Source organism: Planococcus sp. MB-3u-03 (genome assembly GCF_002833405.1).
Classification (GTDB): domain Bacteria; phylum Bacillota; class Bacilli; order Bacillales_A; family Planococcaceae; genus Planococcus.
This window is the reverse complement of the sequence record NZ_CP025135.1, coordinates 1890981-1948651: the sequence shown is the minus strand read 5'-3', so window position 1 is coordinate 1948651 and position 57671 is coordinate 1890981. Positions and strand designations below refer to the sequence as shown.

Genomic DNA, 57671 nt, shown 5'->3' with positions numbered 1-57671 from the left:
AAGCATCAGTGACAATGGATTTGAAAAAATTCTTCATTAAATAAAGGGCAGTTGGCTAAGATTTTGCAAGGAAACCGTATAAACGGGCAGCCGCTTGAAATTCGCCTGCTTTTTTCCAGCTGTTTCCTCCGGTTTCATTGCATTTAAAGGAAAAAGTCCGGTATAGTTAGTGTAAGAATCACGAGAGGGGATCCAACATGTTTGAAACAAAGAAGATTGCACAAGGCGTCCATGTCCACGTACATGAAACGACTCAATTCAAGACGATTAATTTCTCGATCCGCTTCAAGGACCGGCTCACCGTGAAAAACGCTTCCGAGCGCGCGATCCTGGCGAATGTTTTGCAGCACAGCAACGAAATGTACCCATCCCATACAGCACTGCGCATGGTGCTTGATGATTTATACGGAACCTCATTATACATAGATTCCACCAAACGCGGAGACGACCATATCGTCAATTTGAATGTCGAAACTGTCAATGACCAATACCTATCGGATGAAGGCGTTCTTGAGAAAGTGATGAATTTGATGTATATAGTCCTATTCAAGCCGAATTTCGAAAATGACCAGTTCAAGGAGAGCATTTTTAAGCGGGAACAGGAATCCATCGTCCAGCGCATCGAATCGGTATTTGACGACAAAACCCGCTACGCACAGCAGCGCATGATGGAACTCGGGCTTCCTGACCATCCTGCTTCGATCAATTCAAACGGTTCGATCGAGCAAGTCAAGCAAGTGACCAATGAGTCGCTTGTCGCTGCCTACCATCATATGCTGGAAAATAATGAAGTGGAGATTTACGTGGTGGGAGACGTTTCACCGGAACTGATCTCCTCCCATATCCGCGATTATTTCCATTTTGCCGACCGCAAGGAACTTCCTGAAAAAATGGAAAGCCAATTGCAGCCGCCCGAGCAGTCCCGCGTGCTGGAATACGAAGACATGAAACAAGGTAAATTGCATATGATGTTCTTCACGCCGGTCACGTTCCGCGATGAAGATTTCCCGGTCATGCAATTGATGAACGGCGTTTTCGGCGGATACGCGCATTCCAAACTGTTCGCCAACATCCGCGAAAAGGAAAGCATGGCGTATTACGTTTCGAGTTCTTATGCTTCGCAGTTCGGCTTGATGTTCGTCCTTGCCGGGATCGACCGCAAACTGGAAGAAAAAGCGGTTTCGCTGATCCTCGGCCAATTGGATGAAATCAAGCAAGGGCACATTACCGATACCGAGTTGGAGCAGACGAAAGCATTGCTCACCAACCAGTTAAAAGAAGCACTCGATTCTGCAAGAGGCCAAATCGATATTTACGATCAATACATGGAACTCTCGGAAGACTTTGAACCTGCCTATTTGATTGAAAGATGGGAAAAAGTGACAAAAGAACAGATTGCGCAGGCAGCAAACAATATGAGTTTGCAAATGACGTATTTCTTGTCTGGCAAGGAGGAAGCAAGCGATGAATAAAATGGAATTCAATCAACTTGAAGAAACACTCTATCACGAACAATTGCCAAATGGTTTGACGGTATACATTCTGCCGAAACGCGGATTTTCGAAAACCTACGCCACGTTCACCACGAAATACGGCTCGATCGATAATCATTTCGTGCCGCTCGGTGAAGAACAAGCGGTTCAAGTGCCGGATGGCATCGCCCACTTCCTCGAGCATAAAATGTTTGAAAAGAAGAAGGCGATATTTTCCAGGAGTTCAGCAAAACGGCGCTTCCGCCAATGCGTTCACTTCGTTCACGCGGACGGCCTATCTATTTTCCGCGACAGGGCGCATCCAGGAAAACGTCACGACCTTATTGATTTTGTCCAAAGCCCTTACTTCACCGAACAGACGGTAGAAAAGGAAAAAGGCATCATCGCGCAGGAAATCACCATGTATGACGACCAGCCGGATTGGCGTTTGTATTTCGGCATGATCGAGAACCTATACAAAAACCATCCAGTGAAAATCGATATCGCAGGGACGGTTGAGTCGATCCAGCACATCACGGCAGAGCATCTCTATACGTGCTACCATACGTTCTACCACCCGTCGAATATGGCTTTGTTCATCGTCGGAAACGTTGAGCCGGACAGCATGATGCAATTCGTCAAAGACAACCAGGCAGCGAAAACTTTCGATGCGCCTGCACCTATCGAGCGCATTTTCCCTGAAGAGCCGAAGGAAGCGGCGATTAAGGAGCGGACACTGGAAATGGCGGTCCAAAAACCGAAAGTCTTTGTCGGCGTCAAACCGGAGCGGCTTGATCTGCACGGGCCGGAAATGCTCAAGCATGAATTGTCCGCGCAGCTAGCGTACGAATTATTGTTTGGCAGAACTTCGAATTTCTACCATGAAGCCTACGAGAATGGCTGGATCGATGAATCGTATTCATTCGATTATTCGTTGGAAAGTGGATTCGGTTATGCACTGATCGGGACGGATACGAATCATCCTGAAAAGTTTGCGCAAGAGGTCAAAAAAGCGATTCATCAGGCAGTGGAAAAATGGCCGTTCGGTCAGGAAGACCTGGACCGCGTGCGCCGCAAGAAAATTGGCTTTTTCATGCGCGCGTTGAATTCACCGGAATATATTGCCAACCAATTTACGCAATATGCGTTCAACGGCATGAATCTTTTCGATGTCGTGCCGGTGCTTGAACAGATCGAAGTGGCCGATTTGCAAAACGCATTCGCTTTAGTCAGTGCAGAAAGCCAGCAATCGGTCTTTACGATCAAATCACCGGAGAAGGAACAGGCGTGAAGCAATTCGCTCTGATTCTGGGGGCATCGGGAGACATCGGCGGAGCTATTGTCAGACAGATGGCGGACGAGGGCTGGTCGCTTTATCTTCATTATCATTCGAACGCCCTTGAAGCATTTGCGGAGGAGCTCAGCGTGCGCTACCCGCAGCAGGAGTTCATTTCGGTACAGGGCGATTTCACGAATGACGGCGGCGCCGAGCAAGTCGCAAACCAAGTATTCGACTGTTCGTGCATCGTTTGTGCGAGCGGCCATGCGCTGTCAGGCCTGTTGCAAGACACGAGCAGCGCCGAGCAGGACGCTTTATGGCGCGTCCATGTTAAGAATCCAATCGAGACGGTGCGGCTATTGTCGCCTTATTTCAAGAGGCATGCCAAATCATATGTCATTTTCATTGCATCGATCTGGGGTGAAACCGGCGCTTCAATGGAAACGGCATATTCAGCCGTGAAAGGTGCCCAACTCGCATTCACGAAAGCTTATGCCAAAGAGATGGCGCCGTCCGGCACACGTGTCAATACGGTATCGCCCGGGTTGATCCGCACGAAAATGAATGCCGGATTGACAGATGAAGACTGGCTGGCGCTCGAAGAAGAAATTCCGCTCGGGGCAGGGTCTCCTGAAGATATCGCCCATGCGGTGGCGTTTTTATCCAGCGGCAAAGCAGATTATATTACCGGGCAGACGATCCGTGTCAATGGCGGCTGGCTCATCTAGCGCCCGTAAGCTTTTCATCATTGTTGATCTAGGCTATCATAAAGGCAATGGACCAGAGGATGATAAAGGTATGGGAAGGGAGAGTGAAGCATGAAAGAATGGTATTTTGAGTATGAAATCCAAGTCAACCGCCCGGGACTGCTCGGGGACATCGCATCGCTTCTCGGCATGCTGCGCGTCAATATCGTCACCATCAATGGTGTGGACCAGGGGCGTCGCGGTATGCTGCTGCGTGCAGAGCATGACGTGCAGATCGAACGCTTCGAACAGATCCTGTCGACGATCGAAACCATTGCGGTGACGAAATTCCGCGAACCGAAATTGCGGGACATTCTGGCGGTGCGGCATGGCCGTTATATCCAGCGCGACGCAGACGACCGCAAAACTTTCCGTTTCGTGCGGGATGAACTCGGGCTGCTCGTCGATTTCATGGCGGAAATCTTCAAACAGGAAGGCCACAAACTGGTCGGCCTCCGGGGCATGCCTCGTGTCGGCAAGACCGAGTCGATTGTCGCCGCAAGCGTCAGCGCCAACAAGAAATGGATTTTCCTGTCGTCCACGATGATCAAGCAGACCGTCCGCAACCAATTGATGGGCGATGAACACAACGACAATAATATTTTCATCTTGGACGGCATCGTCACAAGGCGTTCAGCCGATGAGCGCCATCTCCAGCTCGTGCGGGAGATGATGCGCATGCCGACCATCAAAGTGGTTGAGCACCCCGATAAATTCGTCGAGCATTCCGAGTACAGCATCGACGATTTCGATTATATTATCGAATTGCGCCATCATCCGGAAGAAAAGATCACGTATGAAGTATTGGAGAAAAACACGTTTATGGACAATAAAGACCAGATGGATATGTTCGGCGACGGTTTCAATTTTTAACCAGGCAGGTGATGACGATGGGACAATTGGGCACGAAGCTGAAACAGGCAAGGCTGGAACAAGGCTTAAGCTTAGAACAGCTCAATGAGCGGACGAAAATCCAAAAGCATCATTTGGAAGGTATCGAAACAGGGGATTATTCGGCCATCCCTGGCGGTTTTTATGCGTGCATTTATCAAGCGCTATGCACAGGCGGTCGGCATGGACGGCGATGCCCTGTTAAGGGAGCATAAAAGCGAATTGCCGGAAGATGAACCGGAGGCCGTTCCTGCAGAGCATTTAACGCGCAGGCCCGAGAAAAAACGCAGCTCCGGCCCCGTCGCAGAATCTATGCCGAAAGTGTTGGTGGCATTATTTATCGTTTTCATACTATTGGTCATTTGGTATTTCTATCTGCTCAGCACTTCGGGAACGATGTCCAACAAGAAGAAGAAGGCGGCGATGTGGAATACGAGGCTCCGGCTGAACAAACGGAAGAACAACCGGAAGCGGCCGAGGAAGAAGAAGCTCCAGTTGATGAACCGGAAGAACAACTGAAACCCGAAGAGCCACAAGCCCAATTGAACTTGAGAGCGTATCGGGTGAAACCACGACTTATACCTTCACAGGCCCGGCAGACAAGCAGCTTGAATTTGCCGCAAACGGTGAATCCTGGCTGACCGTTTTAAATGATGACGGAGTTGAACTATTAAGCCTCGCCCGTGTTCGAGGCTGGTGAAACAGAAGCTGTGGATGTATCTGATGAAACGAGCGTTTTCATGCGCGTCGGGGATTACGCAATGCTTTCAATTGAACTGAACGGTGAAACGGTGCCGTATGAACAAGAACGAAAACCGCAAAACATCATCATCCGTTTCGATGATGCTGAGTAGCCATCACCCGATGGCTATTTTTCTGCAAGGATTGAAAGGAGAAAAACAAATGAATATTCCAAACCAAATCACCATCTCACGCATTTTGCTCATCCCGATTTTCATGGCTTTCATGCTCATCGATTTCGGCTGGGGAGATATGACGCTCCTCGGGGCAACGCTTCCGGTCGCGCATTTCATCGGCGCATTGATCTTCATTTTCGCGTCCGCCACCGACTGGGTCGACGGCTATTATGCGCGCAAATACAATTTAGTCACGACTTTCGGCAAGTTCTTGGATCCGCTTGCCGATAAACTTCTCGTCTCTGCGGCATTGATCATCTTGGTCGAGCTCGGCTTCGCGCCGGCATGGGTCGTTATCGTCATCATCAGCCGCGAATTTGCCGTCACAGGCTTGCGCTTGGTGCTGGCAGGCGAAGGGGAAGTCGTGGCAGCTGGCAACTTGGGCAAAATCAAGACTGTCACACAACTTTTCGCGATCATTTCGTTATTGCTTTACAATATGATCTTTACTTTGGTCGGAATTCCATTCGGCGAGATCATGCTTTATATCGCTTTGCTGTTTACGGTATGGTCCGGATGGGATTATTTCTATGCCAATCGCAAAGGGCTTATGACATCCAAATAAGCGCCACATGAAAGGAAGACCGCTATGAACGCTGAAATTATCGCAGTTGGCTCGGAGCTCCTGCTCGGCCAAATCACCAATACGAACGCCCGCTTCATTTCGGGGCATCTCGCTGAAATCGGGATCAATGTCTATTACCATACGGTTGTAGGCGACAATCCAGAGCGCTTGAAAGAAACGATCGCTGTCGCAGAATCCCGTGCAGACCTGATCATCTTCTCCGGAGGGCTCGGACCGACGAAAGACGATTTGACAAAACAGACCATCGCCCACCATCTGGGCACGACGCTTTCGATGGACGATTCGGCGATGGAATCGATTGCTGCGTTTTTCGAACGTGCCGGCCGCCCGATGACCGACAACAATAAAAAGCAGGCGCTAGTGCTTGCGGGCAGCGATGTGCTGGTCAATGAAAACGGCATGGCACCGGGAATGATGTATCAAAACGGCGATCATATGTATATGCTGCTGCCTGGGCCGCCGCATGAATTGGAGCCGATGTTCCAGTTCGAGGCGAAACCGAAATTGGTGCGCATGCTCAATGAGGAAAACATCATCCTTTCACATGTGCTGCGTTTTTACGGCATCGGGGAAGCGGAACTTGAAGACCGCCTGCAGGATATTTTGGATAAGCAGACCAACCCGACGATTGCTCCGCTGGCATCCGCAGGTGAAGTCACGCTGCGCATCACGGCAAAAACGGACACCACGGATGAGGCGTGGAAATTGATCGACGGCGCAAAAGAAGAAATCCTGGAGCGCGTCGGCGATTATCTGTATGGCTATGATGATGATTCTCTGGCATCGAAAGCCATCGATTTATTGAAACAGCAAGGCAAAACGGTTTCGGCGGCAGAAAGCTTGACGGCTGGCCTGTTCCAGTCCGAGCTTGCTTCTGTCGCAGGGGCGAGTGCTGTCTTGAATGGCGGCGTTGTCACCTATAACGAACAAATGAAAATCCAGCAGCTCGGCATGACACAAGAATTTTTCAAAGAGCATTCCGTCGTCAGCGAAGAAACGGCTGCAGCGATGGCTTCGGCTGTCCGAGAGAAATTCAATACCGATATCAGCGTCAGTTTGACCGGCGCGGCTGGGCCGGATGCACATGGCGAGGAACCGGCCGGAACGGTATGGATCGGCATCGCGAGCGATGAAGGGACGAAAGCCTATCGCCTTCAGCTGTCAGGAATGAGGAACACAAACCGCATCCGTGCCGTGAAACTGGCCTTGTACTATTTGATACGAACACTGGCAGATGAAGACGCACGCAAAATTTAATTTTGCGTGTTTTTTCATGCCCATTTTGGGGGAATGATAGGATAGCGGCGATCAAATTCGGGAAACATTTATACGAACACGAATAAACGTTCGCTTTTTTCTTGTAAATTTCTCAATAAACTAGTATACTGAAATCAGTTAGAAAAATGTTTTTCACATAAGAGGAGGATTTCTTTTGAGCGATCGTAAAGCAGCGCTGGATATGGCGCTAAAACAAATAGAAAAGCAATTTGGTAAAGGGTCTGTCATGAAATTGGGTGAAAGCACAGGCCATAATGTCTCAACAGTTTCAAGTGGTTCGTTGTCTCTTGACATCGCACTAGGCATAGGCGGATATCCGCGTGGGCGCGTTATCGAGATCTACGGGCCGGAAAGTTCAGGTAAGACAACGGTTTCTCTCCACGCGATTGCAGAAGTCCAGGCTTCAGGCGGGACAGCTGCATTTATCGATGCGGAGCACGCCCTTGACCCGGTGTATGCCAAAGCGCTTGGCGTCGACTTGGATGAACTATTGCTGTCTCAGCCGGATACAGGCGAGCAGGCACTTGAAATCGCAGAAGCGCTCGTGCGCAGCGGCGCGGTAGACATCGTCGTCATCGACTCCGTGGCAGCACTTGTGCCGAAAGCGGAAATCGAAGGCGAAATGGGCGACTCACACGTCGGCCTACAAGCCCGTCTCATGTCACAGGCTCTCCGTAAACTGTCGGGTGCTATCAACAAATCGAACACCATTGCTGTATTTATCAACCAAATCCGAGAAAAAGTCGGCGTTATGTTCGGTAACCCAGAAGTCACGCCGGGCGGACGCGCATTGAAATTCTATTCATCCGTACGCCTAGAAGTACGCCGTGCAGAAGCCTTGAAATCCGGCAACGACATCATTGGTAACCGGACGAAGATCAAAGTCGTCAAAAACAAAGTAGCTCCGCCGTTCCGTACCGCGGAAGTGGACATCATGTATGGACAGGGGATCTCGCGTGAAGGTGAGATTGTCGACCTAGCGGCTGATTTGGATATCGTCCAAAAGAGCGGCTCATGGTACTCCTATAACAACGAACGTGTCGGGCAAGGCCGTGAAAACGCTAAGCAATTCATGCGTGAGCATGAAGACATCCGCAACGAAATCGCAGGAAAAGTCCGTGAACATTACGGCATGACAGCTGCTTCTTATTCAGTCGCTGTTCCGAAAGCTGACAAGAAAGAAGCCGAAGACTTCAACTTGCTTGTCGACGAAGAGGAATAGGGTTCAGCTGAATCTTCATAAAGACTTTCCGTAAAGACTGCGAAGCGAATGCTTCGCAGTCTTTTTACGAGCAAGGGGCGCCGGCTTGGCAGGGTTGACAGGGCATAGGTCCATCTATACAATTAAAATTGTATTATTTACTAATTTTTAAACGATTGATGAAAGACAAAGAGTTATTGATTCATCCTTTGAAAATGTAAAAAATCAATAGCAAGAGGAGGTGTCCGAATGGGTATTACTGAGTTCATCTTCGCTTTGCTTGGTATCATCGTCGGTGTAGTTGTTGGGTATTTTGCATTGAAAAAGGCAAACGATTCCAAAATGGCTGGCGCCAAACATTCCGCAGAGCAAGTCGTCGAAGATGCAAAACGGGAAGCAGAGGCGCTAAAGAAAGAAGCCTTGCTGGAAGCGAAAGACGAAAATCATAAATTGCGTACTGAAGCTGAATCTGAAATTCGCGAACGCCGATCGGAAATGCAGAAACATGAAAATCGGTTGTTGCAAAGAGAAGAAAATTTGGATCGCAAGGATGATGCATTAAACAAACGCGAGGCCGGCCTTGAACGCAAGGATCAGGCTCTTGCCGAAAAACAACAGCATATTGAACAGATGGAGAGCAAAGCTGAGAATTTGGTTCAGCAGCAACAAACCGAAATGGAACGGATTTCATCTTTGACACGCGAAGAAGCGAAAAGCATCATTCTCGAGCAAGTGGAGAATGAATTGTCGACAGACATCGCCGTCATGGTCAAGGAATCGGAAGCCCGTGCCAAAGAAGAATCGGACAAAAAAGCGAAGAACATCTTGTCGCTCGCGATGCAGCGCTTTGCTGCAGACCATGTAGCGGAAACGACTGTTTCCGTGGTCAACTTGCCGAATGACGAGATGAAAGGCCGCATCATCGGGCGTGAAGGACGCAATATCCGGACGCTTGAAACCTTGACCGGCATCGATTTGATTATCGATGACACGCCGGAAGCGGTCATTCTTTCCGGATTTGATCCGATCCGCCGCGAAACGGCGCGTCTGGCACTTGAGAAATTGGTGTCGGACGGCCGCATCCATCCAGCGAGAATCGAAGAAATGGTTGAGAAGTCAAGACGTGAAGTCGATGAACAAATTCGTGAAATTGGGGAACAAACCACATTTGACGTAGGTGTACATAACTTGCATCCAGACTTGATCAAAATACTCGGTCGACTCCGCTACCGCACAAGCTATGGCCAGAACGTCCTGAAACACTCAGTTGAAGTAGCGTTCTTGTCAGGCCTTATGGCAGCAGAGCTTGGAGAAGATGTGACACTCGCAAGACGTGCCGGATTGCTCCACGATATCGGCAAAGCCATCGACCATGAAGTTGAAGGCAGCCATGTGGAAATCGGCGTCGAGCTCGGAACGAAATACAAGGAACATCCAGTCGTCATCAACAGCATCGCTTCCCACCACGGCGACACAGAAGCGACTTCGGTCATTTCGGTCATCGTCGCAGCAGCGGATGCATTATCCGCAGCACGCCCAGGTGCCAGAAGCGAAACGCTCGAGAACTACATCCGCCGGCTTGAAAAGCTGGAAGAGATTTCAGAGTCTTACGAGGGCGTCGAGAAATCGTTCGCCATTCAAGCAGGCCGCGAGATTCGGATCATGGTTCGTCCAGAGCAGATCGACGATATGACAGCGCACCGCCTTGCACGCGATATCCGCAAGCGGATCGAGGAAGAACTGGATTATCCAGGGCATATCAAAGTAACGGTCATCCGCGAAACGCGCGCCGTTGAATACGCAAAATAAAAAAACGAAAAAGGCTTCGTTGAATATCCATTCAAAGAAGCCTTTTTCTTATGGAGAAAGGTGATTGCATGAAAGTTTTATTTATTGGAGACATTGTTGGATCGATCGGAAGAGAGGCCTTGGAATCGTATTTGCCGAGACTGAAGCGCAAATATGCACCGGATGTCGTCATCGCAAACGGCGAGAACGCCGCTGCAGGACGCGGCATTACCAAATCGATTTACCAGGATCTATTGTTCATGGGGGTCGACATGGTGACGATGGGCAACCATACGTGGGACCAAAAAGAAATTTTTGATTTTATCGACGATGTGGATTACTTGATCCGCCCGGCGAACTTTTCGGAAGAGGCACCTGGACGTGGCATGGCAACTGTCACGAAAAACGGCAAAACTTTGTCGGTCATCAATTTGCACGGCCGCGTGTTCCTTCCTGCACATGACGATCCATTCAAGATGGCAGATGAATTGATCGAAGAAGCCAAGCAAGTGTCGCCGCTCGTCTTCGTCGACTTCCATGCGGAAGCGACAAGCGAAAAGATTGCGATGGGCTGGCATTTGGATGGCCGCGCTTCTGTTGTCGTCGGGACGCACACCCATGTCCAAACAGCGGATGCACGCGTCCTCCCTGGCGGAACGGCGTATATTTCGGATGTCGGCATGACCGGCCCGTACGACGAAATCCTTGGCATGAAAAAAGACTCGGTTCTATACCGTTTCAAGACGAATATGCCGACGCGCTTTGAAGTGCCAAAAACAGGCCGTTCGGTCGTCAGCGGATTTTTCACGGAGATTGACGACAATACAGGGAAAGCTTTGAGTTGCGAGAGAATCTATATCAATGAGGATTACCCTTTCCAGGCATGATCCCGATGTCGAATTAACGACAATTGCCCGGACAGCTTGTATCAAGCCCCATCCGTTCAGTATAATGGTTAGAGATGGACGAATGGCTGGCTTGAGACGAAATTCTTGTCGTGCTTAGCGAATTCACTGTACAATCGTAAGCGAAAGTGTTCTGACAGATAAAGAAAATCAAAATACAGTGTCTGATGCCAGCTCTCGGCACCGGACCAGGAAATGGGTGTCTACGGTAATGACTTATACAAAACAACAAATCGTCGATAAAGCGCGTGAAGTAGCGGACATGATCGCTGAAACAGAAGAAGTGGATTTCTTTAAACGTGCAGAAGCACAGATCAATGAAAACCAGCAGATCCGTGAAAAAATCGCCAGCTTGAAAAGCCTTCAAAAACAAGCGGTCAATTTCCAGCACTACGGGAAAGAACGTGCGCTTGAATTGATCGAGAAGAAAATCCAGAAAATCGAAGATGAAATCGACGCTGTGCCGATCGTTCAGGAATTCAAGCAATCACAAAGCGATGTCAACTCGCTATTGCAGATGGTTTCTACGGCGATCGCCAATCAGGTGACGAACAACATCATCACAGATACCGGCGGCGACTTGCTGCGCGGCGAAACAGGATCCAAAGTAAGAAACGATGGCGGCGGAAGCTGCTCATAATCCACAGCGCGGAACGACTTGCGCAGTGATCTTATAGAAACTGAAAGAGCCCAGCTCTTTCAGTTTTTTCGTTTCTCACTGCGAGTTTGTTATAATGGGGAAACGAACAATTGATTGAATGAGAGAGGGTAGACAATGGCACCGACACCAATGATCCAACAATATTTGCAAGTGAAATCCGAGTACCAGGATGCGTTCCTGTTTTTCCGTTTGGGCGATTTTTATGAAATGTTCTACGACGACGCCATCAAAGCATCCCAGCTGCTAGAAATCACATTGACGAGCCGCGGCGGAAACGGGGATGACCGCATTCCGATGTGTGGAGTTCCTCATCATTCCGCGAAAAACTATATCGACCAGCTGATCCAAAAAGGACATAAAGTTGCGGTATGTGAACAAGTGGAAGATCCGAAAATGACTAAAGGCGTAGTGAAGCGCGAAGTGGTCCGGCTGATCACGCCTGGGACACACACCGAAGGCAAAAGCGTCGATGCCAAGGCGAATAATTTCATTGCGGCGGCCGATGAAGTGGCAGGCGGTTTCGGCCTTGCGTATTTGGACATCTCCACGGGTGAATCGACCGCCACATACATAGCAGGCAACGAAAAAGCATTGCTTAATGAACTCCAGGCGCTGCATATCCGCGAATTGGTCGTCTCCGAGCAATTGCGCTTATTGCTCGCAGAAGAAGACCAGCAACTCATTTTGTCAGTCGAGCATATAGAAGCGCCGTTTACGGCGGAACCGGCCTTGTTCGCCAACTGCCCAAGCGAGCTGGAAATATGCGGCAAGCGATTGCTTGCCTATATCGCAGCGACCCAAAAGCAATCGCTCGGCCATATCCAGCCCTTCGCATTCCGTGAAAATGCCCGCATCCTGGGCATTGATTATTACTCGAAACGTAATCTTGAGTTGATAGAATCCATTCGAGGCGGAGACAATAAAGGCACGTTATTATGGCTATTGGACGAAACGGTCACGGCCATGGGCAGCCGCAAGTTAAAGCAATGGCTTCATCAGCCCTTGGCGGACCGCTTTGCAATCGAAGCACGGCAACAAATGGTCGAAGCTTTAATGGACCGCTATTTCGTGCGAGTGGAATTGCAGCAATTATTGAAACAAGTGTATGACTTGGAGCGTTTGTCTGGACGTGTGGCATTCGGCAGCGCGAGCGGGCGGGATTTGGCGCAGCTGCGCAATTCCTTGGAGAAGATTCCAGAACTCGTACGCGAGCTTGAAGATTCAGGCCACGCCTCGCTCGAGCAATTCAGCGCCGGTTTGGATCCTTGCCCGGAAGTATGCGAGTTGCTGGCAGCGATCAGCGACAATCCGCCACTATCCGCCAAAGAAGGCGGCATCATCCGCGACGGCTTTAACGCGCAATTGGATGAATACCGGGACGCTTCACGAAACGGCAAGGATTGGATTGCGGAACTCGAGCAAAAAGAACGGGCCAAAACCGGAATTCGATCGTTGAAGATCGGCTATAACCGGATTTTCGGCTATTATATTGAAATTTCAAAAGCCAATATGCATTTGGCGGACCTTGAACGATACGAAAGAAAACAGACCTTGGCAAACGCAGAGCGCTATATTACGCCGGAATTGAAAGAAAAGAAACTTTGATTTTAACGGCTGAAGAAAAGAGCCTGACACTGGAATACGAATTATTCGTCAGCGTGCGCGAGCAAGTAAAGGAATACATTTCACGCATCCAGCAATTGGCTTCGAAAGTCAGCGCGCTCGACGTCTATATTAGCTTTTCGGAAGTCGCGGAAAAATACCGCTTCACGAAACCGGCCTTTAATGACGGGCGGAAAATTTCGATCCGCGAAGGCCGCCATCCGGTCGTTGAGAAAATGCTCAATAAACAGCATTATGTACCGAACGACTGTGAACTCAGCGACGACGGCAATATGCTATTGATCACAGGCCCGAACATGTCCGGGAAAAGCACTTATATGCGCCAAGTCGCTTTGACGATCGTGCTGGCACAGATCGGCAGCTACGTCCCGGCGGCTTCTGCGGAATTGCCGATTGTCGACCAGATCTTCACGCGCATCGGTGCTGCGGATGATCTTGTCTCCGGCCAAAGTACATTCATGGTCGAGATGATGGAATCGCAATACGCCATCACCCATGCGACAGAACGCAGTTTGTTGTTATTCGATGAAATCGGCCGCGGCACCTCCACTTATGACGGCATGGCGTTGGCACAGTCGATGATTGAATACATCCATGAACAGATCGGCGCCAATACTTTGTTCTCGACGCATTACCACGAATTGACGGCTTTGGAAGAAACATTGCCGAAGCTGAGCAATGTCCATGTCTCGGCAATGGAGCAATCCGGAAAAGTCGTCTTTTTGCATAAAGTGAAACGCGGGCCGGCCGATAAGAGCTACGGCGTCCATGTGGCGGAACTGGCCAATTTGCCCGAAGCGATTTTGCGCCGTGCGCGCGAATTATTGCTTAGTTTTGAGGCGGATAACCATAAAACGCAACAGCAGGCAGAGCAATTATCGTTTTTTGATGAACGCGATACGGTGAACGAAGAAGTGCTGCAATCCATCAAAGATGCATCGATTTCACGCATGACGCCGCTTGAAGCATTGCAGCTAATCAACGACTTGCAGGAGAAAATAAGCGGAGGAGGCTGATCCCATGGGCAAAATCCGGTTGATGGACGAACCGCTGTCCAATAAAATCGCGGCAGGGGAAGTCGTCGAACGCCCGACTTCTGTCGTCAAGGAATTGGTGGAAAATGCAATCGATGCCGGCAGCACGGCTATAGAAGTGCTCTTGCAGGAAGCAGGGCTGACATCGATACAAATTATCGATAACGGGGCGGGGATGGACGAAGAAGATGCGTTATTGTCTTTTTCTAGACATGCCACGAGCAAAATCGAGAATGAACATGATCTGTTCCGCATCCGCACGCTCGGCTTCCGCGGGGAGGCGCTGGCAAGTATCGCCTCCGTCTCGAAAGTGGTGTTGCACACGTCCGACGGAGCGACAGGAACCCACCTGGAAATTGAAGGGGGGCGACTCATTGAACAGCGTGCAGGGGCATTGCGGCAAGGGACGGATATCCGCATCGGCCAGTTGTTTTTCAATACGCCTGCAAGGTTGAAGTACATGAAAACCTTGCAGACGGAACTCGGGCATACGATTGATTTGATGAACCGTTTCGCGCTCAGTTATCCAGGGATTTCATTCCGCTTGGTCCATGACGGCAAGCAATTGCTGCAGACAGCGGGCAGCGGTGAGATCCGCCGTGTGCTGGCGGATATTTACGGAGGCCATCGCCAAGAAAATGGTCGCTTTTGAAGGCGAATCTCCTGATTACCAAATCGAAGGCTTTGCCTCACTTCCTGAAATTACGCGCGCCAATAAAAATTACATCTCGTTGTTCGTCAATGGCCGCTGGGTCAAGCATTACGCCATCGCCAATACGGTGCATAAGGCGTACCATACTTTCCTGCCGCTTGAGCGCCAGCCGATTGTCGTCTTGAACATTAAAGGGGACCCCTATTTGACCGATGTCAACGTGCATCCTTCGAAACAGCAAATCCGGCTGAGCAAAGAAAAGGAATTGCTCGAACTGGTCCATGACACGATTCGACGTGCCATCCAGACCGCCGTGCGTGCGCCGGTCATCGAAAAGCCGAAGCCGGCCAAGCAGGCGCCGAGCAGGCAATTGGATTTGTGGAAGCGCCCCGTTGAAGAAACGGTGCGCCATCAACCGGAACCCTTGTCATCGATGGATTGGAAACAGGATAAGCTGCAGGAACGGGTCGAAGAATTCCATCTGGAGCCTAGGCTTGAACCAGTCAATGAACAGGCCCAGGAACCGGTCGAAGACGTGCAGGGGCCTTTTGATGAACCCGAAAGCCGTCAAGCTCTTGACGATAGTCCGCAATTTCCGGAACTTGAAGTAGTCGGCCAGATCCACGGGACCTATATTGTGGCGCAAAGCTCGGACGGCTTTTATTTGGTCGACCAGCACGCTGCACAAGAACGCATCAAGTATGAATTTTTCCGCGAAAAAGTCGGCGATATCGATTCGAATGAACGGCAGTCACTGCTTTTGCCGTTAACCTTCCATTACAGCCGTGACGAAGCGCTGCATTTGAAAGAGCAATTGAATGCTTTGGAAGAAAGCGGCGTGTTCCTTGAGGAATTTGGCGATACGACTTTCATTGTACGGGAATACCCGACCTGGTTCCCGAAAGGCTTTGAACAGGAAGTCATCGAGGATTTAATTGAACAAGTGTTAGCCGAGCGCAGGATCGATATCAAGAAACTGCGTGAAGATGCGGCCATCATGATGAGCTGCAAACGTTCAATCAAAGCGAACCACTTTCTGCAAAAGCATGATATGGAACGTCTACTGGCTGATTTGAAAAATGCGGAACAGCCATTCACTTGCCCCCACGGACGTCCGGTTATCATTCATTTCAAAACTTACGACATCGAAAAAATGTTCAAGCGCGTAATGAATTGAGTGCCAGTGCTTACCTGTGTGTGCTGAAGGGAATGGTAGAAGATGCTTCATTATAAGATTAGAGAAAGGAAGTGGATCAATGGACATGACAAGTTCATTCGTTCGGGTATCGGATGGCCACGAACTCCACTGCAGCTTGCATAGGGCGGAAAATCCGAAAGGCCATGTGCATATTATCCACGGAATGGCTGAACATAGCGGCCGCTACCAAGATTTTATCCATTTACTTAACGAACAAGGATTTACAGTGTCAGCGCATGACCAAAGAGGGCACGGCAAAACAGCGGAACACAATGGTTCAGCTGGGTACTTTGCGGAAAACGAGGGCTTCTTGCGCGTCGTCGAAGATGCACACGAAGCTATTGTTCATGCACAAGAAGAAATTGGCAAGCTGCCATTCACGCTGATCGGCCATTCGATGGGATCGTTTGTCGCCAGGCGCTATTTGCAGCGTTATGGAAAGCAAGTGGACTGCGCTGTGCTGTCTGGTACCGGAGGGCATCCTGGATTTTCATTGTCTGCAGGCATCGCTGTCGCGAAGAGCTTTAGCAGACTCGAAGGGAAATCAAAGATCAACCCGTTTCTCGGGAAGTTGATCTTCGGCAGTTACAATAAAGATTTTCTGGATGAAAAATCCAAGTTTTCCTGGTTGAGCCGCAATAGAGAAACAGTCGCACAATACGAAGCGGATCCGTGGTGCGGATTTGAAATGGCCAATCAATTTTATGTCGACTTGTTCGAAGGCTTAGGGATCATTCATCAAATGGATGAAGTCAGGCGAATTCCCAAAAATCTCCCCGTCTTGTTCATCAGCGGATCGATGGACCCGGTCGGCGCAAAAGGCAGCGGCGTATTCGAAGCGGCGGCCCAATTTGATAAAGCAGGCATCGAAAACGTGAAAGTCTATATGGCAGAAGAAGGCCGCCACGAAGTGCTGCAAGAGTTGAACGCTGAAACGTACCAGCAAGTCATTGTCGATTGGATAAATGATTATGGTTGAAGTGATCGCCATTGTCGGCCCGACTGCTTCCGGCAAGACCGCACTTAGCATCGAACTCGCCAAACGTTTGAATGGAGAGATCATCAACGGGGATTCAATGCAGGTTTATCGAGGAATGGATATCGGCACGGCTAAAATCCGGCCGGAGGAGATGGACGGTATCCCGCATCACTTGCTCGACATTCGGGACCCGGACGAATCGTTTTCAGTTGCCGAATACCAATCGCTGGTCCGCGAGAAGATTGCGGAAATCCAACAGCGCGGCAAGCTTCCGATCATCGTCGGTGGGACGGGGCTATATGTCCAATCGGTGCTGTTCGATTACCGCTTCTCCAAGCAGCAAGTCGATGAAGAACTCAGGCACGCGTTGCAAGCTGAGCTCGAACACCTTGGGCCCGAGGCGATGCACAGCAAATTAATGGCCTTGGATCCGGACATCGACATCCACCCGAACAATACACGGCGCGTCCTGCGTGCACTGGAAATTTTATTGAGCGGCGAGGAAAAAGAGGACGGCAGTCTGGCAAGGACGCCGATGTATGATGAATTGATCATCGGCCTCGACGTTCCGAGGGCTAAACTGTATGAGCGCATCGATAGCCGCGTCGACGGGATGATGGAATCGGGATTGTTGGATGAAGTCCGGCGCTTGTATGACAGCGGTCTGCGTGATGTCCAGTCCATTAAAGCGATCGGCTATAAGGAATTGTATGCATATTTCGATGGCATGTATTCATTGGAAGAGGCGGTTGCGAAACTGAAACGCAATTCAAGACAATACGCCAAGCGTCAATTTACATATTTCCGCAATAAAATGCCGATTCTTTGGCTGGATGCGACAGCAGATCCAGAAAACAATTTGGGAGAAATTATGCGTTTCTGGCAGGAAAACGACCGGAATCGTCGAATTGAACAAATGGCCAAAACTATACGCTAGAGAAACAGGGGGAGTTCCATGAAACCGGTTAATATCCAAGATGTATATTTAAACCAGCTGCGCAAAAACAATATATTCGTTACGGTGTTTTTGCTGAACGGCTTCCAATTGAAAGGCACCATCAAATCCTACGATAATTTCACGGTACTCGTGGAGACGGAAGGCAAGCAGCAATTGATCTACAAGCATGCCATTTCGACTTTTTCACCGGCAAAACCGGTGTCGATCGAACATCAGGAGTAAGTGGGGCAATTGCACAGCAAGATAGGAGGGGCAGCGGATGAAATCAATCAGCACAGATGAACTGAACCAGAAAGTCGATGCTGGAGACGAACTCCACATCATTGATGTTCGCGAGAAAGATGAAGTGGCTGCCGGCATGATTCCAGGAGCCCGGCACATTCCACTCGGTGAATTGCCGGAGCGCACCGAGGAATTGGATTCCTCGAAACAGTACTATGTCGTCTGCCAGGCAGGTGGCCGCAGCGCAAAAGCTGCAGAATACTTGGAATCGAACGGATTCCATTCAGTCAATGTCGACGGCGGCATGTCGTCATGGCGCGGCGTTACAGTTTACGGATGAGAAAAAGCCGATCGGCAATTGCCGGTCGGCTTTTATGATGTGGTGAGTATTTTTCGTGTCGGCAATTTCCACTTATACGTATAGGATAAGATCCTCAGCGATGTAATAGCCAAAAACAAGGCGTAAAGCATAAAATCGGTTCGGATAACATCAATGCTGATCAACAATCCTGCGATTGCTGCCCAAACAGCATATATTTCCGCCTTCAACACCAAAGGCTTTCTTCCCGCGAGAAGATCCCGCACCATGCCGCCGCCTGACCCTGTCAACACTGCAGCCACAACAGCTGCATAGACCGGCAACCCTAATTCGACCGCAAATAAAGCGCCTTGTACCGCGAATGCGGACAAGCCGATCGCATCGAAGAAATGGCCCCAGCGATTCCAATGGCCGAGTGTCTTATGCGGGAACAAGAACACGATTGTAATGGAGATGAGCGCTAATTGGAACATGAATTCCTGTTCCCATAGAGCGGATACGGGCACCCCAATCAATAGATTGCGGATGGCTCCGCCGCCGAATGCGGTAACGACGCCAAGCAGATAGACGCCGAAAATATCGTATTCCTCTTCCATGGCGATGATTGCCCCGGATACCGCGAAAGCAATGGTCCCGATGGCGCTTAGTACTTCCCAAGCCATTATTCGACGCCCTCCTTAACTTAAACAACTCTATGAATTGTAGCAGAATTGAAGTCATTTTCAAATAGCCTAATGAGCAATCAACCACCGAAGAGAAATGGAGATTCCTATGTATAACCTAATCAAAAAGACAGAAGATATGATTCGACCGCAATTAGAAGCGGCAGATTACATCGCATTGCAAAATCAGCAGAAAGTGCTTGAAGCCTTCCATCGCCAGAAAGTGAGCGACCATCACTTCCACCCTTCTACAGGCTACGGATATGATAACGAAGGCAGAGATACATTGGAGCGTGTCTATGCCGATGTGTTTAAAGCGCAAGCGGCGCTTGTCCGCCCGCAGATCATTTCAGGCACGCACGCCATTACCATTTCACTGTTCGGGATTTTGCGGCCAGGGGATGAACTATTGTATATCACAGGCCAGCCCTATGACACGCTCGCTTCGATCGTCTCGGGTGGAGATGAGGATACAGGTTCCCTCAAGGATTTTGATATTTCCTACCGGCACGTAGAACTGGACGAACAGCATCAAGTGGATTGGCCGTCTGTTGAACAAGCCATCGCAGACAATACCAAAATGATTGCGATTCAGCGTTCGAGAGGGTATGATAACCGGCCTTCTTTCACCATCAGCGAAATCAAGGGCATGGTCGAAAAAATCCGGGAAATCAAGCCGGATGCTGTCATATTCGTCGACAATTGCTACGGCGAGTTCGTAGAAACCGAAGAGCCAATTGAAGCGGGTGCAGATCTCATAGCCGGCTCTTTAATCAAGAATCCGGGAGGCGGCCTTGCCAAAATCGGCGGATACATCGCTGGCAAACGCACTTTTGTTGAAAAATGCGCTTATCGGATGACCTCTCCGGGTATAGGAGGGGAGGCTGGAGCTTCTCTCAATGCGCTCGCTGACATGTATCAAGGATTTTTCATGGCTCCACATATCGTGTCACAAGCCTTGAAAGGGGCGGTTTTCACCGCAGCTCTGTTGGAGACGGCCGGTATGAAAACCAGCCCTCATTATAGTGCGGCACGGACAGACCTGATCCAGTCGGTTTCATTCCAGACGGCTGAACAGATGGTGGCGTTTTGCCGTGCGATCCAAGCGAATTCCCCGGTCAATGCACAGTTTCTGCCCGAGCCTGCTTATATGCCGGGCTACGAAGATGATGTCATCATGGCAGCCGGTACCTTTGTTCAAGGCGCTAGCATCGAATTGACGGCTGACGGGCCGATCCGGTCGCCATTTACCGCATTTGTCCAAGGCGGATTGACTTATGAACATGTGAAGCTGGCGGTCGTCAATGCATTGCAAGCTCTGGAGAAAGAACAATTGCTATAATTGCTTTTCAAAACAATGTGCAAAAAATCATGTCAGAAAATCTAACATCTGTTTGACAAATAACCTGACATGTAATAAACTGAAAATGTAGTAATTAGTGAAATGGGTGAAACTTATGACAAATCGGGTTCGCCGCACCATGCCCATTCTCCCGATCAGCATCGTAATGCAACTGACGGATTTGACAGCACGGCAAATACGCTATTACGAAGAGCAAAAGCTGATCAGTCCGGCCAGGACAGAAGGCAATAAGCGCATGTTTTCATTAAATGATGTCGATGCGCTGCTCGAGATCAAGGATTATCTGGAGCAGGGACTCAATGTTGCAGGCATCAGAAAACTGTACGAAACAAAAGAGATGCCGCTTAACGATCAAGCCGAGCCGAAGACATTGAGCGATGCAGAACTCCGCAGCTTGCTGCGCGAGGAGATGAAGCATCAGGCGCGGCCGTTCAGCCAGGCATCCCAACGACACGGTGATTTATCCCGTTTCTTTAAATAAGCGGGCTACATAATATAACCTAGGAGAGTGAACAGTACATGAGCAAGTATTCAAAAGAAGACATTATTCGTTTGGTAAAAGAAGAAGACGTCAATTTTATCCGCCTGCAATTCACCGACATTCTCGGCGTTATCAAAAACGTAGAAATCCCAACATCCCAGCTTGAAAAAGCACTCGACAACAAAATGATGTTTGATGGATCTTCAATCGACGGCTTCGTCCGCATCGAAGAATCCGATATGTATTTGTTCCCAGACCTTGATACATGGGTTGTATTCCCATGGATTACAGGAAAAGGAAAAGTTGCACGTCTGATCTGCGATATTTATAATGCAGACGGAACGCCATTTGCTGGCGACCCACGTACAAACTTGAAGCGTGTCTTGAAAGAGATGGAAGAACTTGGATTCACTCATTTCAACCTAGGGCCAGAGCCGGAATTCTTCCTGTTCAAACTTGATGAAAGAGGCGAACCGTCTCTTGAGCTGAATGACCACGGTGGCTATTTTGACTTGGCACCGATGGACCTTGGCGAAAACTGCCGACGCGATATCGTGCTTGAGCTGGAGGAAATGGGCTTTGAAATCGAAGCATCCCACCACGAAGTAGCGCCAGGACAGCATGAAATTGACTTTAAATATGCAGATGCCATCAAAGCGTGTGATGATATCCAAACGTTTAAATTGGTTGTTAAAACGATTGCCCGTAAACACGGCCTTCACGCAACATTCATGCCGAAACCATTGTTCGGCGTCAACGGATCGGGCATGCACATGAACGTTTCCTTGTTCAAAGGCAACGAAAATGCTTTCCTTGACGAAGACGGCGACATGAAGTTGAGCAAAACAGCGTACCAATTCTTGGCTGGCATTATTGAGCACGCTAAAGGATTTACCGCTGTGACAAACCCGACAGTCAACTCTTACAAGCGTTTGGTTCCTGGTTATGAAGCACCTTGCTATATCGCTTGGTCTGGCCAGAACCGCAGCCCGTTGATCCGCATCCCTGCTTCACGCGGTTTGTCTACGCGCGTAGAAGTGCGTTCTGTTGACCCTGCTGCGAATCCTTACTTGGCAATGGCTGTACTGCTCGGCGCTGGCCTTGATGGCATCAAGCGTGACTTGACTCCGCCAAAAGCTGTTGACCGCAATATCTATGCGATGAACCGCAAAGAACGCAAAGAAGTCGGCATTGAAGATCTGCCAGGCACATTGTATGCAGCGCTTGACGAGTTGCAAAACGATGAAGTCATGACAAAAGCGCTCGGTTCACACATTTTGAATAACTTCGTGGAAGCGAAGGAAATCGAATGGGATATGTTTAGAACTAGCGTCCACCCATGGGAGCGCGAGCAATACCTGAAAATGTATTAATAGAAAAAAACCGGAGCCCAGCGCTCCGGTTTTTTTTATGATTGATAATGACTTAGGCCATACGGTAAAAAGTATAAGGCGAACTCAAGGGAAACTGTCTAAAGATTGTGCCCTTTCACACATACGCTGAGCGGTGAAAACGTGGTAAGATTTTACTTATATGAAAGAACTTTTAATATCTGGAGGGATAAAATGCGGTTTATGAATGTCATCATCGTATTTCTTATTGCCTTTTCGTTCGCGGGAATCGCCTTGTATGCAGTGGGGCCGAATCTATCGTCGGAGGCAGTAGCGCAAAAAGCATTTGAAGAACTCGAGCAAAGCGGTAAGATGGAGGAAATGGTACAGCAAATCGAAGCGGACCCAGAAGTCAGCCGCTATATGGAAGAATGGCAGTCGCAACAAGTGATTCCAGAAGAAGCGCAAGACAGCGGGATGGACGAGCAGTTTGAAGAGGGTACCATCGATGAAGGGGATTCTATTGAAGTTGACCCGCCACAAGTGCCGGAAGAGCAGGAGTTAGCTTTTGAGACTAAAGAGGATGCAGCCAGTGTCATGATGGAAAAAGTCGGTTTCCGTAACTTGCTGAAAATGAAGGATGCAGTCGAAAATGATACGATGACGGCTGAACAGGTAATGGATGAACTCGATGATGATTTGAATGAGGAAGAAATGCTTGCCTTGAAAGTGATGATCTTCAAGGAATGGCAAAACCGAAACTAGAAGATAGTTTGTGCTACACTAATATATGCATTTCCATTCATTTCGAAGGGAGGAATCTCGGTGAAAACGTTTCAAGTAGAATTCTTCTTTGATCAAGGAAATACCATCGTGCATACAGTAAAAGCGATCGACAAGGAGTCGGCCATAAGCCAAGTGCCATCAAATGGCACCTATGAATTGACGGACGAAGCGAATGGCAAGATTTACCGCATCACCATCAACTTGGTCAAATACATCGTCGTGACAGAAACGCAAGCTAATTAAAAGACAATAAAAGCAGCTGGAGAGATTCATCTCCGGCTGCTTTTCCATCATTAGGATTACATAAGATGATTATGAAGCGGAAAAAACCATAGAAAAAAGGAGGAAGTCATGCTTTCCTCCTTTTTTCTATGGCTTCTTGTATTGAAGCAAGCTGCTTAATGGATTTGGCGGTAGACACCGACGACTTTCCCGAGAATGCTCACCTGGTCGACGATAATCGGATCCATCGATGAATTTTCGGGTTGCAGGCGGAAGTAATTGTCTTCACGGAAGAATCGTTTGACCGTTGCTTCATTTTCCTCGGTCATGGCGACAACGATGTCCCCGTTATCCGCAGTCTGCTGTTGCTTGACGACGACATAATCGCCATTCAGGATACCGGCTTCGATCATACTTTCACCCATGATCTCCAGCATGAAGATATGGTCTTCTTCCGTTCCGTATTTTTTCGTCAGCTTGAATTATTCTTCGACGTTTTCTATTGCAGTGTTCTGCATGCCCGCTGTGCCTTTCCCGTTTTGCTGCACATGGTGGACAGGGCTCTTATCGATGAGCGCTTCTTCCGAACCGATGATTTCGATGGCTCTTGGTTTGGTTGGGTCGCGGCGGATTAGCCCTTTGCTTTCGAGTCTCGCTAGATGGCCGTGGACAGTTGAACTGGATGCAAGGCCGACCGCTTCCGCCAATCTCCCGGACGGAGGGTGGATAGCCTTTGCACGGACTTCATCTTTTATGAAATTCAGGATGTCTTCCTGACGCTTAGATACTTTTTCACCAGTTTCACCTCTTTATAGGATTTATTCAAGATTAACTATCTATAGTATAGCAACTCGGGCATTGAAATGCAAACATAGGTTCGAATTTAATCTTGACAAGAAACGTCTGTTCGCTTTATTATGAGAACATACATTCCGAACAAATATTCTAAAGGGGGCGGCTTGAATGACATTCTTTCGACGGAACTCATATTTAGTTTTCTTTTTCTCACTCATAGTAGTGTTTACATTTTACACGGTGATCAGCCATAACGCCGAAAAGCAGCAATTGGGCGAGCTGCAAATTGAAAAAGGTGATACGCTATGGGAGTTAGCTGAATCGTTCAGCGGCGAAACTCCCCATCATGAATGGATAGAAGAGATCATGGAAGTGAATAATTTGAAGACGACGAAAATCGTGGCAGGGCAATCATTGAAGATTCCAGCAGAACAGTTGAACTTCACGCCGGATGAAACTAAATATTATGCAGGTGATGCAGAATGAAGAAAAAAGCTCTAGTTTACTGCCGTGTCAGTACCACTAAAGACGAGCAGGAAACTTCACTCGAACGGCAGGAAGAAGAATTGCTGTCGTTTGCATTCGAGCAAGGCTATCTGGTGGAAGATGTTTATAGTGACCAGCACAGTGGCTATGAAATGGATCGTGAAGGGCTTCTCGAAATGCTCAACCAAGTTAAAAGCGAAAAGGTCGATGCCGTCTTCATCCAGGATGAGACGCGTCTTGGCAGGGGGCACGCACGCATCGCTTTGCTGCATGTCATGAAAAAACATGAGGTGGATGTTTATACGCTGTCCGACCATGGCCCGATCGCTTTGAACGATATGGATGACATGGTCCTTGAAATCTTGGCCATCGTGGAAGAATACCAGCGCAAAATCCACAACGCCAAGATCAAACGGGGCATGAAGCGTGCGGTGGAGAACGGCTATAAACCGGAACGCAATTTAAAAGGAAAAGGCAATCCGGACGGACGTGAGCGGCTGGATCTTCCGGTAGACCAGATCGTCAGCTTAAAAGCGAGCGGCTTGACCTTCCATGAAATCGCCGTCACACTGCAAGGCTTCGGCTACCAGGCAAGCAAAGCGACGGTACACCGCCGTTTCCGCGAGTACCAGCAAATGAAAGAAAGCTGAAATCTTGCACTGTCCCGCCTTTTTTTGTACCATGGAGCAGTAGAAAGGGGGACTTTACATGCTATCTCCAGATAAGATTGGACGCATCAATGAACTGTCCAAAAAGTCCAAGCGCGATGGGCTGTCGCAAGAAGAAGCAAAAGAACAATCGGCACTGCGCCAGGAATACTTGCAAAGTTTCCGAAAGTCGATGCGTGGGACGATTGAAAATGTCACCGTCATCGATCCGGAAGGAAAAGACGTAACGCCAGACAAAATTAAAAATAAACGGGAGAATAAGTATTTGAATTAATACTTATTCTCTTTTTCGTTGTATTCTTCCCTAGAGTTGACTAAACTAGAATAGGATTAAATTTAGTTTCAGAGAGGATGTCACTATGTCAAACCATGCAGATCAACTTGCAGTAAATACCATTCGAACACTTTCCATCGATGCTATTGAAAAAGCCAATTCCGGACACCCGGGACTTCCAATGGGCGCCGCTCCAATGGCGTATACACTCTGGACAAAACATATGAACCATAACCCGAACAACCCAGACTGGTTCAACCGCGACCGTTTCGTCCTGTCAGCAGGACACGGCTCCATGCTTCTTTACAGCTTGCTTCATTTAAGCGGATACGGATTGCCGATGGAGGAAATCAAAAACTTCCGCCAATGGGATTCGAAGACGCCAGGACATCCTGAATACAAGCATACAGTCGGTGTCGAAGCGACAACAGGACCGCTTGGCCAAGGGATCGGCATGGCAGTCGGCATGGCAATGGCAGAACGCCATTTAGCAGCTACATACAATAAAGATGGCCTCGACATCATCGACCACCACACGTTCGCTCTTTGTGGAGACGGGGATTTGATGGAAGGGGTTGCCGGAGAAGCGATTTCGCTTGCAGGGCACCTCAAACTGGATAAATTGGTCGTTTTGTATGACAGCAACGACATTTCACTCGACGGCGATTTGTCGATGAGTTTCTCAGAGAACATCCAGAAGCGTTTCGAGTCATACGGCTGGAACTATCTGCGTGTGGATAACGGCAACGATATGGACGATTTGTCTGCAAAAATCGCTGAAGCGAAAAAATCTACTGACAAACCGACATTGGTGGAAGTCAAGACCGTCATCGGCTATGGTTCCCCGAACAAATCCGGTAAAGCGGATTCGCACGGTGCACCACTTGGCGAAGACGAAATGAAATTGACGAAAGAATATTATAAATGGACGTTCGATCAAGATTTCCATGTTCCGGAAGAAGTTTACGAAACCTTCAAAGAAGCGACAGAATCACTAGGAGCTAAAGCGGAAACAGCTTGGAACGAATTGTACAAGCAGTACGAAGAGCAGCATCCTGAACTTGCTTCCCAGCTGCAAGCAGCGATCCGCGGTGACTTGCCGGCTGATTTCGACTCACAGTTCCCACAATACGAAGTCGGCAAAAAACAAGCGACGCGTGCATCATCCGGTGATATGGTCAATGCCATCGCTAAGACGGTTCCTTCGTTCTTCGGCGGCAGCGCTGACCTTGCTGGTTCGAACAAAACCAATATCAAAGACGGCGGCGACTTCGGTGCTGAGCATCCAGAAGCCCGCAATATCTGGTTCGGTGTTCGTGAATTCGCGATGGGCGCTGCACTTAACGGCATGGCGCTTCACGGCGGCTTGCATGTCTTCGGCGGTACGTTCTTCGTGTTCAGTGACTACGTCCGCCCAGCGATCCGCCTAGGCGCTTTAATGGGTCTTCCGGTTACCTACGTGTTCACGCATGATAGCGTAGCGGTCGGAGAAGACGGCCCGACACATGAACCAATCGAACAGCTTGCATCACTTCGTGCAATGCCAAACTTGGGCATTATCCGCCCAGCCGATGCGAACGAAACAAAAGCAGCATGGCGATTGGCGCTCACGTCTAAAGACAAGCCGACCTTGCTCGTATTGTCCCGCCAAAACTTGCCGGTTCTCGAAACGACTGGTGAAAAAGCAGAAGAAGGCGTCGAAAAAGGCGCTTACGTCGTGTCTCCAGCTGATGACGCACAAGCATTGCTTCTAGCGACTGGATCTGAAGTTAGCCTGGCAATTGATGCACAGAAGCAATTGAAAGAACAAGGCATCTCGGTGTCTGTTGTGTCGATGCCATCATGGGATCGTTTCGAACAGCAGGATAAAGTACAAAGAATCCGTCTTGCCGAAAAACATCACAAAACGCCTCGCCATCGAAATGGGCTCCTCATTCGGTTGGGACCGCTACACTGGATTTGAAGGCGATATCCTCGCGATCGATCACTTCGGTGCAAGTGCCCCTGGTGAGAAAATCATGGAAGAATTCGGTTTCACGCCTGAAAATGTTGCATCCAAAGTGAAACAATTGATCAACGGGTGAATTCCGGTTTAGTTCTCGGTTTTTGAAAGTAAAATTAAAGTCTTAATATAAGGAAAAGTCGTCAGAAAATAATTCTGGCGGCTTTTTCTTGTATATTTTTTTCGGTTCGATCTTTTTGGGGCCCATCCGGTTATAATCGTTTTAAGAGGTGGGATTATGAAGAAATTATGGAGTTTAATACCAGCGTTTGCTATTTTCATCGCTTTAAGCATCGTCGGTTTTTTTGGAGGCATTGTGCTACTGCTATCGGGGGAAAGGGCATGGCTGCCGTTGTTTTTCTTTGTTCTGCTGTTTTTGTTTTTCATTTTTTTACTATCCAAGCGAATTGGCGACGCAAAAAGGTGGAAACAGACAGCGGTAGTGTTCGTTGTTCTTGCCATCATGCTCGCCGTTTGGCCGCTTTACCAAGCTTATTTGGATTCCATCCCTGGCGTTTCGGCTGAAGTGGACATCTATTCATATATACCGTTTCAAGAAGACTCCAAGTTGAATGTGTTGGAGGAGGAGCCCGAACTCCAGTTTGAAGGGGATTTGCCAAGGCTTGACGGAGCGACCGCGCTTTACCCAATATATGCAGCCGCTGCAGAAATGATGTATCCAGAAGATTGGTATGAACCATCAGCTAGTGAAGTGATGGTCAATACCACGCCTTTTGCTTATTCCAATTTGTTCGAAGGAGAGGTGGATGCAATTTTTGCCGCAGCGCCATCACAGGGGCAGTTGAAAACAGCAGATGCCAAGGGGCTCGAGCTTACACTGACGCCGATCGGGAAAGAGGCGTTCGTCTTTTTCGTCCATACAGACAACCCGGTCGAGTCATTGAGTTCTGAAGATCTTCGCATGATCTATAGCGGCGAAATCACCGATTGGTCTTCAGTTGGTGGAGATGCTGAAGAGATCAGGGCTTTCCAGCGCCCTGAAGACAGCGGCAGCCAAACAACGCTGCTTCAGTTCATGGGCGAGGTGCCGGTGATGGAGGCTCCCCTTGAAAACATAGAAGAAGGCATGGGCGGCATCATCGATCAGGTGGCAGAATATAAAAATCACAAAAATGCGCTCGGTTTTACATTCCGTTTCTACGGGGAGGAAATGGCCGGCAATAAAGTGATTCGATACTTGGCTATCGATGGCATTGTGCCGTCAGTTAACGCCATTCGAAATGATGAATATCCACTAACTTCGGAGTTTTATATCGTCACCACGCAGCATAGCAGCCCGGAAGCTTTGAAACTGGCAGAATGGTTCACTTCCAGTCAAGGGCAGCGCTTGGTCGAAAAAGCGGGATACGTGCCCTTGAATTCGTCCCGCGAGTGACCGTGCCGCGGCTGCTCAGTGTATGTGGGGACGCAGTCTTTGTTTCTCCGCAATTTTAATGCCGTTCATATAGTCACGTCCTGAAATTTATAGTATAATCCTTTTTGGTGCATGATTTAATTGGCAACACGAAGGAGGTAATTTGTATGGATACATGGATCTGGATTGTTATCGTAATTGTGGCTTTACTCGCAGGTGTTGCACTTGGATTCTTTATCGCTCGCCGATACATGATGAAATATTTGCAGGACAACCCACCGATCAACGAAGAGATGCTGCGGATTATGATGATGCAAATGGGTCAAAAACCATCTCAAAAGAAAATCAACCAAATGATGGCTCAAATGAACAAAGCCTCGACAAAACCGGGCAAAAATAAACGCTTATGCAATTATTCGCCCATAGGTGATGAATAAGAAGAACCACCGTTCGTTTCTGAACGGTGGTTCTTTTATGCATTCATTTTAGCTCAGCTGGAAATCTGTGAAACATCAGCAGCAGGTTTAGGTATTAATAAATCATAGGCCATCAGGAACTCTGCAACCGTCCCTTCGTATTCGTCCGGATTTTTATTGAATGATTGGGCATGTTCGCCTTGTTCGAATAGTTTGAGCTGTTTGGCGCCTTGTTTCAATTCAAATAATTCTTTCGTCATTTTCGGCAAGACGAACTCATCAGGCAGGCTATGGATGAACAACACAGGCTTTGCAATCTTTTTCACGACTTCCCGGGGCGATACGGTGGTAATGGAATAGCCGTCGCGCAGTTTCAGGAATACATTGGCAAGGCGAAGCGCCAAAGAAGTGCGCATCGGCGTCGTCGTGCGCATGACGTGCAGAATCTGTTCGCTGATATCGGAATAGGCACAGTCGGAGATGTAAAAATCTGCCGAGTCCTCCATTCCGGCATATAATAGCGTCGTCGCGGCACCCATCGATTCCCCGTGGATGCCGAAGAACAAAGATGGCCCGACATGGAGTTTCAAGGCCTTTACAACTGCTTGCAGATCCAGCTTCTCATAATGCCCGAAGCTCGTCGTCTTGCCCCCGGATTCGCCGTGTCGGCGGTGGTCATAGACGACAGAGTTGAATCCGAGGCGTTCAAACATGCGCGCATATTTAAACGAGTTCACTTTGCTTTCGGTGACACCATGGCAAATGATGACGTATCGGTTTGTGGTGTGCGGCTCCAGGAAAATCGCTTTGATCGGATAGCCGTTAGCGGATTCGATCCATTGTTCGCTTTTCTTGGCATTGGCATACCAAGCTTCATCATAGCGTTTGGCGTTCGTTTCCCGTTCCAAAATCAAGGATGCGTCTTTATTCTTTACATACATCAGACGGTTGCTTGCGGCAAAACCCAATGCGGCAAAAGAAGCAGTCAATGTGCTCGATACGATGGCAGAAGTCAACAATAGTCGCTTTTTCACGGCGCACACACCTCATTTTCTGTTTTTGTATAACGTATACATGCCTGTTTGCAGCGGATTCGATACATGCGGTTCAATGAGCGAGATCGCTTCGTAAAGTTTCTCGAGATCGACTCCGGTGTCGACGCCCATGCGGTGGAACATATGGATCAAATCTTCGGTCGCGACATTGCCGGTAGCACCCGGTGCAAATGGGCAGCCGCCGAGTCCGCCAGCGGAAGCGTCGAACCGGTCGATTCCGGCAACAAGTGCTGCATAGGCATTGGCGAGCGCCATACGTCTCGTGTCGTGGAAGTGCGCTGCAATCAGGACATCCGGAAATTGCTCTTTCAATCGGCTGAACAACTCATGGCTTTCTTGAGGATTCGCCAAACCGATCGTATCAGCGACGCTCAATTCATCGACTCCCCAATCGACGAATTGGCGGCATAAATCGATCGTTCGATGCGGATCGACTGCTCCTTCAAACGGACAATAGAACGCTGTTGAAATGCAGGCGCGGACGAAGATGCCGTCCTGTTTGACCTTTTCGATCAATGGCTTCAATGTTTCCATGGACTGGGCTGTCGTCTTGTTGATATTTTTTTCATTGAATGAATTGGAAACGCCCACGAAGACGGCGATTGAATCTGCACCGGCATCCAAGGCGGATGTGATGCCGCGTTCATTTGGCGTCAGCACCAGCTGGCGGCCGGTCTTTTTTGCACCGGCAACGATATCCCGTGCATCGGCCATTTGCGGCACCCATTTTGGTGACACGAACGAAGTCAGCTCCATTTCCTTTAATCCTGCTTCCTGCAAGACCTTGATAAAATCCAGTTTGTCTTCGGTGTTGACGGTCCTGGCTTCATTTTGCAGGCCATCGCGCGGCCCAACCTCGATAATCGTAGCTGTTTTTGGTAAACTAAACATACTATCCCCCCTTAGCTTTATTGTAGCGATAGGGGGGATAAAAGAGCAAGAAGCAGACAAGGGGGACAAAAGAAATGTCACAAGAAATCGTAATTGCAAGCGCTGTCAGAACCGCAGTCGGTTCGTTCCAGGGGGCGCTGAAAGATGTGCCGGCGACAGATCTCGGAGCCATCGTCATCAAGGAAGCTTTATTGCGCGCAGGGGTAGCGGGCGACCAAGTATCGGAAGTCATCATGGGCAATGTTCTGCAAGCAGGGCTCGGGCAAAACCCGGCGCGCCAGGCTTCCATCAAAGCAGGGCTTCCGGAGACGGTGCCAGCGATGACCATCAATAAAGTATGCGGATCCGGCTTGAAATCGATCCATTTGGCTTACCAGGCGATTTTTGCGGGTGATGCCGATATCGTCGTGGCAGGCGGCATGGAGAATATGAGCCGTGCCCCGTATCTATTAGAAGGCGCAAGAGACGGTTACCGCATGGGCGACCAGAAAGTGGTCGACAGCATGGTCCATGACGGCTTGACGTGTGCATTCAACGATTACCATATGGGTGTGACAGCCGAAAACCTGTGCGACCGCTATGAGATTTCACGCGAAGAACAAGATCGCTTTGCAGCCCGTTCACAAGCCCGGGCATCAGCGGCAATCGAAGGCGGGCGTTTTGACGAAGAAATCGTGCCGGTAGAAATCCCTCAGCGCAAAGGGGATCCGGTCGTCTTTACTACGGATGAATACGTGAAAGCTTCTTCAACCGAGGAGAAACTCGCGAAACTGCGCCCGGCGTTCAAGAAAGACGGCTCAGTCACAGCTGGCAACGCATCCGGCATTAACGATGGCGCGGCAGCAGTGATCGTCATGAAGAAAGAAAAAGCCGACGAACTGGGCATCACACCGCTTGCAGTCATTGCTGCGAATGGCAACGCAGGCGTCGATCCTGCTGTCATGGGCATCGGCCCTGTACAAGCGGTAAAAAACGCGTTGAAGAAAGCCAATATGACGCTTGGCGATATCGATTTGATCGAAGCGAACGAAGCGTTTGCGGCACAATCGATAGCGGTCGACCGTGAATTGAAGTTTGACCATGAAAAATTGAATGTCAACGGAGGCGCCATTGCAATCGGCCACCCGATTGGTGCGAGCGGTACACGGATTTTCGTGACGCTTCTGCACGAGATGAAAAAGCGCGACGCCAAGACAGGCCTTGCGACGCTTTGCATCGGCGGCGGACAAGGCGTTGCAACGATCGTAAAACGTCCATAAGGAGAGAATAGGATGGCGAAAGATAAAATCAATGATAACGGCCTTTTTTCGGAAGACCAGCTATTGAAGCTGAAAGCCACGAAAAAAGAGTTAGTGAAAGACCAGCAGAAACTTGAGGAAGAAAAAGAAGCACAGCGCCAGTTTGAACGCAAAGAGCGCGAGAAGAACCTGTCGTTTGCCGAATTGCTCGAGCGCCATGGAGATTCAGGAACTAAATATTAACGGTGAAACCCCCTGTCATAATTGATGACAGGGGTTCTTCGTTCAACTTAACCATCTGAACAGAAAGGTGATTAAATACAAGGGGCCTACAATAACCACCCCAGCAGCAAAATAAGAAAACCCCATACAATCCACTTCAAGACATCATAAATTGCGCCAGCCAGATCGTCGATGAGTTTCATGGCCTGTCCACCCCATTCCTGAGAGAATATCCTTCCTTTGCAATGTAATTATTATTTTATTTTATTAAAAAGCTGGTTATCGGTTTATTTAACCGTAATTAGTTAATGATTTCAAAATATTTTATATTCCATTTACCGTCAATTGATATAATGAAAGGAGTGCAAGTTACTATCATGATCATTCAACGCAGGCTTGAAAATTAAAAGGGGAAAATCGATCGCAGGAGGAACAGATGATGAGGGATGAAGAGATGCCGCCAAGCCCGGGGCTGGAGAAAGACCAGGAACAAATGGAACCAAGGCTGATCCAGCCGCATGCAAAACCATGGATCCATTTCGGTTATTTTGTGTTTGTGTTGATGGTATTATCCGTTGTTTTTCATTGATTAAAGTAATGGCAGATTAGTTTGTAAAAAGAATGGCTATTCTTTCCTTTTTGAAACATCTTACTGATTCGACCGTACATAATAGGGCAGGAAAAATCAGCTTATTGAAAAGGATGGGATAAGATGGAGTCAATCGGAATTATTTCAATTTTAATTGTGATTCTCATTTTGGCGGCAGTTGCGGGCGCCGGTTATTTTTTTTGATGAAGATCCGCTACCGCACAGCCAAATCGAACGAAGCCTTGATTATTACAGGACCGAAACTGGGGATCCGCAAAAGACACGAACATCTTTTACGGACGATGAAGGGCGATCCATGAAGATCATCCGCGGCGGTGGTTATTTGCTGCGCCGCTTCCAGACTTCAACGCCGGTCAATTTGACCTCGTTCCAGTTGAAGTTATCGACGCCACGCGTTTACACGAATGCGGGTGTGCCGATCGTGGCAGATGCTGTAGCGATGGTGAAAGTCGCAGATACCTGAATGGCATCGCTAATTATGCCGAACAATTCCTTGGGAAAAAGCAAGAGGAAATTGAAGTTGAGATCATCGAAGTGCTCGGCAGTAATTTGCGGGCCATCTTGTCGAAGATGACGGTTGAAGACATCAATAGCGACCGGGAGAAATTCAATACCGATGTCCAGGAAATCGCGCAAAACAGCTTGATTTGATGGGCTTTTAAAATCACTTCACTCGATTGACGGATCTGCGCGATGCTGATGAAGACAATGGCTATCTCGAGAACCTCGGGCGGCCGCGCATCGCCGAAGTCCGCAAACAAGCGGAAATCGCGGAAGCCAACACGGAGCGGGAAACACGCATTCACCGTGCGCAGACCGATCAGGAAGCGAAAGAAGAAGAGTACAAACGCCAAATTTCCATTGCTGAATCCCGTAAATCAAAAGATTTGAAAGATGCGGCATTCAAGGAAGAAACCGAACGCGCTCGTGCCAAGTCCGAGCAGTCGTATGAACTCGAAAAGCGAAACTCGCAATGGAAATCCAGGAAGAAGAGTTGAACATGCAGTTCATGGAGCGCGAACGTGCAGTGCGCCTTGAAGAAGAAGAAAGCAAGGTCCGCAAAACGAAAGCGGATGCCAGCTATTACGAAACGACGCGTACGGCAGAAGCGGAAGCGAGACGTTCTGTCATTGACGGGGAAGCGAAAGCGAAGATCAAACGCGATGAAGGTGCTGCTGAAGCGGAAGTCATCCGTGAACGCGGTAAAGCAGAAGCGAATCCGTAAACCATTGGCGGAAGCGATGGAAGAACATGGCGATGTCATCATTGCGGAGAAACTGATCGATATGTTGCCGGTATTCGCCGAAAAAGTGGCACAGCCGCTCAATAATATCGATTCCGTGAAAATCATCGATTCCGGAAACGGCCAAGGCGTTCCATCGTTCGGCAGAAGCGTAACGCGCACGATGGTGGACATGCAGGAGCCGTTGAAAGAAATGACGGGCATTGATATTGCTGACATGCTGAAGACCTACACATCGAGAAATACACAGGCCATCCAACCGGTCAACCAACCAGTCAATGACCAGCCCGATGACCAGCCTGTAGATGAAGCAGCCAAAGAAGATCCTGAACAGATTTAAAGTAAACTAAACGCAAAAAGACGGAGAACAGTTTATGTTCTCCGTCTTTTTTATATGGCAAATGTTCTAGACAGTCATGATGTCCTTGAACATCTGCTTTAAGCTCTTGGCTACGTCGTTCAGGTGAAATTCCCTCCGTGCCTCAGCTTGCTGCTGCTCAATGAACGTTTCAGAAGTACGCTTTCTGGAAAAAGGCGTCAAGGTATGAAGCTCTTTTGGCTGGGTTTCAGCGAGTAAGCGCAGGGAGGCAAAGACCGGCTCAGAGAGTTCGAAACGCTGGTAGCCATTAGTCATATGGATGATTTTCTCCGGGGCGTCTGCAAGCAGCCAGTGGTCTTCTGCTTCCCAAGCCAGCTTATGATTTTTAAACTCCTGTCCAAGGGATCTTGTTACTGATTCAACAACGAGGTATGAATGCATGGAAATGGCATCCCCGTCTGCTGACTGATAAGATTTTTTGGATTGGGTCAAATAAAAATTCATCAATTTGCACGCCCCCGATTTCTTGATAGTAAGGTTTGAAAATTTCAGTCGTAATCAGTATATTCACTTCTAGGTATTCTTTCAAACCTGCAAAAGTCCTTTTCGATAAATAAAATCGCCTGGGTACAAAATCGGTATTTCTCGAAAAAGCCCTTAAGAAATATAAGCAAATCCGCTAAGCATAAGGGGTCATCCAAAATGACATAGCGATCGGATCTGCCTGTATAAGCATTGCCTATCAAAAAGGGTACAAACGTCCTTAATGGAACTAAATCGGTTTTTAGAGAATAGCGCAAGGGCCAAAAAAGCGCCCTGCAGCAAGCGGGACGCTGTCCATATAAAAGTGGGAGTTCAATCGCGATGTTGTTCGTAGCGGTCCAGCCGCGTGGCTTTCTTGGCCTCTTCAATCTGCTGTGCGCTGACAGGCTGTTTGTATGCCTGCAAAGTTTCACGTAATTGTTCAGGGCTGCTCGCTCCGGTGACGGCAGCAGAGACCGTGCTATCCGACAGCACCGAATGCAGGGCAAGTGCATGGACATTGTCATGGATAGCGGACAGCTTTTTCAAAGTGGCTTGCAGTTGATCTGGCCCATACTGCAAGTAGTCGCCCATCTTTTCTGCTCGGGTCAATCCTTCAGCCGTCAGCAGGCCTTTTGCCAAACTGCCGCGTGCCACTACAGAGCGGCCGGCTTGACCGATCTCCGGCAGGAATTCTTCTGGGCGCCGGTCAAGGAGGCTGTATTGCATCATGATGGAAGCAATCTCACTATCAGTCAAAAAACGCTGAATGACATTCGGGCGGATGGAAGAAATTCCGTAAGCGCGGATCAAGCCTTCTTTTTTCAATTCCTCGAAGGCTTCGATCGTTTCTTCCGAGTTATCGGAAATCATCCCGCCGTGAAGCTGGTACAAATCCAAGTAATCGGTTTTGAGGCGGCGCAGCGAGTTATGGATTTGTTCTTTGATATAAGGTTTTGTCGGGTTCCATTGGACTTCATCCGACTCCTCGGACCATTCGTTGCCCACTTTGCTGGCAAGTATGATGTCTTTGCGCCGATTGCCAAGTGCACCGCCGACGATTTCCTCGTTCTTTCCTTTTCCGTAAAAATCGGCGGTGTCAAAATAAGTGACGCCATTGTCCATCGCTTCGTCGATAATGGCTCCTGCCCGCTTAGGGTCTTCCGGTAGTGACATGCAGCCTAGTGCGATTTCACTGACCTTGAAGCCGCTGGTTCCCAGTGTATTGTATTTCATCTTTTCACCCCATTGTAAAAATTTGTTTCCTCTATGGTATACTTTGCGGTATTGAAACTACAAATGAAATGAGGCCCAGCATGAAGAAATTTGAAGAAAAAACAATTCATAGTGAACGATTATACGAAGGCAAGGTCATCAATTTGAAAGTCGACGATGTGACGCTGCCGAATGGCAAACAGTCAAAGCGCGAATTGATTGAACACCCAGGAGCGGTAGCAGTCATCGCATTGACGAGTGAAAAGAAAATCATCATGGTCGAACAATACCGCAAAGCGCTCGAACGCTCACTCGTCGAAATTCCGGCCGGAAAACTGGAACCCGGGGAAGCGCCGGAGTACACGGCAATGCGTGAACTGGAAGAAGAGACAGGCTATTCAGCGGATAAGCTCGAAAAAGTGATAAGCTTCTCGACGTCACCCGGATTTGCCGATGAAGTGGTGCATGTTTTCTTTGCGAGCGGCTTGCACCATGCGGAGAATGGCGCAGTGACGGATGACGACGAATTCGTGGAATTATTGGAAGTGACGGTAGAGGAAGCGCAAAGCTTGATCGATAATGAGCGGATTTACGATGCGAAAACCGCTTACGCAGTGCAATGGGTTAAAAACTACTTATCAGATAAGAATTAATCCAAATACTAGTTAAGAATGATTCTAAATAATAAACGGCATGGATTGTTGTAATCGAGAACGCCCTTTTGATATAATGAATACAGTTTGAGGGAGGGCGTCGCATGGAAACAAGGATAGATCGTATAAAAAAGCAATTACACGCTGCGAGTTATAAGCTGACGCCACAGCGTGAAGCAACGGTACGAATTTTATTGGATCATGAAGAAGACCATCTAAGTGCTGAGGATGTCTATCTTTTGGTCAAGGACATCGCACCGGAAATCGGCTTGCTACGGTATACCGTACATTGGAACTTCTGACCGAATTGAAAATTGTCGATAAAATAAACTTTGGGGATGGCGTTTCCCGTTATGATTTGCGTCAGGAAGGCGCAGCACACTTCCATCATCACCTGGTTTGCTTAGAGTGCGGGGCAGTAGATGAAATACAGGAAGATTTGCTTGAAGATGTCGAAGCAGTCGTGGAAAAGCGTTGGAACTTCCAGATCAAAGACCACCGTCTGACTTTTCATGGCATTTGTTGGCGCTGCCATGATTCGGGTGCTGATAAGCCGGAAAAAGACGCTTAAAAGGCGGCCTGTCGTAGGCCGTCTTTTTTTTATCTTCATTAAAACAGCGCAAAAAGGAGGAATCCCGATGAAAGATGCGAAAGATGCACTGGATGATTATTTGCATTTTCTCCGAGTGGAAAGACAGCTGGCTGATAACACGCTGACTTCATATGAACGCGATTTGAAAGGCTACATACAATATATGAGTGAAGTCGAACAATTGGAGCGGCTTGGGAAAATTGAGCGTGTCCATATTTTGAATCACCTGCGCCATCTGCAGGAAATGGCGAAAACTTCGCGTACAGTGGCAAGGCATATTTCTTCGATCCGCAGTTTCCACCAATTCTTGATCCGGGAAAAGCGCAGCGATTCGGACCCAACCGTTCACTTGGAAATGCCTCAAATGGATAAGAAGCTTCCGAACATCCTATCTATAGAAGAAATCGATGCTTTATTGAATTCCCCGGATACGTCAAAAGCCAGCGGGCTGCGCGACCGGGCCATGCTGGAATTGCTTTATGCGAGCGGCATGCGTGTCAGTGAATGCATCAACTTGGATATGGAAGATGTTCATTTGACGATGGGGTTCGTGCGCTGCACAGGAAAAGGCGGCAAGGAACGGATCATCCCGCTTGGCAGGGCAGCACTTGAGGCGAACCGCCAATACATCGAATCGGGACGCCTGACCTTAAGAAATCCGTCTGAGAAAACCGATGCTTTGTTCATTAACCAAAGAGGGAAACGCTTGACGCGGCAAGGGTTCTGGAAATTGCTGAAGCAGCATGCCCAGAAAGCGGGCATCCAGAAAGAATTGACCCCGCATACATTGCGCCATTCATTCGCCACTCATTTGATCGAAAATGGGGCAGACCTGCGTGCTGTACAGGAAATGCTTGGGCACGCCGATATTTCAACGACTCAAATCTATACCCATGTCAGCAAGACGCGTTTGAAAGACGTGTACTCGCAATTTCATCCTCGCGCATAAGAGAGGTCTGACTTCCGACATGGGCTAATCATATGATAGAATAAAAGGGCAAATAAGGAGGAACTTACATGACAATGAAACCGTTTACTCGCATACATTTAATCGTGCTCGATTCTGTCGGCATCGGCGAAGCGCCGGATGCTGAAGCTTTCGGGGACAAGGGAGCGGATACGCTCGGCCATATCGCGCAATCCGTCGGCGGACTCTCGATGCCGAATATGGAGAAGTTGGGACTAGCCAATATCGTCCCGGTCAAAGGGCTTGAAGCGCAAGATGCGCCAGCTGCCCATTTCGGACGTCTCGAGGAGGCTTCTGTCGGAAAAGATACAATGACAGGGCACTGGGAAATCATGGGACTCAATATCGATACACCGTTTAAAGTCTATCCAGAAGGATTTCCGAAAGAATTAATCGACAAACTTGAACAGGCGACAGGACACAAAGTCATCGGCAATAAACCGGCAAGCGGCACTGAAATCCTTGACGAACTCGGCAAAGAACATATGGAGACTGGTGCATTGATCGTCTATACGTCTGCTGATCCGGTTCTGCAAATTGCCGCACACGAAGAAGTGATCCCACTGGATGAGCTGTACCGGATTTGTGAAACGGCCCGTGAATTGACCTTGGACCCAGAATTCTTGGTTGGACGTGTCATCGCGCGCCCATTCCTTGGCGAACCTGGAGCATTTAAACGCACATCTAACCGCCACGATTATGCCTTGACGCCTTTTGACCGCACTGTCATGAATGAACTGCAGGATGCCGGAAAAGACGTCATCGCTATCGGCAAGATCAACGATATCTATAATGGCGCGGGCGTGACAGAAGCTGTGAGAACAACGGATAACGCAGACGGCATGGATAAGCTTGTCCAAGTCGTCGGCAAGGACTTCAACGGCTTGAGCTTTTTGAACCTCGTGGATTTTGATGCGCTCTTCGGACATCGCAGAGACCCGGAAGGTTATGCAAAAGCGCTCGAAGCATTCGATCAACGCCTGCCGGAAGTGCTGGAAGGCTTGAAGGAAGACGATCTGCTGCTCATTACAGCAGACCATGGAAACGACCCGACTTTCCCGGGAACCGACCATACGCGCGAATATGTGCCGCTTCTCGCATTCTCTCCTCGTTTCAACGGCGGGTCTGACCTTGGAACAGGGTCGACATTTGCGGATATCGGTGCGACGATTGCCGAGAATTTCGCTGGTGAATTGCCGAAATTTGGCACAAGCTTTCTATCGAAACTAAACTGAAAAGGCGGTAATGTTCAATGAGAATGGTGGACTTGATTGAAAAGAAACGGGACGGCCATGAGCTGTCCACAGAAGAAATCCGTTTTATCGTCTCTGGCTATACGAATGGCGAAATTGCCGATTATCAAATGAGCTCATTTTTGATGGCTGTGTTTTTCCAGGATATGAGTGAACGTGAGCGGGCAGATTTGACAATGGCGATGGCTGAGTCGGGCGACCAGATCGATTTGTCAGCCATTGAGGGCATCAAAGTGGATAAGCACTCAACTGGCGGCGTCGGCGATACGACGACGCTAGTCCTTGGGCCGCTTGTTGCAGCGTGCGGTGTGCCGGTTGCGAAAATGAGCGGACGCGGACTCGGACACACCGGAGGAACAATCGACAAACTCGAAGCGATCGACGGTTTCCACGTCGAGCTGTCGACAGAAGATTTTATCCGCCAAGTGAACGAACACAAATTGGCGGTCATCGGCCAAAGCGGCAATTTGACGCCTGCCGATAAAAAAATGTACTCTTTGCGTGACGTAACAGCAACCGTCAACAGCATCCCGCTGATCGCAAGTTCGATCATGAGCAAAAAAATCGCAGCCGGCGCTGATGCCATCGTCCTTGACGTGAAAACAGGCGAAGGCGCGTTCATGAAAACCGAAGAAGATGCCAAAAAACTGGCGCATGCCATGGTTGGCATCGGCAATGCGACAGGGCGCAAAACGATGGCCATCATTTCGGATATGAGCCAGCCGCTCGGATTTGCGATCGGCAATGCGCTGGAAGTGAAAGAAGCGATTGAAACCCTGCAAGGTAAAGGTCCAGAAGATCTGACGGAACTGTGCCTAGTGCTCGGCAGCCAAATGGTCGTCGTCGGCGGCAAAGCAGACACATTGGAAGAGGCGCGTGCCATGCTAGAAGACGTCATCAAAGACGGCTCAGCATTAGAGGCGTTCCGCCAATTGATCGAAGACCAGGGCGGCAACCCCGCTGTAGTGGATGATCACAGCCTATTGCCGCAAGCGAAATTCGTCACCGAGCTGCCGGCAAAGCAGGACGGCTACATTTCCTTTATGGAAGCGGATGAAATCGGGACAGCGGCCATGGTGCTAGGCGCTGGCCGCGCGACGAAGGATTCAGTCATCGATTTGTCGGTCGGTTTGGTGCTGCACAAGAAAGTCGGCGATTTCGTCAAAAAAGGCGAAGCTTTGGCCACAATTTATTCCAATACACAGGACCTCGCGGAATGCCAGGAAATGTTATACAATAGTATCGAGTATTCAAACGAGCCGGTTGAAGCGATTCAACTCGTCTCTGCTTTGATCACTGATTAAACGAATCTTGCTGGGTTTAGGCTCAGCAAGATTTTTACTATACATAGCCCATTCAGGAGGAGTCGACATGCATCTATACGGGACACAATCAATTAACGAAAAAGGCCATTTGACGATCGGGGGAGTGGACGCGGTAGACCTTGCAGCACAATACGGCACGCCGCTTTTCGTCTATGATATCGCGTTATTCCGCGAACGCGCACAAGCGTTCCAGAAAACATTCGAAAACGAAAAGGTCGGCTATCAAGTCGCTTATGCCAGCAAAGCATTCTCCGGAATCGCCATCTATCAAGTCGCAGCACAAGAAGGGCTGTCGCTCGATGTCGTGTCGGGCGGTGAACTCTACACGGCGATCCAAAGCGGATTCCCGAAAGAGAAGATCCATTTTCATGGCAATAACAAGAGCCATGCGGAAATCGATATGGCTTTTGATGAAGAAATCGGCTGTATCGTCGTCGATAATTTCCATGAAATCGAGCTGCTGAAAAAAACAGCGGAGCGGCGCCAGCAGAAGATGAACATCTTGCTTCGTGTCACGCCGGGCATTGAAGCCCATACCCATGACTACATCACGACCGGCCAGGAAGACTCGAAATTCGGGTTTGATTTGAACAACGGCCAGGCAGACCGTGCTTTCAAGGAAACCTATGCACATGAACATCTCGAGTTGATCGGCCTCCACTGCCATATCGGGTCACAGATTTTCGAAACCGCGGCATTCCAGATGGCTTCTGAAAAATTGCTATTGAAAATGGCGGGCTGGAAACAAGACCATTCCTATACATGCAGCGTGTTGAATCTAGGCGGCGGCTTCGGCATCCGCTATACGGAAGAAGATGCTCCGCTTGAGCCTGCCGTGTATGTGAAAGACATGATCCGCACGGTCAAAACCGCATCCAAAGGGGCCGGGTTCCCAGTGCCGGAAATTTGGATCGAGCCGGGCCGTTCATTGATCGGCGACGCTGGCACGACGCTCTATACAATCGGATCGACAAAAGATGTGCCCGACACACGCCGCTATGCAGCGGTCGACGGCGGCATGTCCGACAATATCCGCCCTGCTCTGTACGGTGCGAAATACAGTTCCTTGCTTGCCAATCGTGCTCAAGAACAGGCGGGACAAGTTTATACGATTGCCGGGAAATGCTGTGAATCCGGAGACAAGCTCATTGAAGAAGCGCAGTTGCCGGAAGTTTCAGCTGGTGACATTCTGGCTGTTTTCTGTACCGGTGCATATGGCTATTCCATGGCGAGCAATTACAACCGGATCACCCGCCCGGCAGTCGTTTTTGTAGAGGAAGGGAAGCACCAGCTCGTCATCCGGCGGGAGAGCTTTGAAGACTTGATCAAGAATGAAGTGGGTTATGTGCAAGAGGGGGCTAAGCGTTGAGAAAGCAGAACATCATGCTGTTCCTATTCGTCCTGTTGATGGCATTCGCCTGGGGCATCGCCTACTGGCTGTTCTTTGCAGACAATGTCACAGGCGGCTGATCCTGCGTAAACTTGAGTTATTGGGGAGTTTATAGTAGTATGGGTAAAGCTGCTTTTAAGATGAAAATGAGGGATCAATTATGTTATACAGATACAAAAAATCATTTGAAAAGATCGCCATGGGCTTATTGTCTTTCATGCCCAAAGAGCGCGAACTGAAAAAGCTGCAGCAGACGATGCACATCTACGAAGAAAACCCGGAATGGCAATTGTTCCTATGGAAAAAAGAGGACGATTTTGTCGGGTTGTTAGGTGTGGAAGTCGCAGATGATCATTACACCATCCATCATGTGTCGGTGAATCCATCCCATCGGGGCGACGGGATCGGCCATCAGATGATCGATAAGATTCAAGACATGATGCAGCACCGGGAAATGCGGGCTACAGACGAAACCGAAGCTTTCCTGAATAAATGCCCAGTAAAAAAAGGCGGCCTTTAATTCTTAAAGGTTCCGCCTTTTTTTCTGTTGCCGGAGCGCAATGATTTCCGTCCGGTCACGCAATCGGTGCTTGTGCATCAAATAATATTCATCATGCGCAGGGGCTAAGTATTGCTGCTTCCGTTCTTCGATCGCTTGAACCAGCTCGCCTGGCAAAAGCGGCAGGTCGCGGTGCTCGAATGGCTCGCGGTCAGTGACTCCTTGTATCGATTCAGTTAGAAGCATCGTCAGTTGCTGCTGGTCGAAGCCTTCGGTCCAAATGCTTGCTTCAGCGAGTTTCGGTTTTGCCCGTATGAGCGAACGGAGCGCGCCGGGATAATTGCTGCGGCGCCAATGGTACATGCCGACCGCCAATTGGATCCACCCGGTCAATGGATGCGTCTTGTCTTTCGGGGCGATTTGTTTCCAATACTCTTCCCCGACTTCATGGCATTCGAAATAATCTTTTCATCATTGAAGTGGATGATGTACTGAAGGAATAAGGGATGGTTAAGCGGATGCATTTCAATCTCCTTTCTTTATAATCAAGTATAGTAGGAATATGAACAGTCAGGTGGTAGTCACATGTCTTATGAAGTGAAAGTGGACGCCTTTGAAGGCCCGCTTGATTTATTATTGCATTTAATTCATCGTTTGGAAATCGATATTTACGATATACCCGTTTCTCAAATCACTACACAGTATATGGAGCATATCCGCGCAATGCAAGTGCTCGAACTCAATGAAGCGAGCGAATACTTGGTGATGGCGGCGACTTTGCTGGCGATTAAGAGCAAGACGCTGCTGCCGGTGCATGAAGGGGAAATCGATGAAGTCGATTATGAATTTGATGAAGAAGACCCCCGCGACGAATTGGTGTCGCGGCTGATCGAATACAAGAAATACAAAGAAGCGGCCGGCGAACTGAAGAAGCTGGAAAATGAACGGGCAGTGCTTTATTCGAAAGCGCCTGCTGATTTATCGGAACTCCAGCAGCAGCCCGACGCCATGGATTATGATGCCAATGCCTATGATATGCTTGGGGCATTCCAGAAGATGCTGCGCCGAAAGCAATTGAGGGCGCCGCTTTCGACACGTGTCGCACGCCAGGAAGTATCCATTAAAGAACAGATGGGCTCAATGGTCGAACGGCTGAAATCATTCAAAGGGCGGGCTAATTTTTCCGAACTTTTCCCCTCTGATGACCAGGCGGTGCTCGTCGTTTCGTTTTTGTCCTTGCTTGAATTGATGAAGCGGCAAGTGATTGCGGTCGAACAGCAAAAGAATTTCACCGAATTGTCGGTGGAACTAAGAAAGGAAACGTGGCAAGATGAAGAAGAACCTTTTGGCCCAAATTGAAGCATTGCTTTTTGTCACAGGAGACGATGGCTTGAGTTTCAGCCAATTGCAGTTTTTGACGGAAGCCGATGCAGAACAAGTGGAGCAGGCGCTCACGGAGCTGAAGAGCCGCTATGACGGAGAAGGTTTCGGGGTGACGCTGAAAGAACTGGCGGGCGTTTATCAATTGGTGACCAAGCCGGAAATGGCGGAAACCATCCAGAAGCTGGTTGAGAACCCGACTCCCCAATCACTGTCGCAGGCTTCGCTTGAAGTGCTTGCGATCGTGGCGTACAAACAGCCGATCACCAGAGTCGAGCTGGAGGATTTGCGCGGCGTGAAGAGCGAAAAAGCACTGGCGACTCTCGCAGCCAAGGGCTTGATCCAGGAATGCGGGCGCGCTGAAGGGACGGGCCGTGCCATTTTGTATGGCACGACCGGCGAATTCCTCAATTATTTCGGTTTGAAGAACTTGGAGGAATTGCCTCCGCTGCCTGAAGAGATGGCACAGGAACCGGAAGAAGACACCGATCTCTTCATGACGAAATTTCAAGAAGCATTCAAAGAAGAAGTAAATGCATAGGAGCTTACTGGGAAGACTGGGACGCATTAACAGTCTTCTTTTCTTTTGAGCGATGCGCTTTCTCTTTGACCGGAATTATGCCATAATTCCGGTTAGAAAGACCGCGAAGAACGAGAATCGGCCGCCTATGCAGCCGGTATTTAATTAGATGGGGTGAACAGGAAATGGAAAGATTACAGAAAGTAATGGCGCATGCAGGAATTGCATCTAGGCGCAAAGCAGAACAAATGATTTTGGATGGCAAAGTGAAAGTCAACGGGAAAACGGTCAAGGAATTGGGTGTCAAAGTGACACCATCCGATAAAATCGAAGTGGAAGGCGTTCAAATGGAAAAAGAACGCAAAGTATACTTTTTGCTATACAAGCCGCGCGGCGTCATTTCAGCAGTGTCTGATGACAAGAATCGCAAAGTCGTGACGGATTTCTTCCCGAATGTCGAAGAACGCATTTATCCTGTCGGACGCCTCGATTACGATACTTCAGGATTATTGCTTTTGACGAACGATGGTGAATTCGCCAATAGCCTGACACATCCGAAATTCGAGATCGACAAGACCTATGTCGCGCGCTTAAAAGGCATTCCAAACAAGGAAGATCTCCAGAAACTCGAACGCGGCATCAAATTGGAAGACGGCATGACCGCGCCGGCAAAAGTGAAATTATTGTCAGCCGACACGAAAGCGGCAAAAGCGATTGTCCAGATTACAATCCACGAAGGACGCAACCGCCAAGTCCGCCGCATGTTCGAAGCGATCGGCTTCCCGGTGCAGAAGTTAAGCCGCGAGCAATTCGCCTTTTTGACATTGCATAGCTTGAACGCTGGGGAATCGCGAGAGCTCAGCCCCCACGAAGTGAAGCAATTGCGCGTGCTTGCGGATACCGGCAAACGCCGCTAACGTTCACAAACCCTTCAAAACTGTGGGCAGGCGCCCATTAAAACTTTGCTATAATTGATGTGCATCCAATCCTTCGAAGGAGGATCTTTATGAGTACGGAGAAAAAAAGAAACAAAAAGAAAAACCGGACGATCATGCGCTCCGTTATTTTGCTGCTATTGGTCGCGGCCATTGGTTATACGATCTACAATAGTGTGACGGCTGACGAAGTGGAAGTGCTGAAAGTGGGAGATCCGGCACCGGATTTTACGCTGACGGATCTCGACGGTGAAACCCATAAGCTGTCCGATTATAAAGGGCAGGGCGTGTTCCTGAACTTCTGGGGCACATGGTGTGAACCGTGCATCAAGGAAATGCCCGCGATGGCCAACCAGTACGAAGTATATGAAGATCAAGGCGTCCAGATCCTTGCGGTGAACATTGCGCAATCGAATTTTGAAGTAGAGACGTTCGCCCGTCAATACGGACTCAATTTCCCGATTGTCATCGACCGCGATAAAAGCGTCATGACTGCATATAATATCCGCCCGCTTCCAACGACCATGCTGGTGAATCCGCAAGGCGAAATCCAGCGCATCGTAACCGGTGAAATGACAGAGCAGGATATCGCAGGTTTTATGGAAGAAATCAAACCTGAATAAGGAGATTTTTGGGATGGACAAATTGATTTGCAAATGCGGCCATGAAAACCCGCCAGGTACGGTTCTCTGTGAATCGTGCGGCCGGCCGCTCAATGAACAAGAACAAAACAAGCAATTGGCGGATATGCGCTTTGAAGGAACGGCAAGGCGTTCACAGACGTATAATAAGTCGATCATCGACAAAATTTGGAATTTCTTTTCCAGCGTTAAAGTAGGCGTCGGAATCATCATCGTTTTACTGGTTGCAGCCGCCCTCGGCACGATCCTGCCGCAGAAACAATACGTCCCGGCTGCGACAGATGCAGATATCGAAGCTTATTACACCGATATCTATGGAAGTGTCGGGACCGTTTACCATGCGCTTGGCTTTCATGATATGTACAATTCCTTCTGGTTTATCGGGCTGGTGGGCATGCTCGCGATCTCGCTGATCATTGCGAGCCTCGACCGTTTTGTACCGCTCTATAGATCCTTGAAAAACCAGCGCGTGTTGCGCCATTCCAGCTTTATGCGCAAACAGCGCATCTTGGCGGAAGGGCCAGGTGAAGCGGATACGCTGAAAAAAGCCGAAGAGAAATTGACCGATTTGAAATATAAGGTGTCGACCGATAAAAATGGCTTGCTTGCTGAAAAAGGCCGTTTTTCGCGGTGGGGCCCTTATGTTAACCACATCGGATTGATCATCTTCCTGTTCGGGGTCATGCTGCGCATGATGCCCGGTTTCTATGTAGACGAAACGCTGTGGATCCGTGAAGGCGAAACGCGTGCGATCCCGGATGCGCCAGGTTACGTCCTAGAAAGCAAAGGCTTCACTTTGGAGACTTATACAGGTGAAGGTGAAGAAGAGAAATTCGGTGAAGCGATCGACCGCGTCGGAACGGTAGCGAAAAATTACCAAACGGATGTCGTTCTCTACAAAATTCCGGAAGGCGCATTGCCTGGCGATACAGCCGATATGGAAATGGTGGAAGAACACGCCATCCGCGTCAACCAACCGTTCAAATTCGATGGCTACGCCTTGTATCAGATGGATTTCCAACAGGATGAGCTGAAAACGATGAGCTTCGCGCTTGAGAACAAAGAAACAGGCGAAAGCCGGGGGGATTTGACCATCGATTTGGTGAATCCGGAAACCAATTATGAGCTCGAAGACGGCTCTGTTGTGGAGCTGCTCGGCTATTATCCTGACTTCTCCGGTTTTGAAAACGGTGAACCGCAAACAGCGACACCGCTGCCGAAAAACCCGGGATTCCTCGTGAAAATGACGACTCCCGATACGCCGGACGGTGAAACAAGTTTCATCACCATCCAGAACACGGTTGAGCCATTAGGCGATAACGACTATAAACTGGCCTTCCAGGGAGTCGAGACGCGAGATGCATCCGGCTTGACTGTGCGCAAAGACCGCACCTTGCCAATTCTTGGGCTCGGCGGTTTGATCTTCATGATCGGCGTGGCGCAAGGGATGTACTTCAATCACCGCCGTTTCTGGATCCAGCAGCAAGCGGATGGCAGCATTTTGCTTGCGGGCCATACGAATAAAAACTGGTTCGGTCTGAAAAAGGATCTGGACCAGGTGACTGAACACGCTTCTCTTCCGGCATATCGCGACCAACAGGAAGACATGGAAGCACAGGAGAAAAGGGAAGGTGAACAATTGACATGACATTAGTCGACATCAGTTCCAATTTATTATACGTAGCCTTTATCGCCTACCTGATTGCAACATTCGTATTCGGGGGCGCTGTAAAAGGCAATAAAGAAGGCACTTACAGATCTGAACAGCGTTGGGGCAAAGTTGCCATCACTATTACGGTCATCGGCTTCGTTGCGCAATTAGGGTATTTTATTACACGGTGGATGGTCACAGGACACGCACCGATCAGTAATATGTTCGAATTCACGACCGCATTTGGCATGACGCTTGTCGGCGGATTCATCATTATCTACGCGTTGTACAAAACCGCTGTGCTCGGGATGATCGTCTTGCCGATCGCTTTATTGATCATCGCTTATGCAAGCATGTTCCCAAGTGAAGTGAGCCCGTTGATTCCGGCCCTTCAAACGAACTGGCTGGCGATCCATGTCATCACGGTCGTCATCGCGGAAGGAATTCTTGCGATCAGTGCGGCGGCCGGCTTGATTTATTTGCTCAAAGTCGTCGACCAAAAGAAAAAGTCCAAGCAGCGCTTTTGGCTTGAAGCCATCATGTATTCGCTGGTCTTGGTTCTTGGCTTTGTCGTGACCAGCACATTCTTCACCTTGACGAATTATGAAGCGGATTTCGCTTATGTCAATAAAGACGGCCAGCCGTCGGAAATCACTTACAATATGCCGGCAATTTTCGGGATGAACGAATTTGAGTCAATGACAGACGGGGCATTTACGCCGCTGGTGGAAATGCCGCCGATCGTCCACGCCGGAAAACTGACGACCGTGTTTTGGTCCGTCATGGTCGGGACGGTGCTGTACGCATTGATCCGTCTCATCTTCCGTAAACGAATTTCCGAAATGCTGCAGCCGTTCACGAAAAACGTCAATCTGCAGCTGATGGATGAGATCAATTACCGTTCGATCATCATCGGCTTCCCAATCTTTTCACTCGGGGCATTGATCTTCGCCATGATCTGGGCGCAAATCGCCTGGTCGCGCTTCTGGGGCTGGGACCCGAAAGAAGTTTGGGCGCTCGTTACATTCTTGTTCTACGCAGCGTATTTGCACTTGCGGCTTGGCAGAGGCTGGGCAGGCGAAAAGTCTGCTTGGCTCGCGGTAATCGGTTTTGTCATCATCATGTTCAACTTGGTGGCAGTCAACTTGATTATTGCCGGACTGCATTCATACGCCTGACGATAAAAGCCTTTTCCTTCTATAGGAAAAGGCTTTTCGTTTATTTTTGGAACCCTTATCGGTACAATGAAAGGTATAGAGATGAAAGTTGGAGGGATTAGGATGTCTGAAGAAATTACAATTCTTGTAGTGGATGATGAAGAGAGGATCCGCCGCCTGTTGAAGATGTATCTCGAGCGTGAAGGATATATGGTGGAAGAAGCCGAAAACGGCGTGGAAGCATTGGAAAAAGCAGTGGAGAAGGATTACCATTGCATCCTGCTTGATCTCATGATGCCGGAAAAAGACGGCATCGAAGTGGCAACCGAACTTCGGGAGACGAAAATGACGCCGATCATCATGCTGACGGCCAAAGGCGAGGAAGCAAACCGCGTGGAAGGGTTTGAATCCGGAGCGGATGACTATATCGTCAAGCCGTTCAGCCCGCGGGAAGTCGTGCTGCGCGTAAAAGCGATTTTGCGCCGGTCGTCTGCTTATTCGCCTTCTACAAGTTCGACTGTCTCAAAAGACTTGGTCGTCTTTCCTCATCTGACGATCGACCACGATGCGCACCGCGTGACAGCAGACGGCGTGGAAGTGAATTTGACGCCGAAAGAATACGAACTTTTATATTTCCTGGCAAAATCCCCGGATAAAGTGTTCGACCGGGAACATTTACTCAAAGAAGTATGGCATTATGACTTTTTCGGCGATTTGCGTACCGTGGATACCCATGTCAAACGCTTGCGGGAGAAATTGAACCGCGTCTCCGAATCCGCCGCTAAGATGATCGTCACCGTATGGGGTGTCGGATACAAATTCGAGGTCGGCAATGAATAGAATATGGAATAGCATCGTCGGGAAGCTGTGGGTAACCATTTTGCTTCTCGTTTCCTTTGTCCTTTTTATCGTGACGGTGCTGCTGTTGGAGTTTCTCGGGAACTTCCATAGCGAGACAGTGGAAGAAGCGCTTCACAACGAAGCGAATATGATAGCCCGGATCTTCAATGACCACTCCGGGGAAGGCAATTTATCGATCGTCGACGAAGTATTAGGGCCCGAAACCAATGCAGTCATCGCCGAAGAACCGGGGGAAATCTCGTATTATTTGCATGATGGCTTGAATGGCGAGGAAATCAGGGAAAAGATCGTCAGCGAAAACGAATTTCAAAAAGTATTTGAAAGCGATGATACGGTAACGAAAGAAATGCTGCTGCCATCCTTGTCGGAAGCAGACCGCATGGAATCGTATATCGTCATGGCGTCGCCTCTTCAAACAAGCGATGAGCTTCACGGCACGGTTTTCATTTACCAATCATTGGAAGTTATGGACCGCACTGCTGAAAGAACAACCAATATCGTTTTCCTATCCGCGTTTATCGCGTTATTATTGACGACGTTTTTCGCATTTTTCCTATCGACCCGGATCACCTCCCCGCTGCGCAATATGCGCGAAGGGGCATTTGAATTGGCGAAAGGGAATTTCGACACAAAAGTGAAAGTATCTTCCGGAGATGAAATCGGCCAATTGGCGATCGCCTTTAATCAGATGGGCCGCCAGTTAAAGCATCATCTCGAAGTGATCAACCAGGAGAAAGAGCAATTATCGAGCATCTTGACTTCGATGGCGGATGCCGTAATCACCTTCAATCAGGATAAGACGATCCTGTTGAACAATCCGCCAGCAGAGAAGCTGCTGCAGCAATGGCTCTTCAAAGACGGCACGACCGATGCCAATGCGCTGCCATCGGAAATGCTCCATATGCTCGACCATGTCCTGACATTCCAGGAGGAAATTGAGGAAGAGCTTGAAATCGAAGGCGCCTATTATGCGGTCAATTTCAGCCCGCTATACAGCGGAGAAAGCGTACGCGGGGCGGTGGCTGTGCTCCATAACATGACGGAACAGCATCGCCTTGAGAAGCTGCGTGAAGATTTCATCGCCAATGTATCCCACGAACTGCGGACGCCGATCGCCATGCTGCAGGGCTATAGCGAAGCCTTATTGGATGACGTCGGTGCAAGCGAAGAAGAGCGCAACGAAATGACCAAGATCATCTACGAGGAATCCCAGCGCATGGGCCGACTCGTCACGGACCTATTGAACTTGGCACGATTGGAATCAGGCCATATGCGCCTCTACAAAGAATTGGTGCAGTTCAATAATGCCATCGAGCGGATGAGCTTGAAATTCAGCCAAGCCGCGAAAGAAAAAGGCATCGAACTGAGCTTCACGACAGAACTCGATGACTGGGCGGCAGCCGAACTCGACGAAGACCGCATCGAACAGGTCATGACGAATTTGATCGATAATGCACTTCGCCACACTCCGCAGGGAGGGCAAGTGCATGTGCATGTCGAAAACATGGGAGACTACGCAAAAGTTTCGATCAACGATACCGGGGCCGGAATTACAGAGAAAGACCTGGAATTCGTCTTTGAGCGTTTCTATAAAGCCGATAAGGCAAGGACGCTCGGCAAAGGCGGCACAGGGCTCGGGCTCGCGATTGCCAGCAATATCATCAAAGCGCATTCGGGAGAAATCCGCGCCGAAAGCAAATTCGGCGAAGGCACTTCGTTCATCTTCACATTGCCGCTGAAGGCGATGTAACTTTTCTGCTGTCGTGACGACTAATCCAAGGAACGGGGGGAGTTGCGTGAATGACTCCGTGTTTCATCGGCTGTACGATCAATACCATCAGGATGTCTTTCAGTTTTTGGTGTATTTAGTGAAGGACCGGCATGTGGCAGAAGATCTGATGCATGAAGTTTATGTGAGGGTACTGCGCGCTTATGACCGGTTCCAAGGAAAGAGTTCGGAAAAGACCTGGCTCTTTTCGATCGCCAAAAATGTCGCCATCGACCATTTCCGCAAGACCGCAGTAAGGAAAAAGCATTCGATGGATTTCTTCGACTGGGAAACCCAACAATTGGTTTCAACTGAAAAAATACCGGAAGAAGTTTCATTGCTCAATGAAGACAAGATCCGCTTATACCAAATGCTCGATTTGTGTACAGGCGACCAGAAGCTGGTCATCATCATGCGTTATTTCCAAGATCTCTCCATTGCGGAAACTGCTGAAGTCCTGGAGTGGTCGGAAGGCAAAGTCAAAACGACACAGCACCGGGCAATCCGGTCCCTCCGCCAAAAATTACTAGAAGCAGAAGGGGGAGGAGAATATGCCGAATGACAAATGGGACGATGAAGAAATCGAAAGTTTGTTGCGGGATTTCCCCAAAATACAAGACAGCCGGCCAAAAGCCGAAGTGTATAAAAAGCTTTCCCAAAAAGAGCGAACACACAAGCAGCCAAAGCGCTGGCTGCCGCTGTTAGTTGCCATCGTCGCATTCCTGAGCATCTCGGTGCTCGTCGCCTCTTTGCTGCAGCAGAATGGAACCGACTCAAGCAGCGAGAGTGAAAGCAGTGGCGCGGAGTCGACGATGGCGACAGATGAGGCACCAACAGAACCAGCAGAGCAAGCGGACGGATCTACGAAAGAGTCTGAAGAGGCAGCAAGTTTGGCCACGGATGACCCGGATGTGAAGCGGAGCGCAGTTTATGACAGCGAACTGGAAGGTGCGCACGTGTTGCGCATCGGGCTTGCTTATCATGGCTATGTTGTGCCCATAAGTTTCGTCATTCCTAAACAGCTAGCCGATAAGGAGGAGCCGAACGCTCTCGAATTATATGAAACATTCGCCGGTCAAATCGATGAATCCGGCTTGGGTTTTGATGAGTATCATCCATATGAAGGCGAACTTCAGCTAAACGGGTCGACGATCAGCCATTTTCTGCCGGACGGCCATTCCTATGATCAAGGTTCGGCTTCCACTTTGCTGTATTTATACAGCCTGGAAGAAACATTCATGGGCCAGCAGGAAATCCGTGTCTTGAATGAAGAGGGCGAGGCAGCGCAATTATCCCATATAGGGACAGTGGAACCGCTCGTACCCGGGGAACAGGGGCAAAGCTTTTACTTGCTTGCCTCGTCAACGGGTGACTGGCATTTGGCTCCGGCATACGGCATGTCACCGGAGAATGTGGGAGATGCGCTGATGGCACTTCAGCAATCGCCGAATGACGGCTATCGATCGCCGGTTCCTGAAGGGATCAGTTACCGCGTCGAAGTGGATGAAATGAACGCCACATTGATATTCGAAGAGCCAATGGACTTGGAGGCGCTTGACGGAATGGAAGCGATGCAGATGATCGAAAGCATGGCGCTCACGGCTCAATCCTATGGCTCATCGCTGACGGTATCCAATACGGCACAAGCGGAATGGGCAGGATTCGATTTCTCCAAAGAACTTGAACTGCCCGTTTCGCCCAACCGCATCGACTGGTTAGAAAATAAAAAGACAGCAATGTAAGCAGTATGGTTTACATTGCTGTCTTTTTATAAGATTAACTTGTATAAAAATATCGATTCATCTTCGGGGCAGGGTGCAATTCCCTACCGGCGGTAATTGGACATAATGGTCCATCAGCCCGCGAGCCGTAAAAGCAGGATTTGGTGAGATTCCAAAGCCGACAGTATAGTCTGGATGGGAGAAGGTGAAGGTACGGACGCATGCCGTGTTAATGGCGGACCGTTTATTTCAGTGTGCCTAACTCTCCTTAAGTGAAACTTGCTTAGGGATTTTTATGGCAGCATGCGCCCGAACCTTTCTTCTGGTGAATCACGACAAGGAGAGGAAACATGAAGAACAAGAAATTGCAATCGATGATCGTCATCGGTATGCTGAGCAGCATCTCGTTTGTGTTGATGCTATTCAATTTTCCGCCGCCGGCATTGCCAGCATTTTGAAAGTGGATTTCAGTGACGTGCCTGCGCTGATCGCGGCGATCACGATGGGGCCAGTAGCAGGCGTCTTGGTAGCATTCTTTAAAACGTATTGACTGGATTTTTCAGGAAGCCCGACTGGCGTTCCTGTAGGGCATATGGCGAATTTCGCGACGAGCCTGTTGTTCATTTTGCCGGTCTACGCCATTTACCGTAAAGTTTCCACGAAAAAGGAATCGCATTCGGTTTGATCATCGGGACATTCTCGATGGCAATCGGCATGAGCTTGCTCAATTATTTCGTCTTTTGCCTATGTACACGTTTTCCTGAACATGCCTGAACAGTCAGGGAACGCATTGTACACGACCATTGTCCTCGGGATCCTGCCGTTCAACTTGATCAAAGGCTTGGCGCTTACGACCGTCGTCTTATTGATCTTCGGCAGCATGCATACCTGGATTGAAAACAACGTTCCTATTATTTATCATAAAAGAAGGGCTGGAAGATGATTCTTCCGGCCGCTTTTTCTATTGACCACGTTTCGGTCAGTCTTCGTATTTAAGTGGGTTCCCTTCAAATGACTCGTCTGCAACTTTAATGGAATCGGTCGGGCATCCTTCGAATGCGTCTTCCATATCCTCCATCAGCTCATCTGGCACTTGTTCAGTCCCCGTGTTATCATCAAGAATAACGAAGGCGATGCCCTCATCATCATAATCGTAAATGTCCGGTGCTGCTGCTCGCAAGCCCCGCATGCGATACACGTATCTTTATCAACAATGGTATATTTAGCCATTCCAGTTCCTCTCCTTTATCTCCGAACAAGTCCAGTTATACTATCGTGTTTATTCTATAGATATTTCATGATTTTTCAACCCAAAACCGCCAGGAGGGTAATTCAGTGCGATTCGATGAAGTCGTTTTAGCGATCATGAAAGCGGTAGACGGTCAACGGACCGTATCTTCCCTTATCATTTAATTAAAGGAAAGAAATCAGGGCAAACGATTCAGGACATCGGCTATTTCGGGCTGCATCCTTATTTTGCAGTGCTCCTAAACTGGACAAGCAAGACTATCTAGCGTCCATTGATAGCCTGCAGGCGCAAGGCTATTTGATTCCGGATGACAACAGCGTCCAGCTCCATCACTCCGCATTCGATCTGGAAATTCCGCCTACACCCTTGAATGGCTGGAAGTACAGAGGCAATGAAAATCGGTTCTTTGCGCGCCTATCGTTGGTGATCCAGACAATGTCCAATTTTATGCAAGGCCAAAAGCGCTTTGATCCAGTCGTCACCGATGAAACGGTGCAGGCGTGGGCCAAGGCTTATTTGAAACGTGTCGATTTTCGCTCACCTGCTGTTCAAGAAGCTTTCAAAACCAGCTCGAAACCAGCTTGGCTATGGCAAAACCACCGAAGCGCATAAAGATATCTTGGTGGAGCGATTGTCGGGCTATGGTGTCGGCGGGCTCACCTGGGATCAATTGGCCATGCAGCATGGCATTTTGCCGATAGATGTAAAGATTGCGGCTGTTGAAGCCATGCATGCTTGGCTGGATGTGATTGAAGGCATGGAATATCCATTGCTAGCGGGCATGCTTGAAGGCATCATCCAGCAATCCGCCTTGACAGAATCAGCGAAGCGCACGCAAAACCTGTCCGAACGCGGCTTTTCACTCAAGCAGATTGCTGAGCTCAGGCAGCTGAAAACAAGTACGATCGAGGACCATTTCGTGGAGATGGCATGAACGACCCAGCGTTCAGCTCTGCACCGTTTATGGACGAGCAGTTATTTCAATCGATCCATCACATCAGCAAGGAGTTGAAGACAATGCGCCTGCGGGATATTAAAGAGCGGTTGCCGGAAGCCAGCTATTTTCAGATCCGGCTGGCACTGGCGATGAAAGGTGGCGTCATATGAATCTTGAAAAGCTATTATACGACGCTTACGGCTACGCGGAATTCCGCCCCGGCCAAAACAAGTGATCGAGCAAGTGCTGGCGGGGCGTGACGTGCTGGCGCTGCTGCCGACCGGAATGGGAAAATCGCTGTGTTATCAGTTGCCTGGAAAAGTCTTGCCAGGCGCCATTGTCATTGTTTCGCCGCTTTTGTCGTTGATGCAAGACCAAGTCACCCAATTGAAGATGGGGAAAATCGGTCATTGCCATCAATTCCTTTATGAAACCGGAAGATCGTGAAAGGGCCTGGAATACGCTCGGCCAGTATAAATTCATCTTCGTGGCCCCGAAATGCTCGTACAGCCATACGTGCTCGGCAAATTGAAAGCACTCGGCATCTCGCTGCTCGTCGCGGATGAAGCCCATTGCATTTCTCAATGGGGCTTCGATTTTCGCCCGGATTATTTGCGCATTGCAGAGGTTCTGCCCAAGCTTGGCAATCCCCAGACTTTGGCGCTGACCGCAACCGCGACCGACAAAGTTACAGATGAAATCAAACATTACTTAAAATTGAGTGACCCATTCGTCTATTCACATCCGATGGACCGAAAGAACATCAGCTACGATATCCGGAAATTCGACAATGACAGCGACAAATTGGAAGAATTAGTGAATTTGGTGTCAACTTACGCCGGGCCAGGGATCATTTATGCCGGAACGCGCCGAAAATCGCAAGAATTGGCGGAGCGCATTCTCGCACTCGGTATCCGCGCAGCATTTTACCACGGCGGGATGGAACAGCAGGACCGTATTTTTGTGCAGCAGCAATTTGCCAATAAGGAGCTGGAGTGGGTATGTGCGACCAATGCATTCGGCATGGGGGTCCATATTCCTGATATTCGCCACGTCATCCATTTCCAATTGCCTTCTTCTATAGAAGGATATGTTCAGGAAGTTGGGCGCGCCGGTCGGGATTCTTTGCCTTCACTTGCGACCTTATTGTATGCCGCCGGCGATGAGCGGCTAGTGGAGAGTTTGATCATGGATGATTTGCCCGAACGCCATGAAATCGAGCTGATCTATGAGCGCGGCGAAGAAGCGAAGCAATTGATTGAGCAGGGGATGATGAGGGAGACGGCG

General features: G+C 49.0%; 61 protein-coding genes, 8 pseudogenes and 1 riboswitch (1 of these 70 only partly in view). Of the genes and pseudogenes, 60 read left to right on the top strand and 9 right to left on the bottom strand.

What is annotated here, in order from left to right; genetic code table 11:
* Window positions 1-197 precede the first annotated feature (197 nt).
* The 19 genes and pseudogenes from yfmF to CW734_RS11020 all read left to right on the top strand — a co-directional run bounded on the left by yfmF (window position 198) and on the right by CW734_RS11020 (window position 18730).
* Entirely contained in the window at window positions 198-1472 is a 1275-nt protein-coding gene (yfmF, locus tag CW734_RS11105; protein WP_101190502.1) for an EF-P 5-aminopentanol modification-associated protein YfmF, read from the top strand.
* Window positions 1465-2763, top strand: a complete 1299-nt coding sequence (gene yfmH, locus CW734_RS11100) for an EF-P 5-aminopentanol modification-associated protein YfmH (RefSeq protein WP_442956949.1) — start codon at window positions 1465-1467, stop codon at window positions 2761-2763. Before yfmF ends, yfmH begins: the two co-directional genes overlap by 8 nt.
* A complete protein-coding gene (gene ymfI, locus CW734_RS11095) occupies window positions 2760-3479 on the top strand; it encodes an elongation factor P 5-aminopentanone reductase (protein ID WP_101190501.1) in 720 nt (239 codons plus the stop codon). The genes yfmH and ymfI overlap by 4 nt, the downstream gene beginning before the upstream one ends.
* Before the next feature lie 90 nt (window positions 3480-3569).
* Window positions 3570-4370, top strand: coding sequence for a YmfK family protein (locus CW734_RS11090; RefSeq protein ID WP_058380490.1), 801 nt, complete (start codon window positions 3570-3572; stop codon window positions 4368-4370).
* Window positions 4371-4387: 17 nt separating this feature from the next.
* Window positions 4388-4603: a helix-turn-helix domain-containing protein gene (locus CW734_RS11085; protein ID WP_157824154.1), complete on the top strand. Its 216-nt coding sequence runs from the start codon at window positions 4388-4390 to the stop codon at window positions 4601-4603.
* Window positions 4533-4907, top strand: coding sequence for a hypothetical protein (locus CW734_RS18480; RefSeq protein ID WP_198551087.1), 375 nt, complete (start codon window positions 4533-4535; stop codon window positions 4905-4907). The genes CW734_RS11085 and CW734_RS18480 overlap by 71 nt, the downstream gene beginning before the upstream one ends.
* A gap of 191 nt (window positions 4908-5098) precedes the next feature.
* Complete coding sequence (locus CW734_RS18310; RefSeq protein ID WP_157824152.1) at window positions 5099-5242, top strand: hypothetical protein; 144 nt, start codon at window positions 5099-5101, stop codon at window positions 5240-5242.
* A gap of 49 nt (window positions 5243-5291) precedes the next feature.
* A complete protein-coding gene (gene pgsA / locus CW734_RS11075; protein WP_101190498.1) occupies window positions 5292-5870 on the top strand; it encodes a CDP-diacylglycerol--glycerol-3-phosphate 3-phosphatidyltransferase in 579 nt (192 codons plus the stop codon).
* A 24-nt stretch (window positions 5871-5894) separates the two neighbouring features.
* The gene (locus CW734_RS11070) at window positions 5895-7148 is read left to right on the top strand and encodes a competence/damage-inducible protein A (RefSeq protein WP_101190497.1); all 1254 of its coding nucleotides are present in this window, start codon (window positions 5895-5897) and stop codon (window positions 7146-7148) included.
* Between the two features lie 175 nt (window positions 7149-7323).
* Window positions 7324-8391 (top strand): recombinase RecA, encoded by a 1068-nt coding sequence (gene recA / locus CW734_RS11065; protein WP_101190496.1) that lies wholly within the window; start codon window positions 7324-7326, stop codon window positions 8389-8391.
* Between the two features lie 228 nt (window positions 8392-8619).
* On the top strand, window positions 8620-10179 hold the full coding sequence (gene rny / locus CW734_RS11060; RefSeq protein WP_058380495.1) for a ribonuclease Y: 1560 nt from the start codon (window positions 8620-8622) through the stop codon (window positions 10177-10179).
* 68 nt (window positions 10180-10247) lie between these two features.
* Entirely contained in the window at window positions 10248-11045 is a 798-nt protein-coding gene (locus CW734_RS11055) for a TIGR00282 family metallophosphoesterase (protein ID WP_058380496.1), read from the top strand.
* Window positions 11046-11274: 229 nt separating this feature from the next.
* Window positions 11275-11703, top strand: a complete 429-nt coding sequence (locus CW734_RS11050) for a YlbF/YmcA family competence regulator (protein WP_058380497.1) — start codon at window positions 11275-11277, stop codon at window positions 11701-11703.
* Between the two features lie 135 nt (window positions 11704-11838).
* Window positions 11839-14363: pseudogene (gene mutS, locus CW734_RS11045) on the top strand (DNA mismatch repair protein MutS).
* Window positions 14364-14367: 4 nt separating this feature from the next.
* Window positions 14368-16210: pseudogene (mutL, locus tag CW734_RS11040) on the top strand (DNA mismatch repair endonuclease MutL).
* A 79-nt stretch (window positions 16211-16289) separates the two neighbouring features.
* On the top strand, window positions 16290-17210 hold the full coding sequence (locus tag CW734_RS11035; RefSeq protein ID WP_101190495.1) for an alpha/beta fold hydrolase: 921 nt from the start codon (window positions 16290-16292) through the stop codon (window positions 17208-17210).
* Window positions 17203-18147: a tRNA (adenosine(37)-N6)-dimethylallyltransferase MiaA gene (gene miaA / locus CW734_RS11030; protein WP_101190494.1), complete on the top strand. Its 945-nt coding sequence runs from the start codon at window positions 17203-17205 to the stop codon at window positions 18145-18147. The genes CW734_RS11035 and miaA overlap by 8 nt, the downstream gene beginning before the upstream one ends.
* Before the next feature lie 18 nt (window positions 18148-18165).
* Window positions 18166-18390, top strand: coding sequence for an RNA chaperone Hfq (gene hfq / locus CW734_RS11025; RefSeq protein ID WP_058380502.1), 225 nt, complete (start codon window positions 18166-18168; stop codon window positions 18388-18390).
* A gap of 37 nt (window positions 18391-18427) precedes the next feature.
* Window positions 18428-18730, top strand: a complete 303-nt coding sequence (locus CW734_RS11020; protein WP_101190493.1) for a rhodanese-like domain-containing protein — start codon at window positions 18428-18430, stop codon at window positions 18728-18730.
* Between the two features lie 32 nt (window positions 18731-18762).
* Here CW734_RS11020 and CW734_RS11015 read toward each other — a convergent pair whose 3' ends face one another.
* Window positions 18763-19371, bottom strand: coding sequence for a trimeric intracellular cation channel family protein (locus tag CW734_RS11015; RefSeq protein WP_058380504.1), 609 nt, complete (start codon window positions 19369-19371; stop codon window positions 18763-18765).
* A gap of 109 nt (window positions 19372-19480) precedes the next feature.
* On the opposite strand from CW734_RS11015, the gene CW734_RS11010 reads away from it, so the two are divergent.
* The 5 genes from CW734_RS11010 to CW734_RS10990 all read left to right on the top strand — a co-directional run bounded on the left by CW734_RS11010 (window position 19481) and on the right by CW734_RS10990 (window position 23575).
* The gene (locus CW734_RS11010) at window positions 19481-20713 is read left to right on the top strand and encodes a methionine gamma-lyase family protein (protein ID WP_101190492.1); all 1233 of its coding nucleotides are present in this window, start codon (window positions 19481-19483) and stop codon (window positions 20711-20713) included.
* Window positions 20714-20828: 115 nt separating this feature from the next.
* The gene (locus CW734_RS11005; RefSeq protein WP_058380506.1) at window positions 20829-21215 is read left to right on the top strand and encodes a MerR family transcriptional regulator; all 387 of its coding nucleotides are present in this window, start codon (window positions 20829-20831) and stop codon (window positions 21213-21215) included.
* Between the two features lie 38 nt (window positions 21216-21253).
* The gene (gene glnA, locus CW734_RS11000) at window positions 21254-22588 is read left to right on the top strand and encodes a type I glutamate--ammonia ligase (RefSeq protein WP_101190491.1); all 1335 of its coding nucleotides are present in this window, start codon (window positions 21254-21256) and stop codon (window positions 22586-22588) included.
* 192 nt (window positions 22589-22780) lie between these two features.
* Window positions 22781-23311, top strand: a complete 531-nt coding sequence (locus CW734_RS10995; RefSeq protein ID WP_101190490.1) for a hypothetical protein — start codon at window positions 22781-22783, stop codon at window positions 23309-23311.
* Window positions 23312-23371: 60 nt separating this feature from the next.
* A complete protein-coding gene (locus CW734_RS10990) occupies window positions 23372-23575 on the top strand; it encodes a hypothetical protein (protein ID WP_058380509.1) in 204 nt (67 codons plus the stop codon).
* 155 nt (window positions 23576-23730) lie between these two features.
* On the opposite strand, the gene lexA is transcribed toward CW734_RS10990, so the two are convergent.
* Together lexA and CW734_RS20035 are read right to left on the bottom strand one after the other, a co-directional pair.
* On the bottom strand, window positions 23731-24030 hold the full coding sequence (gene lexA, locus CW734_RS20040; RefSeq protein WP_442956971.1) for a transcriptional repressor LexA: 300 nt from the start codon (window positions 24028-24030) through the stop codon (window positions 23731-23733).
* Window positions 24031-24036: 6 nt separating this feature from the next.
* Window positions 24037-24336 (bottom strand): annotated as a pseudogene (locus tag CW734_RS20035) (transcriptional repressor LexA); the annotation flags it as partial.
* 181 nt (window positions 24337-24517) lie between these two features.
* On the opposite strand from CW734_RS20035, the gene yneA reads away from it, so the two are divergent.
* From yneA to CW734_RS10955, 6 genes and pseudogenes are all read left to right on the top strand, one after another.
* Window positions 24518-24835 (top strand): cell division suppressor protein YneA, encoded by a 318-nt coding sequence (gene yneA, locus CW734_RS10980; RefSeq protein WP_058380511.1) that lies wholly within the window; start codon window positions 24518-24520, stop codon window positions 24833-24835.
* The gene (locus CW734_RS10975; RefSeq protein WP_101190489.1) at window positions 24832-25485 is read left to right on the top strand and encodes a YneB family resolvase-like protein; all 654 of its coding nucleotides are present in this window, start codon (window positions 24832-24834) and stop codon (window positions 25483-25485) included. Before yneA ends, CW734_RS10975 begins: the two co-directional genes overlap by 4 nt.
* Window positions 25486-25543: 58 nt before the next feature.
* Window positions 25544-25777 carry a DUF896 domain-containing protein gene (locus CW734_RS10970; RefSeq protein ID WP_058380513.1) on the top strand — a complete coding sequence of 78 codons (234 nt, stop codon included), beginning with the start codon at window positions 25544-25546 and terminating at the stop codon, window positions 25775-25777.
* An 85-nt stretch (window positions 25778-25862) separates the two neighbouring features.
* Window positions 25863-27861 (top strand): annotated as a pseudogene (gene tkt / locus CW734_RS10965) (transketolase).
* Window positions 27862-28017: 156 nt separating this feature from the next.
* On the top strand, window positions 28018-29175 hold the full coding sequence (locus CW734_RS10960; protein ID WP_101190488.1) for a PstS family phosphate ABC transporter substrate-binding protein: 1158 nt from the start codon (window positions 28018-28020) through the stop codon (window positions 29173-29175).
* A gap of 146 nt (window positions 29176-29321) precedes the next feature.
* Complete coding sequence (locus CW734_RS10955) at window positions 29322-29591, top strand: YneF family protein (RefSeq protein WP_101190487.1); 270 nt, start codon at window positions 29322-29324, stop codon at window positions 29589-29591.
* Window positions 29592-29644: 53 nt separating this feature from the next.
* On the opposite strand, the gene CW734_RS10950 is transcribed toward CW734_RS10955, so the two are convergent.
* Both CW734_RS10950 and CW734_RS10945 read right to left on the bottom strand, forming a co-directional pair.
* Window positions 29645-30604, bottom strand: coding sequence for an alpha/beta hydrolase (locus CW734_RS10950; protein ID WP_101190486.1), 960 nt, complete (start codon window positions 30602-30604; stop codon window positions 29645-29647).
* 12 nt (window positions 30605-30616) lie between these two features.
* Entirely contained in the window at window positions 30617-31516 is a 900-nt protein-coding gene (locus CW734_RS10945; RefSeq protein WP_101190485.1) for a hydroxymethylglutaryl-CoA lyase, read from the bottom strand.
* A 74-nt stretch (window positions 31517-31590) separates the two neighbouring features.
* Here CW734_RS10945 and CW734_RS10940 point away from each other — a divergent pair, with 74 nt between their 5' ends.
* From CW734_RS10940 to CW734_RS20010, 8 genes are all read left to right on the top strand, one after another.
* Complete coding sequence (locus CW734_RS10940) at window positions 31591-32775, top strand: acetyl-CoA C-acetyltransferase (RefSeq protein WP_101190484.1); 1185 nt, start codon at window positions 31591-31593, stop codon at window positions 32773-32775.
* Window positions 32776-32787: 12 nt separating this feature from the next.
* Window positions 32788-32997 (top strand): DUF3886 domain-containing protein, encoded by a 210-nt coding sequence (locus CW734_RS10935; RefSeq protein WP_101190483.1) that lies wholly within the window; start codon window positions 32788-32790, stop codon window positions 32995-32997.
* A 415-nt stretch (window positions 32998-33412) separates the two neighbouring features.
* On the top strand, window positions 33413-33565 hold the full coding sequence (locus tag CW734_RS18305) for a hypothetical protein (protein ID WP_157824151.1): 153 nt from the start codon (window positions 33413-33415) through the stop codon (window positions 33563-33565).
* A gap of 316 nt (window positions 33566-33881) precedes the next feature.
* Window positions 33882-34049 (top strand): hypothetical protein, encoded by a 168-nt coding sequence (locus CW734_RS20030; protein ID WP_442956948.1) that lies wholly within the window; start codon window positions 33882-33884, stop codon window positions 34047-34049.
* Window positions 34050-34120: 71 nt separating this feature from the next.
* Complete coding sequence (locus CW734_RS20025) at window positions 34121-34237, top strand: SPFH domain-containing protein (protein WP_442956947.1); 117 nt, start codon at window positions 34121-34123, stop codon at window positions 34235-34237.
* Between the two features lie 26 nt (window positions 34238-34263).
* Window positions 34264-34584 (top strand): flotillin family protein, encoded by a 321-nt coding sequence (locus CW734_RS20020; RefSeq protein ID WP_442956946.1) that lies wholly within the window; start codon window positions 34264-34266, stop codon window positions 34582-34584.
* Complete coding sequence (locus CW734_RS20015; RefSeq protein WP_442956945.1) at window positions 34560-34811, top strand: hypothetical protein; 252 nt, start codon at window positions 34560-34562, stop codon at window positions 34809-34811. Before CW734_RS20020 ends, CW734_RS20015 begins: the two co-directional genes overlap by 25 nt.
* Window positions 34780-35169: a hypothetical protein gene (locus CW734_RS20010; RefSeq protein ID WP_442956944.1), complete on the top strand. Its 390-nt coding sequence runs from the start codon at window positions 34780-34782 to the stop codon at window positions 35167-35169. The genes CW734_RS20015 and CW734_RS20010 overlap by 32 nt, the downstream gene beginning before the upstream one ends.
* Before the next feature lie 66 nt (window positions 35170-35235).
* Here CW734_RS20010 and CW734_RS10925 read toward each other — a convergent pair whose 3' ends face one another.
* Both CW734_RS10925 and CW734_RS10920 read right to left on the bottom strand, forming a co-directional pair.
* Window positions 35236-35655, bottom strand: coding sequence for a hypothetical protein (locus tag CW734_RS10925; protein ID WP_101190482.1), 420 nt, complete (start codon window positions 35653-35655; stop codon window positions 35236-35238).
* 348 nt (window positions 35656-36003) lie between these two features.
* Window positions 36004-36906, bottom strand: coding sequence for an aldo/keto reductase (locus CW734_RS10920; protein ID WP_101190481.1), 903 nt, complete (start codon window positions 36904-36906; stop codon window positions 36004-36006).
* 80 nt (window positions 36907-36986) lie between these two features.
* Between CW734_RS10920 and CW734_RS10915 the strand changes: the two genes are divergently transcribed.
* The 7 genes and pseudogenes from CW734_RS10915 (at window position 36987) to CW734_RS10885 (ending at window position 43585) form a co-directional block, all read left to right on the top strand.
* Window positions 36987-37538, top strand: coding sequence for an NUDIX domain-containing protein (locus CW734_RS10915; RefSeq protein ID WP_101190480.1), 552 nt, complete (start codon window positions 36987-36989; stop codon window positions 37536-37538).
* Between the two features lie 104 nt (window positions 37539-37642).
* Window positions 37643-38109, top strand: a pseudogene (gene fur / locus CW734_RS10910) (ferric iron uptake transcriptional regulator).
* A 67-nt stretch (window positions 38110-38176) separates the two neighbouring features.
* Window positions 38177-39079, top strand: coding sequence for a site-specific tyrosine recombinase XerD (gene xerD / locus CW734_RS10905; protein WP_101190479.1), 903 nt, complete (start codon window positions 38177-38179; stop codon window positions 39077-39079).
* Window positions 39080-39147: 68 nt separating this feature from the next.
* Complete coding sequence (gene deoB / locus CW734_RS10900) at window positions 39148-40332, top strand: phosphopentomutase (protein WP_101190478.1); 1185 nt, start codon at window positions 39148-39150, stop codon at window positions 40330-40332.
* A gap of 17 nt (window positions 40333-40349) precedes the next feature.
* Entirely contained in the window at window positions 40350-41654 is a 1305-nt protein-coding gene (locus CW734_RS10895; RefSeq protein ID WP_101190477.1) for a pyrimidine-nucleoside phosphorylase, read from the top strand.
* Between the two features lie 67 nt (window positions 41655-41721).
* Window positions 41722-43044 (top strand): diaminopimelate decarboxylase, encoded by a 1323-nt coding sequence (lysA, locus tag CW734_RS10890; RefSeq protein ID WP_101190476.1) that lies wholly within the window; start codon window positions 41722-41724, stop codon window positions 43042-43044.
* 181 nt (window positions 43045-43225) lie between these two features.
* A complete protein-coding gene (locus tag CW734_RS10885; RefSeq protein ID WP_058380529.1) occupies window positions 43226-43585 on the top strand; it encodes a GNAT family N-acetyltransferase in 360 nt (119 codons plus the stop codon).
* A gap of 3 nt (window positions 43586-43588) precedes the next feature.
* On the opposite strand, the gene CW734_RS10880 is transcribed toward CW734_RS10885, so the two are convergent.
* On the bottom strand, window positions 43589-43984 hold the full coding sequence (locus CW734_RS10880) for a DUF309 domain-containing protein (protein ID WP_232787266.1): 396 nt from the start codon (window positions 43982-43984) through the stop codon (window positions 43589-43591).
* Between the two features lie 165 nt (window positions 43985-44149).
* Here CW734_RS10880 and CW734_RS10875 point away from each other — a divergent pair, with 165 nt between their 5' ends.
* From CW734_RS10875 to CW734_RS10825, 11 genes and pseudogenes are all read left to right on the top strand, one after another.
* Window positions 44150-44923, top strand: a complete 774-nt coding sequence (locus CW734_RS10875) for a segregation/condensation protein A (RefSeq protein WP_101190475.1) — start codon at window positions 44150-44152, stop codon at window positions 44921-44923.
* Window positions 44895-45485, top strand: coding sequence for an SMC-Scp complex subunit ScpB (gene scpB, locus CW734_RS10870; RefSeq protein WP_101190474.1), 591 nt, complete (start codon window positions 44895-44897; stop codon window positions 45483-45485). The genes CW734_RS10875 and scpB overlap by 29 nt, the downstream gene beginning before the upstream one ends.
* A 164-nt stretch (window positions 45486-45649) precedes the next feature.
* Window positions 45650-46381, top strand: coding sequence for a pseudouridine synthase (locus CW734_RS10865; protein ID WP_101190473.1), 732 nt, complete (start codon window positions 45650-45652; stop codon window positions 46379-46381).
* 89 nt (window positions 46382-46470) lie between these two features.
* Window positions 46471-47022 (top strand): thiol-disulfide oxidoreductase ResA, encoded by a 552-nt coding sequence (gene resA / locus CW734_RS10860; protein ID WP_101190472.1) that lies wholly within the window; start codon window positions 46471-46473, stop codon window positions 47020-47022.
* 13 nt (window positions 47023-47035) lie between these two features.
* On the top strand, window positions 47036-48688 hold the full coding sequence (locus tag CW734_RS10855) for a cytochrome c biogenesis ResB family protein (RefSeq protein ID WP_101190471.1): 1653 nt from the start codon (window positions 47036-47038) through the stop codon (window positions 48686-48688).
* Window positions 48685-49869, top strand: coding sequence for a c-type cytochrome biogenesis protein CcsB (gene ccsB, locus CW734_RS10850; protein ID WP_101190470.1), 1185 nt, complete (start codon window positions 48685-48687; stop codon window positions 49867-49869). Before CW734_RS10855 ends, ccsB begins: the two co-directional genes overlap by 4 nt.
* A 102-nt stretch (window positions 49870-49971) precedes the next feature.
* Entirely contained in the window at window positions 49972-50688 is a 717-nt protein-coding gene (locus CW734_RS10845; protein WP_101190469.1) for a response regulator transcription factor, read from the top strand.
* Complete coding sequence (locus CW734_RS10840; protein ID WP_101190468.1) at window positions 50681-52459, top strand: ATP-binding protein; 1779 nt, start codon at window positions 50681-50683, stop codon at window positions 52457-52459. The genes CW734_RS10845 and CW734_RS10840 overlap by 8 nt, the downstream gene beginning before the upstream one ends.
* A 46-nt stretch (window positions 52460-52505) precedes the next feature.
* On the top strand, window positions 52506-53039 hold the full coding sequence (gene sigX, locus CW734_RS10835) for an RNA polymerase sigma factor SigX (RefSeq protein WP_101190467.1): 534 nt from the start codon (window positions 52506-52508) through the stop codon (window positions 53037-53039).
* Window positions 53029-54219, top strand: coding sequence for a hypothetical protein (locus CW734_RS10830; protein WP_101190466.1), 1191 nt, complete (start codon window positions 53029-53031; stop codon window positions 54217-54219). Before sigX ends, CW734_RS10830 begins: the two co-directional genes overlap by 11 nt.
* Before the next feature lie 55 nt (window positions 54220-54274).
* A riboswitch (FMN riboswitch) is annotated at window positions 54275-54409 on the top strand.
* Window positions 54410-54548: 139 nt separating this feature from the next.
* Window positions 54549-55141 (top strand): annotated as a pseudogene (locus CW734_RS10825) (ECF transporter S component).
* Window positions 55142-55177: 36 nt separating this feature from the next.
* On the opposite strand, the pseudogene CW734_RS10820 reads toward CW734_RS10825, so the two are convergent.
* Window positions 55178-55428: pseudogene (locus CW734_RS10820) on the bottom strand (ferredoxin).
* A gap of 316 nt (window positions 55429-55744) precedes the next feature.
* Between CW734_RS10820 and CW734_RS19020 the strand changes: the two are divergent.
* From CW734_RS19020 to CW734_RS10810, 4 genes and pseudogenes are all read left to right on the top strand, one after another.
* Window positions 55745-56059 carry a hypothetical protein gene (locus CW734_RS19020; RefSeq protein WP_232787034.1) on the top strand — a complete coding sequence of 105 codons (315 nt, stop codon included), beginning with the start codon at window positions 55745-55747 and terminating at the stop codon, window positions 56057-56059.
* Window positions 56060-56069: 10 nt separating this feature from the next.
* Window positions 56070-56381: a helix-turn-helix domain-containing protein gene (locus CW734_RS19015; protein ID WP_232787033.1), complete on the top strand. Its 312-nt coding sequence runs from the start codon at window positions 56070-56072 to the stop codon at window positions 56379-56381.
* A complete protein-coding gene (locus tag CW734_RS19010; RefSeq protein WP_232787032.1) occupies window positions 56378-56554 on the top strand; it encodes a helix-turn-helix domain-containing protein in 177 nt (58 codons plus the stop codon). The genes CW734_RS19015 and CW734_RS19010 overlap by 4 nt, the downstream gene beginning before the upstream one ends.
* Before the next feature lie 115 nt (window positions 56555-56669).
* Window positions 56670-57671 (top strand): annotated as a pseudogene (locus CW734_RS10810) (RecQ family ATP-dependent DNA helicase) (it continues 300 nt past the right edge of the window).

Coding starts and splice junctions, on each gene's coding strand:
- CW734_RS10995 (WP_101190490.1), top strand. CDS start 22,781: ATGCGGTTTATGAATGTCATCATCGTATTTCTTATTGCCTTTTCGTTC.
- CW734_RS18305 (WP_157824151.1), top strand. CDS start 33,413: ATGATGAGGGATGAAGAGATGCCGCCAAGCCCGGGGCTGGAGAAAGAC.
- CW734_RS11010 (WP_101190492.1), top strand. CDS start 19,481: ATGTATAACCTAATCAAAAAGACAGAAGATATGATTCGACCGCAATTA.
- xerD (WP_101190479.1), top strand. CDS start 38,177: ATGAAAGATGCGAAAGATGCACTGGATGATTATTTGCATTTTCTCCGA.
- CW734_RS10865 (WP_101190473.1), top strand. CDS start 45,650: ATGGAAAGATTACAGAAAGTAATGGCGCATGCAGGAATTGCATCTAGG.
- resA (WP_101190472.1), top strand. CDS start 46,471: ATGAGTACGGAGAAAAAAAGAAACAAAAAGAAAAACCGGACGATCATG.
- CW734_RS11090 (WP_058380490.1), top strand. CDS start 3,570: ATGAAAGAATGGTATTTTGAGTATGAAATCCAAGTCAACCGCCCGGGA.
- miaA (WP_101190494.1), top strand. CDS start 17,203: ATGGTTGAAGTGATCGCCATTGTCGGCCCGACTGCTTCCGGCAAGACC.
- scpB (WP_101190474.1), top strand. CDS start 44,895: ATGAAGAAGAACCTTTTGGCCCAAATTGAAGCATTGCTTTTTGTCACA.
- CW734_RS11070 (WP_101190497.1), top strand. CDS start 5,895: ATGAACGCTGAAATTATCGCAGTTGGCTCGGAGCTCCTGCTCGGCCAA.
- CW734_RS10940 (WP_101190484.1), top strand. CDS start 31,591: ATGTCACAAGAAATCGTAATTGCAAGCGCTGTCAGAACCGCAGTCGGT.
- CW734_RS10875 (WP_101190475.1), top strand. CDS start 44,150: ATGTCTTATGAAGTGAAAGTGGACGCCTTTGAAGGCCCGCTTGATTTA.
- hfq (WP_058380502.1), top strand. CDS start 18,166: ATGAAACCGGTTAATATCCAAGATGTATATTTAAACCAGCTGCGCAAA.
- CW734_RS10935 (WP_101190483.1), top strand. CDS start 32,788: ATGGCGAAAGATAAAATCAATGATAACGGCCTTTTTTCGGAAGACCAG.
- CW734_RS11015 (WP_058380504.1), bottom strand. CDS start 19,371: ATGGCTTGGGAAGTACTAAGCGCCATCGGGACCATTGCTTTCGCGGTA.
- CW734_RS11050 (WP_058380497.1), top strand. CDS start 11,275: ATGACTTATACAAAACAACAAATCGTCGATAAAGCGCGTGAAGTAGCG.
- ccsB (WP_101190470.1), top strand. CDS start 48,685: ATGACATTAGTCGACATCAGTTCCAATTTATTATACGTAGCCTTTATC.
- yfmF (WP_101190502.1), top strand. CDS start 198: ATGTTTGAAACAAAGAAGATTGCACAAGGCGTCCATGTCCACGTACAT.
- CW734_RS10840 (WP_101190468.1), top strand. CDS start 50,681: ATGAATAGAATATGGAATAGCATCGTCGGGAAGCTGTGGGTAACCATT.
- CW734_RS10975 (WP_101190489.1), top strand. CDS start 24,832: ATGAAGAAAAAAGCTCTAGTTTACTGCCGTGTCAGTACCACTAAAGAC.
- CW734_RS11005 (WP_058380506.1), top strand. CDS start 20,829: ATGACAAATCGGGTTCGCCGCACCATGCCCATTCTCCCGATCAGCATC.
- yfmH (WP_442956949.1), top strand. CDS start 1,465: ATGAATAAAATGGAATTCAATCAACTTGAAGAAACACTCTATCACGAA.
- CW734_RS10830 (WP_101190466.1), top strand. CDS start 53,029: ATGCCGAATGACAAATGGGACGATGAAGAAATCGAAAGTTTGTTGCGG.
- CW734_RS11020 (WP_101190493.1), top strand. CDS start 18,428: ATGAAATCAATCAGCACAGATGAACTGAACCAGAAAGTCGATGCTGGA.
- CW734_RS11035 (WP_101190495.1), top strand. CDS start 16,290: ATGGACATGACAAGTTCATTCGTTCGGGTATCGGATGGCCACGAACTC.
- CW734_RS10945 (WP_101190485.1), bottom strand. CDS start 31,516: ATGTTTAGTTTACCAAAAACAGCTACGATTATCGAGGTTGGGCCGCGC.
- deoB (WP_101190478.1), top strand. CDS start 39,148: ATGACAATGAAACCGTTTACTCGCATACATTTAATCGTGCTCGATTCT.
- CW734_RS10845 (WP_101190469.1), top strand. CDS start 49,972: ATGTCTGAAGAAATTACAATTCTTGTAGTGGATGATGAAGAGAGGATC.
- CW734_RS20015 (WP_442956945.1), top strand. CDS start 34,560: ATGGAAATCCAGGAAGAAGAGTTGAACATGCAGTTCATGGAGCGCGAA.
- CW734_RS11085 (WP_157824154.1), top strand. CDS start 4,388: ATGGGACAATTGGGCACGAAGCTGAAACAGGCAAGGCTGGAACAAGGC.
- rny (WP_058380495.1), top strand. CDS start 8,620: ATGGGTATTACTGAGTTCATCTTCGCTTTGCTTGGTATCATCGTCGGT.
- CW734_RS10915 (WP_101190480.1), top strand. CDS start 36,987: ATGAAGAAATTTGAAGAAAAAACAATTCATAGTGAACGATTATACGAA.
- CW734_RS20030 (WP_442956948.1), top strand. CDS start 33,882: ATGAAGATCATCCGCGGCGGTGGTTATTTGCTGCGCCGCTTCCAGACT.
- CW734_RS10895 (WP_101190477.1), top strand. CDS start 40,350: ATGAGAATGGTGGACTTGATTGAAAAGAAACGGGACGGCCATGAGCTG.
- CW734_RS10885 (WP_058380529.1), top strand. CDS start 43,226: ATGTTATACAGATACAAAAAATCATTTGAAAAGATCGCCATGGGCTTA.
- CW734_RS11055 (WP_058380496.1), top strand. CDS start 10,248: ATGAAAGTTTTATTTATTGGAGACATTGTTGGATCGATCGGAAGAGAG.
- yneA (WP_058380511.1), top strand. CDS start 24,518: ATGACATTCTTTCGACGGAACTCATATTTAGTTTTCTTTTTCTCACTC.
- CW734_RS10920 (WP_101190481.1), bottom strand. CDS start 36,906: ATGAAATACAATACACTGGGAACCAGCGGCTTCAAGGTCAGTGAAATC.
- CW734_RS10960 (WP_101190488.1), top strand. CDS start 28,018: ATGAAGAAATTATGGAGTTTAATACCAGCGTTTGCTATTTTCATCGCT.
- CW734_RS19010 (WP_232787032.1), top strand. CDS start 56,378: ATGAACGACCCAGCGTTCAGCTCTGCACCGTTTATGGACGAGCAGTTA.
- lysA (WP_101190476.1), top strand. CDS start 41,722: ATGCATCTATACGGGACACAATCAATTAACGAAAAAGGCCATTTGACG.
- CW734_RS10955 (WP_101190487.1), top strand. CDS start 29,322: ATGGATACATGGATCTGGATTGTTATCGTAATTGTGGCTTTACTCGCA.
- CW734_RS10855 (WP_101190471.1), top strand. CDS start 47,036: ATGGACAAATTGATTTGCAAATGCGGCCATGAAAACCCGCCAGGTACG.
- glnA (WP_101190491.1), top strand. CDS start 21,254: ATGAGCAAGTATTCAAAAGAAGACATTATTCGTTTGGTAAAAGAAGAA.
- CW734_RS10970 (WP_058380513.1), top strand. CDS start 25,544: ATGCTATCTCCAGATAAGATTGGACGCATCAATGAACTGTCCAAAAAG.
- pgsA (WP_101190498.1), top strand. CDS start 5,292: ATGAATATTCCAAACCAAATCACCATCTCACGCATTTTGCTCATCCCG.
- CW734_RS18480 (WP_198551087.1), top strand. CDS start 4,533: ATGCGTGCATTTATCAAGCGCTATGCACAGGCGGTCGGCATGGACGGC.